Raw genomic sequence first — 57,671 nt, forward strand, 5'->3', positions numbered from 1 at the left:
CGATGATGATTGGCTTTGCATATGACAGAGAGACTACCGAGTTGGGGCAATCCCAATTTAATGATGGGAGTTATGAGGTGATGCTACGTTTTGAGCTTTTCAAGAAGTATAACCGAATGCTAACCCCTCGTTTCTTTTAATAAAAATCAAGATCTATATAAAATTCAGTTTTTAGCTTCAACACAAAGATGAAAAAATTATGAGCTTAAAAAATTACTTAATCCCTTTATCCCTTAGTCTATTACTATCCTGTAGTGTTTTTTCTCAGCATGAAAAACGTTTAGAAAAAGCAGACGAAAACTTTAATCGTTTTGCTTTTGTTGATGCTCGTAAGATATATCATAAAGTAGCAGAAAAAGGATATGAATCTTTAGATCTATTAAAAAAGCTTGGAGACTCCTATTATTTTAATGCCGAATTAGATCAGGCTGTGGTTTGGTATGAAAAGTTGATCACTAATTATGGCGACGAGGTAGACCCTGAGTATATATTTAGGTATTCTCAATGTTTGAAAAACGTAAAGCGTTATGAGGAGGCTGATACAATGATGGAGAAATTCAATGCATTATCATCTAATGATCAGCGGGCTGAGTTTTTTGTAAACACACGAGACTACTTGAATTTTATAGAGTTGCAATCTGGTAAATTTAGATTACTCAAACTAACGACAAACTCAAAATATTCTGATTATGCTCCTAGTTTTAATAATCAAGGACAATTAGTTTTTGCCTCTTCTCGAGGAGGCAGTGGTATGAGCAAAACGGTTCATGAATGGAATGAAATGCCTTTTTTGAATTTGTTTTCTTCAGATATTATAGAGGCCAATGGGATTTTAAAAACCCCTAAAAAATTAAAAGGAAAAATAAACTCAAAGTTTCATGAGTCTTCGACTTCTTTTAGTAAAGATGGACAAACAGTATATTTCACCAGGAATAATTATACCAAAAGAAAATTAGGTAAAAACGCAGAAGGAAACATTCTGCTCAAAATATACAGAGCTACATTAGATGAAGGAGTTTGGAAAAACATCGAAGAGTTATCATTTAATGATAATGAATATTCTGTAGCTCACCCTGCTTTAAGTGCAGATGGTAAGAAGTTATATTTTGCGAGTGATATGCCGGGCAGTAAAGGGTTATCAGATTTGTATGTTGTTGATGTACATGAGGATGGAACCTTTGGTGAGCCTAAAAACCTGGGCGATCATATTAACACTGAAGGTAGAGAAACTTTTCCTTATATCAGTGATTCGGGAAGACTCTATTTTGCCAGTGATGGTCATATTGGTTTAGGGGGATTGGATGTATTTGTAGCGGTACCCGAGGGTGATGGTTTTTCAATTCCCTACAATGTTGGTAAACCTGTAAATGGTTCTACCGATGATTTTACCTTTGTGCTTAATGAGGATACAAAGATTGGCTATTTTTCTAGTAATCGAGCCGGAGGAAAAGGATATGATGATATTTATAGTTTTAAACAAACCGGAGAATTGATTACCAGTTGTAATCAATATGTATCGGGCGTGGTTACAGATGCTAATTCTAAAGAAATACTATCAGATACCGAGGTAATCTTGCTTGATGATAATAATAATGAGTTACAACGAACCACAACCGATACCAAGGGAGCGTACAAATTTGATTTAGAGTGTGAAACAAAATACATTGTAAGAGCAACAAAGTCGGAATATGCGCCTACAGAGGTGTTATTACCAACAAACAATGTATTGGAGTATGAGTATACACTTCCTTTACAAATAAGTAAAGGTGGTTTAGAAGATAAAGAAGCAAAAGAAGGAGATGATCTTGCCAAACTATTAGCATTACAGACGATTTATTTTGATCTTAATAAATCTAATATTCGTTCAGATGCAGAAGTAGAGTTACAGAAAATAATAGCCACACTCCAAGAATATCCACAATTGAAGATTGATGTCAGATCTCATACCGACAGTAGAGCCGATGATAACTACAATATGTACTTGAGTGAGCGAAGAGCAAAAAGTACGATTAAATATATTGTTGAAAAAGGAGGAATCGAGGCTTCAAGAGTAACCGGAAGAGGATATGGAGAAGCTAACCTTATTAATACCTGCAAAAATGGTATAAAATGTAGCGATAAAGACCATCAACTAAACCGTAGAAGCGAGTTTATTGTGATTAAATAACCATTTTATACATAATATACATAATTTATATTTTTATTCATTGATTAGAATTAATAAATTTAACTATTCGGAAATCGATTCCGAATAGTTCCTGTATGACAAAATATACGTTCTACTTTTCAAATAAAATTAAAGGTTACAATGGAAAAAGCACAGAAATGGCTAAACTATGGTATTGAATTAGCAAAAGAATTTGGTCCAAAACTTATTACTGCCATCCTTATTTACATTATAGGGTCATGGTTGATCAAAAAGATAATTAGTACGACCGGTAAGGTGATGTCTAAAAGTAAGTATGACGAATCATTACAAAAGTTTTTGCTAAATCTGGTCTCGTGGGCGTTAAAAATATTTTTGATCATTATTGTAATTTCAAGGCTAGGTGTAGATGTAACCACTTTTGCTGCTGTTATTGCTGCTGCTGGTCTTGCTGTAGGATTGGCATTACAAGGGTCACTTTCTAATTTTGCAGGAGGAGTGCTTATCATGATATTTAGACCCTATAAAATTGGAGATGTTATAGAAGCACAAGGTGCATTAGGAACGGTAAAAGAAATTGAAATATTTACAACGAAATTAGTCACGCCAGAAAATAAACTTGCGATTGTTCCAAATGGAGCATTAGCCAATGGTAATATTATTAATTATACCGCCGAAGGAAAAATGAGAGTGGACATTACAATTGGGATAGGTTATGATGAAGATATAAAAAAGGCTAAAGACATATTACTAGAAGTTCTAACAACAAATGATAAAGTGCTAAAGGATCCTGCTCCCTCTGTAAATGTATCTAATCTTGGTGAGAGTTCTGTTGATTTAGCAGTGAGACCATATTGTACACCAGAGGATTACTGGGATGTATACTTTGCGACTATGGAAAATTGTAAAGCGGCATTGGATAAAGCTGGTATTGAAATCCCATATCCACATTCAGTAGAGATTCAAAAGCAAGAATAAATAAAATCTTAAGTATTAAAAGATATAATTAGATTTTAAAGTATTTATACTATACTTATTTTAGGGTACTAAACTGCGGGTATCCCACTCATCAAAAAAATGAATGCCATATTTGTTGAAGCATGTTAGTATGTGTAAATAGTTTATCTATTTTAAAAGAGAATTAAGGTTAAAATGATATAATTTGAAGCATGCTTTCTTAAATCTAATCTAACTATCGGAAAACTAGAGTTAAAACATTTTTTTAACACTTTTTTTATGGGAAATAAGTACTAATTTGACGTTTTTACTGAAATTTTTAAAAGGATAAAAAGTGTAAAAAACAGGTTTAAAAATACATATTAACTTTATTTTAAAAAGAATTTTCCTACTTTTTTATAAAATTATATACTTTTTTTAAATAGATATTCAATTGTAATTTATTGTTTTTTAGTTGTTTATGGTGTTTATAGTATGTTTTTTAAGTTTTTCTTATGAGCTTTTCCTTTTTTTTAAAAGTATTTTTCATAAATAAGGTTTTAACGTAGTTTTTATGAGGTTTTTTGTCAATGTATTTTAACAAATAGTACCTATATTTAGGTATGCGTTTTTTTTAAAACGTGGTAGTATAATTTTTTTGCATAAAACGTTTATTTTCTTACCCCACCCTGAACTTTTATGCTATTATAGCTTTGTATAAAAATGTAAAGCTATCAATTATTTCTGTATAATTATATGCCATTATTTTGGTTGATAAATTATACGGCTACTTTATTGTTGTAGTCTTTTTTTTGACTTTACATATAAAATAAAGAGCATCAAATAATATGAGTTTTAGTAAAATAATAGTTGTAGTTCGAATCAACTAATATTGCACTTAAACTAAAAAACAACCCCGCAATTGCAAAACTTTGGCGAGCCAACAAAAGCAGGGTCTGATTAACGATTAATATTAAATTAACCATTATGCTTGGATCTTTACTATCTATATTTAGAAATTCTTTTCGATTCTATTCTATTATACTTATTAAGTGTCTTTCCCTTAGAAAGAGATTATTTTTCTATGTGTCCCTAAGAACGAAATATAGGGATTTTAAATTATTTTTTACGGAATCCCGTAATATTTTTAGCATTTCCTTAACATATCTAGTCGTAGCCTTGATAACTTTTTTACGGCGCTATGGTATGATAAATAGATCTAGCGTCTTGTATTTGCGATATGTTACAGTTTTTTTAGTACTGATCATAAGTAGATTGCTTGTGCCCGTAAACAATTACTATTAAACCTTAAAGTATGGAATACCTAGATTATGAATTAAAAATATAAACTAATTGTACTGTGTATAATTAGTTGTACGATGCATTTTGACGATGTGTTTACTTAAAACCTCCCGTTATTAGGGGTAATTGCGGGGGGTTTTCTTTTAAAAGGATACAATTAAATTCTAAATTTTAAAACCATTGTGTTTTATAATTTGCGATCGTATCGATCGTATTAATATTTTAAGTGTTTGTTGATCTAACTAAATGATAATGTTTAATTCTTATTGTGTCATTTAGATAGGTTATTAGGATTGAAGCTAAGCTGCCTTTTGTGATTGGGGCAGCTTTTTTTATTAAAAAATAAGAGATGTTTTTATATTTTAGCGTTCATGATAGATGTTGACCTTATAGCCTATTTAGAATCATTTCTGACTCCAAGACGATTGGGATTATATCAAAAAGTTTTAAATGAACGAACCAATTATTTTACGGTCGCAATAGAAGATGTATATCAATTGCATAATACAAGTGCAGTTATACGCAGTTGCGATGTATTTGGAATCCAGAATGTTCATGTAATCGAAGAAGTAAATGTGAAGCGTATTGATAGAGAAATTGCTATGGGAGCTCAAAAATGGGTCGATATTAATAGGCATGGTACTACTACTGCATGTTTGAAAACGTTAAAAGACAAGGGGTATCAGATAGTGGCAACAACACCTCATAATGATTCTATGGTTTTACAAGAATTTGATATTACCAAACCTTCAGCTTTTTTCTTTGGAAGAGAGCAGCAAGGATTAAGTGACACTGTGCTTGATGCAGCGGATAGTATGTTGCATATTCCGATGGTAGGGTTTACCGAAAGTCTTAATATCTCAGTTTCGGCGGCGATTATATTGCAGCATGTCACTGCTCAACTAAGAGCATCGGATATCATATGGCAATTATCTGAGGAAGAGAAATTACAAAAACGTATGGAGTGGGCAAAAAAAGCAATTAAAAGCCATAAACAAATCATTGCCAGATATCATGAAAATAAGTAACTTTCTAACAGATAATACTTAACATTATGGTTACTTGGTTCGAAATTCCGGTTAGAGATATGGGTAGAGCAAAAATCTTTTATGAAAAGGTTTTTGATATCGAAATTAGTTTACAAGAAATGGATGACATTCAAATGGGGTGGTTTCCTAATAAAAACCAAGTAGGTATAGCTACTGGTACTTTAATTTATGCAGGAGAACATTATACACCAAGTGCCGATGGCGTATTAGTATATTTTTCTTGTGATGACGTTGCCGCCGAAATTAGTAGAGTAGAAGCTGCTGGAGGCAAAGTCATTTCTGCTAAAAAGTTGATTTCGGAAAATCATGGTTATATGGCATATTTTATTGATTCTGAAGGTAACCGAATTGCTTTGCATTCTCAAAAGTAAATTAAGTGATTGCAAATCTTATAAAATCTGTTAAACATGAACTAGAATACACAGAAGATAGCTGGTTAGAATTTATATAATACTAATCAATAGTTTATTTCCTATCCAAAACTTTATATTCTTCGTAACACTCACTAATCGCATCAAGTATCTGAAGGTCGTTGGCAAATTTTATAAAATCTACAGAGTAATTACAATTTCTAAGAATCTCATCAATATCTAAACGATCTACTTGTAATAATGCCATCAACGTTTCACGGTCAAATTTGGTTTGAAGAAGATTTCTAATCTTGTCATCTTTCTTCATCTTGCGTAATTTTCTTAGCTCTTTAGACCGTTTACTGAAAGTGTTGTATAAGAAATCTGCAGGGTTAAATATAGCACCCAAAACTTTATTAACGGCACCTGGTTGTTTGTTTCCTCCTTCATAACCAGAATCTAGTCCAGAAATACTATATCTGTAATTGTTATATACTGGAATTCTTTTAGCATCAATTTCTAAATACCCGGTAAGCTGCACATCTGCAACAACTACTTCTTCTAATGCAATACCAAGCTCGGTCATTTTAATTTTAACTTCGCCAAATTTTACCCAGTCATTAGTAACTCTAACTTTTAAGGGTTTGTATCCTATATAGGTAAAATACAACGTATCATTTACTTTGGCCTGGATAGAAAAATCACCTTCATCGTTTGTAATAGTACCAATTACCTGACTTAGATTTACAATATGAACGTTTTCTAGTTTTTTATCAGTCGAAGCATTCAATACTTTTCCAGACACTGTGCCTGATTCTTGTTTGGGTGTATCGTCTTGTGCATAACTGGTTATGCTGGTAAGTATTAGTGCTATGTATAATAAAATTCTTTTCATAGATTAAATTATGACGTTCAATTTTTTAAGTAAAATAACATAAAAACCGCGCCAAAAATCATATTACTATGTTAATATCTAGATTTATCTGCGGTCACTACGTTTCCTACGATCTCTTCCTCTATTTCCGCCTTGGTTTCTATCTTCTTTTTTATCGAAACGTTTTTTACCTTTTGGCTTAAACCCTTCGCTTCTTCGTTTTCCTTTAAAACTACCACCATTATCACGACCACGGCGGCGACCTCGATTACGACCAGAATCTTTTGAAATTTCTACATTTACCTTTCTACCTTCCATTCTGAAATCCTCAAAAATAGATAAGACTCTTTCCTGGTATTCTGATGCGGTATTAAAAAATGAAAAACTTTCTTTAACATCAACTCGACTTAAAACATCGCTTCCTAATTCTAATACTTCTTTTAGGAAATCTTTTAAAGTCATCCAGTCAAAACCATCTTTTTCTCCAACATTGATAAAGTATCGAGTGCTTCCATCATTACTAGATTCTCTTCCGCTATCTCCTGCAGCTGCATTAAGATCTCTGGCATTCTTATAATAATTGTGAAAACGAGAGAATTCCACCGAGAAGAATTTTTTAATTAACTCTTCTTTAGAAAAGTCCTCTAACACTTCATTTATAGAAGGTAAATAACTGTCAATTTCATGATTTATTTCTGCTTTTCCAATATCGCTAGCTAAGTGAAAAAGTTGCACCTGGCAGATTTCTTCTCCGCTAGGAATTTCTTTTTTCTCAAAACTCTTTTTGATAATACGTTCAACAGATTTGATTTTTCTGATTTCGCTTTTTGAAACGATAACCATAGAAACACCACTTTTTCCTGCACGTCCTGTTCTTCCACTTCGGTGTGTGTAGGTTTCAATCTCGTCTGGCAATTGATAATTAATTACATGAGTAACATCATCTACATCAATTCCACGTGCAGCAACATCAGTAGCTACTAACATTTGTATTTGACGATTTCTGAAGCTTTTCATTACCAGGTCACGTTGATTTTGACTTAAATCACCATGTAAAGCTGCAGCATTATATCCATCACCAATAAGGTTTTCTGCTACTTTTTGAGTATCGCGCTTTGTACGGCAAAATACTACAGAAAAGATATCTGGATTTGCATCAGCTAATCGCTTTAATGCGGCATATCGATCTCGTGAATTAACGACATAGTACTCGTGGGAAACATTTTTTGATCCAGTATTTTTATGTCCAACCGTAATTTCTACCGGTTTTTGCATAAAACGTTTTGCTATTGTTGCGACTTCTTTAGGCATCGTTGCAGAAAATAACCACGTGTTTTTGTCTTCTGGAGTATGAGATAATATGGCGTTGATATCTTCATAGAATCCCATATTAAGCATTTCATCAGCTTCATCAAGCACGCAATAACCGATATTGGTAATATCTACCATTTTACGGTTTATCATATCTTGCATACGGCCAGGAGTTGCTACAATAATTTGAGCTCCTCGTTTTATTTGTTTTGCTTGTTCTGTAATACTAGCACCACCGTATATAGCCACGGTGTGTAATCCTGGGATAAACTTAGAATAGTTTTTAAGTTCATTTGTAATCTGTAAACAAAGTTCGCGGGTAGGAGAAAGGATTAATCCTTGTGTGATTCTACTTTTGCTATCTATTTTTTCGATTAAAGGAAAACCAAAAGCTGCAGTTTTTCCTGTTCCGGTTTGTGCTAAGGCTACAATATCTGTATCCTGTTCAAGTAAGATAGGAATAGCCTTTTCTTGCACCTCACTTGGGGTTTCAAACCCCATATCATTCACAGCCTTTATTATGGCTTCACCTAGACCTAACGCTTCAAATTTGTTCATATAAGTAAAAATAAGCCGCAAAGGTACGGTTTATTATTTGTCTATTACAATAACGAGGTAGTTATTATAGTGTTGCAATTTTAAAGATTCAATCTAAAAGAGAAATGCAATGTAGTTGTTGTTTACCTAATAAGGAGATATTATATAATTTTATAGGATGTTTCAATGATAAACCATTTACTTTATAACTTCAATTTCGAAAAGTTTATCCCAGTTTTTTCCAGTTACAAATAATTGTTTAGTGTCTTTCTTATATGCAATACCATTTAATACATCAAGATTTTCATGTTGACTTACTTTTTTTCGTAATCCTGATAGGTCAATTACCCCTTCTAATGCACCATTTTTGGGATTAATAATAGCAATCCCATCTTTTTGCCAGGTATTGGCATAAATTTTACCATCAATCCACTCTAGTTCATTAAATTTAGATTTTACACTTTTATTGGTAGTTATTTCTATATATTCTTTTTCTGCAAGTGTATTGGGGTTTAACAGCCATATTTTTTCGGTACCATCACTTTTATAGATATGTTCTCCATCATTACATAATCCCCAACCTTCTTTACTCTTATTATAGGCAAAATTTCCGGTTTTTTTCATGGTATTCAGATCATATATAAATCCTTCTTTGGCTTGCCAGGTTAGTTGAAAAATTTGATCATTTAAAATTGTAATCCCTTCAGCAAAATATTCTTTAGGAACCTCTATTTTGGTGAGCACATCACCTGTTTTATAGTTAACTTTTCGCAGAGAAGATTTTCCTTTTCTACCTGTACTTTCATAGAGAGTGTCGCCATAAAATTCTAATCCTTGAGTAAAAGCTTGTTTGTCATGAGGATACTCTGCTATAATTTTATACGAATATAATTTAGGGGATTTGTTGTTTAAAAATGTAATTTTTTTGGTAATTGTATCTACATTTCCATCATAAAATACTTGCGCTTGTAGTACGTTATGCCCTAATCTTTCTGTGTCAATTTTTTCTTCAAAACTGTAATCCGGTTTTGAGCGGGTTGTTTTTTGGTTTAAAATATAAGTAACCGAATCTATGGTTATATTTTGTTTGTTTTTTATGCTTGCCTTCATCGTTTCTCCAAGCTTAAAGGTTGACTTATTATTCTCTGTTTGGATAGAAAAATATTTTTTTTTCTTTTCCTGGTTACTTCCGCATGAACATAAGGTTAAGCTTAATATAATGACGATTAAGGAGTTATAGATCTTCATTTTGATAATTTAATTTAGAGCAAGATATTTATTTTAATTGGGTTTAAAAAATCGTTGTTTTATATGCGAAAGATCGTATCTTTGCATCGGCAAGTCCTACACAACTAGCTCCTGTTGAATCCTCCAGGGCGGGAACGCAGCAAAGGTATACGGTTGTAGCGGTGTGATGTAGGTAGCTTGCCTTTTTTTGTACCTGCTATTTAGATGTTTTCTCCTTAAATTTTGCTCGATAATTCCTAATTCTTTGCTCTATATTCGTAAATCATAATTGTATATTTGTGGTCATGAGTTTAGATCAAAATCCAATCATTTTAATTACAGGAGGTTCTTCGGGAATCGGAAAATCTATAGGAACATTTTTAACAGATAAAGGGTATGTGGTTTACGGTACCAGTCGTAATCCAGAGAGATATACGGACTTTGAACCTTTTGAATTACTTCAGTTAGATGTTGCTGATGTAAAAAGTGTCAATTCTGCTGTTGAAACCATTAAAGAGAAGCATGGACGATTAGATATATTGATTAATAATGCGGGTGCAGGTATTATGGGGCCTATTGAAGAAGTACCGGAAGAAGAGATTATCAAGAATTTTACAACAAATTATTTCGGGCCTATCAATGTAACCAAGGCGGTTTTGCCTATTATGCGTAAACAAAAGTCTGGTTTAGTAATTAATATAACTTCTATAGCAGGATATATGGGGTTACCATATCGAGGTATTTACAGTGCTTCTAAAGCAGCACTCGAGATTACAACAGAAGCCTGGAGAATGGAATTGAAAGATTTTAATATTGAAATGACTAACATAGCTCCAGGTGATTTTGCAACCAATATTGCTGCAGGGCGTTACCATGCTCCAGTGTTAGAAGGTTCTCCTTATGAAAAAATCTACGATAAAACCTTAAAGCTTATGGATGAACATGTAGATTCGGGTAGCGATCCTCAGGAAATGGCTAAAGTGGTTTATAAAATTATACATACAAAAAAACCAAATGTAGGGTATAAGGTAGGGGCATTTATGCAAAAATTCTCTATTGTTTTAAAACGAATACTACCGAGTAAAGTATATGAGAAATTACTAATGAATCATTACGAATTATAATCTCATGTTTTCAAAGCTTGATTTTTTTATATTCAATTAACGAAAGATCCTATTAAACCATACCGATTATTTTTATATTCGTGCACTTATAAAAAACATATAATTTAAACACAACAACATGAAATTTTTTATTGATACGGCAAACCTTGATCAAATTAAAGAAGCGCAGGACTTAGGTGTTCTTGATGGAGTGACTACAAACCCTTCTTTAATGGCAAAAGAAGGAATTACTGGTAAAGAAAATATTATTAATCATTATAAAAAAATATGTGAAATCGTAACTGGAGATGTTAGTGCAGAAGTTATCTCTACAGATTATGAAGGAATAATTAAAGAAGGTGAAGAATTAGCGAAGCTACATGATCAAATTATCGTAAAAGTACCTATGATAAAAGATGGAGTAAAAGCTATTAAATACTTTAGTGATAATAATATTAAAACCAATTGTACTTTAGTGTTTTCTGCAGGACAAGCTTTATTAGCAGCGAAAGCAGGTGCTACTTATGTTTCTCCATTTATTGGGAGATTAGACGATATTTCTACAGATGGACTTAATCTTATAGCTGAAATTAGAATGATCTATGATAATTATGGATTTAATACTCAGATTTTGGCAGCTTCTGTAAGACATACAATGCATGTTATCGACTGTGCTAAGATAGGAGCAGATGTAATGACTGGTCCTCTGTCTTCTATTGAAGGATTGCTAAGACATCCATTAACCGATATCGGTTTGGAAAAATTTCTTGCAGACTATAAAAAAGGAAATTAGAAACTGGCATACTATAATGTATATAAAAGATAGCTACTCTTTATTGTAAAGGGTAGCTTTTTTAGTTTCCTAAACTGGCAAGTCTTGTATATTGCATTAATTGCTTTTCAAATACAGATGAAAAAAGATCAGTATTGGCATTGATAATTTTACCATGTTTATTGACGAGGATAACTTTATTTCGGTTATGAATAACAAGTTCTTCAGAGGAACATTTGGGGTACTTAAACTCATATTCATAATTTAAGTTGTAATGGTGTCTTTTAATGGTTTTTAACCAATTTTTCGTTTGCTCGTCATCAGTATTGATAGCAATAAAATCAATGTCGGGATATAATGTACTTAGGTATGATGCTTTTTTATGAGCTCTTACATAGTGATCTTTCCTGTGCATAGACCAGAAATAGAATGCCGTTATAGATTTCTTGAAAAGAGAAGAAAGTCTTACCGTTTCTCCTTTTGATGTAATTAGTGGTTGGTCAGGAATTACATTATTTGGGCGTAACCTAGAAATTGCTCTCGAGAGTTTTCTTAATTCTTGCTGAGATTTCTTATTGGAACTTACCGATAAGTAGTGAGAAAGTACTTTATTAGCTTCAACATTGTTTCTGCTTTCTAATAAAGATTTAGTAGTAACCCTTCTTAGTAAATTGTTCTTTATATAAGGATGCTGTATAATGCTATCGATATGATTTAATTTATGGATAGTACTCCCTATACGGTTTTTATATAGAGGAAACTCTTTAGAGTAATTGGTTAAGGATGAATTCGTAAAATAAAAATTTAAATATCTATTATAAGCGTATAATCTTTTTAATTCATCATCATTATAATCTATGTCGTTTCTGTAATAAAAAAAAGAAACAGGTAAATCTTTTGAAGAATCTAAACCAGCGATGCCATATCGTCTATTAAAATATAATTCATGTCGTGTATAAAAATCATATTTAAAACTGGCTTGTGTTATTTTTTTTGCTAGATCGCTTAATTCATATTTATCAACAAACTTTTGGTATGTTTCAACTTTAAATTTTAATAATGAATCTTGGTGTTTTTTAAAATAAGAAGGAGATAGCCTCAAGCCAGTTCTTCTAATTTTTTCACGTTCAATTTCATTTTGTAAAAACATATCAATTAAGAAATTGTTTTTGCGAGCACCATCACCAGTAAATACAAGTGATTCATCAAATTCAATAGTGTTGAGGCGTATTAGTATACTATCACCTTTTTCTAAAAGAACAATTTGATTTTCTGGATTATGTCTAAAAGAATAAAGACCTTCTTTGAGGTTTTCAATTTTGTGTAAAAACCTATTATTTTTATCTAATGTAATAGTGTCACTTGATCCACTACCATCAGATAGTACAACATAATTAGTATTTGGATTCACTATTTCTCCACCAAAATAGGTGTATTTTCTATTCGTTTTTTCTGAAGAATCACAGCTACAAAGGCAGCAGGACAAAATAGAAAATGATATAACATATTTTATAAAAGAAATTTGCATTTTGAGTATTCTATTACTAACTAGCTATTTGCCCAAAAATAAAAGGAATCATCTTCGACCGTTGTTAATTATAAGTTAATTCTACTCGTCTATACGTTGTAATAAAAAATGTTGTCGTGTAATACCCTCAAAAAGTAGCTTTCTTGTTTATAATTTGTACAAATAATATCCTATTCTTGTTTTTAAATTAATGCCAGATTGTTTCTGGTTCTGAATCCATTTTTCTACTTTTGCGGCAAATTCAAATTTTACACTTTCTTATATTATGTTATCTGTTTCTAATCTCTCTGTTCAATTTGGTAAACGCGTGCTTTTTGACGAAGTAAATACTGCTTTTACTCAAGGTAATTGTTATGGTATTATTGGTGCTAATGGTGCTGGAAAATCTACCTTTCTAAAGATTCTTTCTGGTGTTATGGAAGCAACTTCGGGTCATGTTCATCTTGAGCCTGGTAAAAGAATGTCTGTTTTAGAACAGAACCACTATGCCTATGATGAGTATACTGTTTTAGAAGCGGTTATTATGGGAAATAAACCTCTCTATAAGATAAAGAAAGAAATTGATGCTTTGTATGCTGATTATACCGATGAGAATGCCGAAAAAATAGGAGAGCTTCAGGTGCAATTTGAAGAAATGAATGGTTGGAATGCTGATAGCGATGCGGCAGCAATGCTTTCTAATCTTGGTATTAAAGAAGATTTGCATTATACACAGATGTCAGATCTTGATACCAAGCAAAGAGTACGAGTACTACTTGCTCAATGTTTGTTTGGTAATCCAGATGTGTTGATAATGGATGAGCCTACAAATGATTTGGATTATGAAACTATCTCATGGCTAGAAAACTTTTTAGGGAATTATGAAAATACGGTGATTGTTGTATCTCACGACCGTCATTTTCTGGATGCAGTATGTACGCACATTTCAGATATAGATTTTGGTAAGATTAACCATTATAGCGGTAACTATACATTTTGGTACGAATCTTCTCAATTAGCTGCCAGACAAAGAGCACAACAAAACAAAAAAGCAGAAGAGAAAAAGAAAGAATTACAAGAATTTATTGCACGATTTAGTGCAAATGTGGCAAAATCTAAACAGGCTACCTCTCGTAAAAAAATGATAGAAAAGCTTAATATTGAAGATATAAAACCTTCAAGCCGCCGTTATCCAGCTATAATATTTGAAAGAGATAGAGAAGCTGGTGATCAAATCCTTAATGTAGAAGGGTTAGCTGCTAGTATTGAAGGAGAAACGTTATTTAAGGATATTGATATTAATTTGGCAAAAGGAGATAAAGTTGTCGTTTTTTCTAAAGATTCGAGAGCTACCACCGCATTTTATCAAATTTTAAATGATAAACAAAAAGCAGATGCCGGAAAATTTGCTTGGGGTATCACAACAACACAATCCTATTTGCCCGCCGATAATAGCGAGTATTTTCAAAATGATTTAACACTTGTAGATTGGTTACGTCAATGGGCGACTACAGAAGAAGAGCGTGAAGAGGTGTTCTTAAGAGGATTTCTAGGAAAAATGATTTTTAGTGGTGAAGAAGCACTTAAAAAATCTAATGTGCTTTCTGGAGGAGAAAAAGTACGTTGTATGTTATCTAAAATGATGATGACTAGAGCAAATGTTGTGATGTTAGATGAGCCTACAAATCACTTGGACCTGGAATCGATTACCGCTTTTAATAATTCACTCAAAAAATTTAAAGGAACTGTACTGTTTACTACTCATGATCATGAGTTTGCTCAAACGGTAGGTAATAGAGTGATAGAGTTAACGCCAAATGGTGTGATTGACAGATATACAACATTTGATGAATATATGAGCGACTTGAAAATTAAGGAACTGAGAGAAAAAATGTATGCCGTAAATGTGTAAATTCGATTATATATTATAAACAAAAAAGACCTTGTATTTTACAAGGTCTTTTTTGTTTAAGACTAGTATATATCTCTCATAATTCTTTTTCAATAGAATAATCTGTATAGCTTAGTTTTAAATACATTTTATTAGCATATATGCAAGCTAAATGGGGTATGCTTGATTAACGAATGTTAAATTTGTTAAATTATCATAGGAATTAGTTGTAAAAATTGTCTAATATCTGTTATTTTACACTTTCGTGTGATAGCAGCATCTGTTATTTTGTTTTATCATATTTGAATATATTGACTTCGTCCCCCTTTAGAAGTTTTATGAACATACCTACAATTTAGCTATAGCTAGTAAGCTTTAATAGTTAATTTAATACGGTTCAATGTTATCAAGAAAAATTACACTCATTTTTTTTCTTAATCTCACTGTCTTCTCATTTTCGCAATGTAAAACAGTTGAGAAAAATTCCACAGAAAAGACTTCTGTGCCCACATCAATTATACCCGCTGTGAATAGTTCTTCTAAACCAATGCTAAATGGAGATAGATCCATGGAGCTTCATGTTAAAAAAAATATGAAAGTAGGAGACCCTGCATTTCATTTTGAATATATAGTGTATAAAGCAGGTACAAAAGATATCATAAAGCAAGGCACTTTTAGGGGTACTAATGTTGAGTGGAATAATAATACATCATTAAAGCTTACCCCATATGTCGGGATGGAACAAAAACCCACATCAGATAACCCAGAAGAAGTTTTAAAGAAAAATACTCACACTCAATTAATAATAATCAATTTAAATAACTAAAATGAAACGCAAATTTTACTTTAAACAGTTGCTATTACTAGCCTCTATGGTATTGGTTCTTGCTTCTTGTCAAAACAAGAATGAACAGCCGGTAGTAGAGATGAAGACTCCAGTAGTCGTAAAGAGCAAAAAAACTAAAAAAGATTATAACAAAAAGAAGGGGATTGAGATAATTGCTAATGAATTGGCAAATCTCATGAAACCTATTGGGGCAGAAAAATCATCATATAAAGATGGTTATATGATGACAGAGCATCAAAAAGCTATGAAAAAAGCGAGCGCTTTTAGATCAAAAAGCGCAACAAGCATTATAAATTATACCGAGCGTGGTCCTGCAAATGTACCAGGTAGAATACGTGGGGTAGTAGTAGCTCCAGATAATGCAGATAAATGGTATGCCGGTACTGTAGGTGGAGGACTTTGGGTTACCGAAGATGCCGGAACTACGTGGGAAAACCTTACAGACTATAAAGTACCAAACCTTTCTACATCTACAGTGGCAATAAGTAAAAATAATCCACAAGTAATTTATGTAGGTACAGGTGAGCCTTTTGGTAATCTTGATGCTATTGGTGGAATAGGATTACTAAAATCTTCAAATGGCGGTCGTAGCTGGGAGTATCTTAATAATACAAAAGATTTTGGTGGTATTGGCCGTTTAGCAGTAAATCAAAATGATGAAAATCATCTTGTTGTAGCTAGTACTAACGGTATTTTTGTTACTAGAGATGGTGGTGCTACATGGGCAAACACATATAGCGGAGGTAATGTTCAGGACCTTAATTATGCTACTGATGCATGCACAGTAATGTATGCAGGAGTAAATAGTGTTGGAGTTATCAAAAGTAATAATGGTGGATCAACATGGAATGTAGTACTGAATAAAGATGACTATAATGCAAATCATGCACGTTTTGAGTTAGATATATCACCTGCTAATTCTAATAAGATTTTTGTAGGAGTATATACTCCTCAAGGAGGGGCAACTACAGCTGTTAATACAGATTTTTATGTATCTGATGACGCCGGAGAAACATTTACATTACTAGCTTACGAAGGAGATCCAGCAACTGGTAACCTTGTTACAGGTCAAGGATGGTATGATAATCTTTTAATGGCGCATCCTTTTAACGAAAATATCTTTTATTCAGGAGGTGTTGTAACACATAGAGTAGAAGTAGCAGGAAAACCATTAAGTTATACATATCAACCTATTGCTGCTGGTTATAATAACGAGTTGAATGATTACGTTCATGTAGATCAACATGGAATGACGTATATACCAAGCCCTGGTAAAGACAAAAAATTTAAGTTAATTCTTTCTAATGATGGAGGTGTATATCATACGGATTATCTAGTTGATCCTGGTACAACATTTAATGATTGGTCTCAAGCTGCGGTTGGATTAAATTGTACACAATTTTATGGTGCGGATAAACGCAATGGAGTGCAAGACTATACTGCAGGAGCTCAAGATAATGGAACTTGGATATCATTTACACCAAGTGGAGCAAATGATGAGACAGATTATATCTTCATTATCGGAGGTGATGGTTTTGAAGTGTTATGGAACTATAATGACCCGAATAAGTTTATTGGTGGTTCACAGTTTAATGGATTTGTTCGTTATGTAAATGGACAAGGATTTAATGCAAGACATGGTGAGTCTGGAAGAGGTACTTCACCTTTTTATTCAAAAATAACTAATTCAAATAACAATCCAGATGTTCTGTTTAGCCCTTCAATTAGTGGGGTTTGGAGATCTTCTAACTTTGCAGAAACATGGAGCTTGACACCAATTCCTAATAATTTCTCTGTTGGGGCGTCAAGTTGGTTAGATGTATCTGTATCTACTGCAAATCCTGACGTTGTTTGGGCAGGTAATGCAATGACAGAGTCAGGAAGTTATGTGATGCACGTTTCTAAAGATAATGGAGTGTCTTATGAAGCTACAGCTACTTTTGCTGATCCAAGAGATGGTGTTGGTCATAATTACTTCATAGCTGGTGTAGAGACATCACCAACTAATGCTGATAGAGCATATGTGTTATTCTCTGGTCAGGGTGCAGCTAAAATTCTTAAAACTGAAGATTTAGGACAAACTTGGGAAGATATCTCTGGTTTTTCTACCGGAGAAGATAGAGGTTTTCCAGATGTTGCTATACATAGTTTAGTTGAAATGCCTTTTGACGAAGATAGATTGTGGGTAGGAACTGATATCGGAGTTTTTCAAACTCTTGATGGAGGTAAAAACTGGGCATTATTGGCTGGGTTACCTGCATTCTCTGTTTTTCAGATGAAAATAGTGAACAATGAAGTAGTAATGGCTACTCATGGTAGAGGTGTTTGGACTGCAGAACTTGAAGAGTTAGCTGGGTATGAGCCACCTGCATACTATGCGCCTCCAACAATTGTTAGTGCATCTCAGGAGTCTATAGAAAGTCAAGACGCTATTGTAAAATATGTACAAACTAATGAAAATGCCGAACTAATAAAGGTATTTGTTGATGGGACGGAAGTAGATGAAATCACTGATAATGTAGCTCAGGGTACCGAATTTGAGTATAATATCGATGATTTAACAGAAGGTGAGCATAGCGTTGGATTCCAGGTATTTGATAGCGAAGGGAATAGCTCTATTGTATCAAACTTAGAATTTGATATTATTGATTTTAAAGAGCCAGAATCCTTAGTATCTATTGATACTTTTGAAGCTGCAGATGTGTATACTTTTGGAGGGCAATTCGTAGTTGATAATGTAGGAGGTACTGTTAGCACAGATGTGTTAAGTAATGCAGATCATCCTTATAGAGATGGAACTGAATATAATACAGTATTAAAACATCCCGTATTAGTTACTGCCGGAAATGAAAATCTTTCTTATGAAGATGTTGCTATAGTTGAATTGGGACCTGCTCCTGGACAATTTTATGATCTTGTTGCTGTAGAGGCTTCTTCAGATTTACAAAATTGGGTACAACTGGATGCATATAACGCAGAGAGATTCCCAGAATGGACAGAAGTTTATAATTCTGGACCTACGCCTTCTATAAATGATGGATTGTTTAAAGAACAAACGATAAATCTATTAGACTTCTTTGAAGATGGAGATGTTGTAGCGTTACGTTTCAGACTGTTAACAGATCCAGCAGTTAACTCATTTGGATGGGCAATTCGTTCTATTAATCCGGGTCAGGGAGAAGATGAAGAAGAAACTGCTGAAGAAGAAGAGGAAGAACCAAACCTTGCTGCCAATGGCACAGTATTATTCCCTACAATTTCTGACGGTGAAATTCAGATTTCTTCTAACCCTCCTGTAGCAAATGCAACAGTTTCAATATATAGTTTAAGTGGTAGATTAGTGCATACTCAAAATGTTGGGGCATTAAACAGTTCTGCAAAGACCCTTTATTTGAATACCCTTAAATCAGGAGTATATTTTGCTCAAATAAAAAGGAGTAATGGAACAATTGACAATTCTAAGTTTGTAATTAGATAATTATTTTAGTTACGATTTTAAGATAACTAAATCCAATATATAATAAACCCGAAAGTGATCACTTTCGGGTTTATTTATATTAAAAACTTCTTACTAAGAATGAGGTTGTTATTTCATTAAACCTTCAAACTTTAAAAACATATAGTCTTTGATAGTCGATGCTAGTGTTTCTTTTGATTGCGTAAAAAATTTATCGTCTGTGATGAGTTGTAAAATAAAAAATTCGTCAATTTTTATCAGTAACTCAACAGATACAGGTTTAAACATTTTGTTTTCAATCCCCAAAAGATAAAATTGCTTTAGATCGTCTAATAATGCATATAAGAACTCTTCAATAATCTTCCATGCACTAGGATAATGCTGTTGCAATTGTCTAAGGTAAAAAGCAGAAATATCTTTTGCCCCTTCAGTTAGTATTCGGGCCAAGGTATCGTATTGATAATCTAATTGTAAGATTTCTCCAGTGATTTCATTTTTGTAACTATACAAACGATCTATTCTAACTTGAGTGATATAATCAAAAATTTCCTCTTTGGTTGTAAAATATTGATAGATAGTCGATTTACTTTTGCTCATAAGTAAAGCAAGATCATCCATTGTCAAATTTCCTAAATCGGTTTTTTTAATTTTTGGAAGCAACGCTTGAGTCCATGCTTCGACTTTTTTATTTTTTTCTTTTCTATCTTTGAGTATAGATTTTCTTCCCATACTTGGTAATTTATTAAAACCGAACTATATTTGAGTTGATAGTTTGATTTTTATTTTGTGATTTTTTCAAACTTAACAATTTATTCTAGTATATATACCAATTACAAACATGAGTGTTAAAAAAGAATATGATTATATTATTATTGGTAGTGGTTTTGGAGGATCTGTAAGTGCGTTAAGACTTTCAGAGAAAGGGTATAATGTTTTAGTGATCGAAAAAGGAAAATGGTATAAACCCAAAGACTTTCCAAAAACGAACTGGAATCTTAAGAAATGGTTATGGGTGCCTTTTTTTAGATGGTTCGGTATTATGAAGATGTCTTTTTTTAAACATGTAGTTGTTATTTCTGGAACAGGTGTCGGAGGAGGTTCTTTAGTCTATGCGAATACATTGCCAGTACCTAAAAAGGCTTTTTTTACTTCTGGTAGTTGGGGTAAACTAGCAGATTGGCAAAATGAACTAGCTCCATTCTATCAAACGGCTTTAAAAATGCTGGGTGCACAAAAAAACCCAACACTTTTTGATGGTGACAAAGCACTTAAAGAACTCGCAGCTGAAATGGATATCAAAGATAATTTTGAAGCAACAGATGTGGCTGTTTTCTTTGGCAAACCAAACGTAACTGTACCTGATCCTTATTTTGATGGAAAAGGTCCGGATCGAACAGGTTGTAACTATTGTGGAGGATGCATGACAGGATGTAGAGTTGGTGCAAAAAATACTTTGGATACTAATTACCTCTATCTAGCACAGCAATTAGGAGCTGAAATTCTTGCAGAAAATGAAGTTTATGATGTTATCCCTTTGGAAAATGGGTATGAGGTAAAGTATAAATCCTCAACCGGGATTTTTAAAATGAAAAAATCAATTAAGGCTAAGGGAGTTGTTTTTTCGGGAGGCGTGTTGGGGACTATAAAATTGTTGCTTAAACTGAAACAAAAATCATTACCTAAGCTTTCTGATCGACTAGGGCATGATATAAGAACGAATAACGAAAGCTTGATTAGTGTTACTAATCTTGATAGAAAAAAGGATATGTCAAAAGGAGTAGCCATAGGATCTATTCTTAATACAGATGAGAATAGCCATCTGGAGATTGTACGATATGCAAAAGGTTCTGGTTTTTGGCGATTGTCACATTTACCATTGACTCATGGTAAAAATACAATTGTAAGAGTAACTAAAATGTTTACAAGTTTTATAAAACATCCTTTGTCCTACATTAAATTATACACGACCAGGGACTGGAGTAAGAGTACAACAGTTTTACTTTTTATGCAAACTTTGGATAGTACGTTAAAGTTTAAACGAAATAGCTTTGGAGTTATGAATACCAGAGTAGCCGAAGGAAAAAAACCTTCAGCCTTTATTCCTCAATCTTTAGGATTGGCAAAACGTTATGCGAAACTAATTAAGGGTAAAGAAACAGTTTTTGCCTTAGAACCTCTTGCAGGAATTCCATCTACAGCACATATTCTTGGAGGTGCGGTTATGGGGGCAACCCCATCTGAAGGGGTTATCGATGAAAATAATAAGGTTTTTGGATATGATAACATGTTTATTTGTGATGGTTCTATGATATCGGCAAACCCTGGAGTTAATCCATCCTTGTCAATTACAGCTATAAGTGAACGAGCAATGAGTAAAATTGCGGAAAAGAAAAACTAATTTTTCTTAGAATTTTGAAAATGCCTGTAGATTAAAAAAACTCCATACCCTATAAATAATATTGTAAAAATAGCCCTGAAGTCCCATTCTATGTTTGCTTGTAGTCGATTGTAAAGTCGTAAACTTCCAAAAATGACTAAAGCAATTCCAATCATTAAATCCCAGGTTCTTCTAGAGGGTTTATTTTCGTCTTCCATAATGCTTATGATAAACTTTTTTCAATAATAGGGATAGCCTCTTCTACATCGGTTTTTTTCACAAAGAGTTGTATGTGATCGGGGAGCCCTCCACCAAAACCAGCCATCATACCAGATTTTAGATCATCTCGTGTAACAGAATTAATACCTCTATCCTGAAGTATGTTTTGTAGAAACTGTATATTAATTAAACTGCCTGTATATACTCGTTCGTATTCACTTTCGGGGAACATAAATTCTCTATTTAAGCATTAAAATATTTACTATTCCAGATTGCGGTGTTAAAGTTTTTGCCAAGAGCAAATCCATAGAAGAGTACCACAGCAGCTACCGATTTGAACATGAAGAAAAATATCATGATAAAAGTCGATGTATCACTGGTTTTACTAAACAGCCCATCTGGAACCATAAATGTAAGCAAAAGACTTACTAGAAAGGTAAGAAAAAGTAAGTTTTCAAAACTTTTAAAGAACCACATCATGATTTTTCTTAATGGATGTAGATCGTTTCCCCATTTATGAACAAGATAAAAGTAATCATTACCCATAGGAGCAAAGAGTAGGGGGTCATCTGCATTTTCTAATTTAAAAAGCTTAGAGGGTGCTATAATTTTAAATCCTTTAAGTTCTGTTTGATGCTTTTTCTCAAGCTCTTTAATTATTGTAATAGCTTCATGCGGAAGTTTTCCTTTAAAATATTTAGAATCTAAAAAGCGTAAACGATAATCAATACAGATGTTTTTGATCTGTTTGATATGATATATTTTATCAGTTTCTAATTGATCAAAATCAAATGAATTATAGGTAACATTTGAGGTATCATCCAAATTTTGAAGAATTCTGTCTTCATGCAATGCTTCCATTTTGAAAATATTTTGCACTTGACTTTTCCATGAAGATGAGTCAAATTCTTTAGATCTCAGTTTACTCAACTGCTTTTCAATATTTGTTCTTGGAAATAACATCTTCTTTTCTTTTTCATTAGCTCTACTAAATTACTGATTTGTGTATAGTTTATAAAATGTTACAGTGTTTAATCTTTTGAAAAACAGATATTTTAACGCTTGTTGAAAGTGAAAAAAGATTTTTTGTAATACTAGAAATAAAATAAAACGAAAAAGCAACCAAGAGAACAGACTCTGGTTGCTTTTTTAAAAACAGAATACTACTAAAAAATTAAATAATTGTAGATTGTCCGACGTGTATGTTTTCAAAATTGATATTAGAATCTTCAGGATTTAATATATAATCGGCTATAAAGTCACCTACTTTTTCGGTAGTTAATGGATTGGTAGCGTTTAGATCGGGTGTAGTAAGGTTTAATTCTAGTGCCTTTTCTACAGCATCTTTAATTGCATTAGCTTCTCCCAGTAAATCGAAATGTTCTAATAACATTGCTGCAGAAAGAATGGCTGCAATTGGATTTGCTATACCTTTGCCAGTTGCCTGAGGATATGAACCATGTATTGGCTCAAACATGCAACACGTATCACCAACGGATGCCGATGCTAATAAACCAATAGATCCTCCTATTACACTAGCTTCATCTGAAATAATGTCTCCAAACATGTTTTCTGTTAGAATAACATCAAATTGACTAGGATTTAAGATCATTTGCATAGCAGCATTGTCTACAAATAAAAAGTCAAGCGCAACATCATCATAGTCTTTAGCGATTTCGGTAACTACTTTTCTCCATAATCGAGAAGATTCTAAAACATTAGCTTTATCAACTAATGTTAATTTTTTTCTTCGCTTTTGCGCTGCTTTAAATGCTAAACGCGTAATACGTTCAATCTCTTCCTTAGAATACTCACAAAGATCGGAGGCTACGGTACCATCTTCATTCAAATGTTTTTTTCCAAAGTAGATTCCACCTGTTAGTTCGCGATAGATAGAAATATCAGTACCTTGAATAATCTCTGGTTTAAGGGGAGATTTGTCAATTAGTGTACTATAAGCTTTAACAGGTCTTATGTTGGCATAGAGGCCTAATTCTTTACGTAATTTCAATAATCCTTGTTCTGGACGTACTGGTGCACTAGGATTATTGTCATATTTTGGATCCCCTATAGCACCAAATAAAACAGCGTCTGTGTTGGCACAAAGCTCTAAAGTTTCATCTGGTAATGGGTTTTCGGTTTTGTCAATTGCAATGGCACCAACCAATGCTTCTTTGAAAACAAAGGTGTGATCAAAACTATGCGCAACAGCTTCTAATGCTTTAATAGCCTGGGCAGTCACTTCTGGACCAATTCCATCTCCTGATAATACCGCGATATCTAATTTCATATGTTTCTTTTTATTTTCGTCACTGAGTATTTCGACTTAGCTCAATACAGGCTTGTCGAAGTGTTTCTTATTATGCTTTTGCGTTTTCGAATGCTTCTATTTCTGATTTGTTACTGATTAAAAAATCGATATCGTCATATCCATTGATTAAGCATGTCTTTTTATAACTATTAATTTCAAATTCTGAAGTAATTCTACTAGTAAGAAGTGAGATTTTCTGTGCTTCAAGATCTACTTCGATTTGAGTATTAGGATCTTTTTCGATTGCATTAAATAGCTCTTTTAAATACTCTGGCGAAACCTGAATAGGCAATACACCATTATTAAGGGCATTTCCTTTAAAAATATCAGCAAAAAAACTAGATACAACTACTTTGAATCCGAAATCATGAATGGCCCATGCGGCATGCTCTCTACTAGAACCACATCCAAAGTTATCCCCAGCAACAAGTATTTTTCCGCTATAGGTTGGATTATTCATTACAAATTCTTCGTTTTTGCTTCCGTCTTTATGAAATCGCCAGTCTCTAAATAGATTTTCGCCAAAACCATCGCGATTAGTCGCTTTTAAAAATCGAGCAGGAATAATCTGATCTGTATCAACATTTTCTATAGATAATGGTATGGCCGAGGATGTTAGTTTTGTAAACTTATCCATGATTTTAGTTTAGTTGTTTAGTGATATCAATAATTTTTCCTTCTACAGCGGTAGCAGCAGCTACAAGTGGACTAGCCAGAATGGTTCTGGCACCTTGTCCTTGTCGTCCTTCAAAATTTCTGTTAGAGGTAGATACGCAGTATTCTCCTTCAGGGATTTTATCATCATTCATTGCTAAACAGGCAGAACAACCTGGTTGACGAAGCTTAAACCCAGCATCTTCAAAAACTTCTTTTAAACCTTCTTCTACAATTTGCTGAGCGACTTGTTGAGAACCTGGTACGAACCAAGCAGTTACATTATCAGCTTTCTTTTTCCCTTTAATATAATTTGCGGCGATTCTAAAATCTTCAATTCTACTGTTTGTACAACTACCTATAAAGACGTAATTGATTTTTTGGTCTACAAGAGATTGTCCTTTTTCAAAATTCATGTAGGCTAATGATTTTTCAAAAGAAGAATTATCATCAGTAGGAATACTTTCTGAAATTTTGATCCCCATACCTGGATTTGTACCATAGGTAATCATAGGTTCGATATCGGCAGCATCAAAATGATATTCTTTGTCAAAAACGGCACCTTCATCGGTTGGAAGTGTTTTCCAATAGGCTACTTTTTTATCAAATTCCTCTCCTTTAGGAGCAAACTCTCTATCTTTAATATATTCAAAAGTGGTTGTGTCTGGAGCAATCATGCCACCACGTGCACCCATCTCGATACTCATATTACAAACGGTCATTCGACCTTCCATAGACATCTCCTCAAATACATTTCCAGCATACTCACAAAAATATCCTGTACCTGCATTGGTTCCTAATTTTGCAATAATATATAGTATTACATCCTTAGGTAAAACTCCGGGTTTTAAGGTTCCGTTTACATTTACACGAAGACTTTTAGGTTTTTGTAGTAATAAGCATTGACTGGCAAACACCTGTGCTACCTGGCTGGTACCAATACCAAAGGCAATAGTACCAAACGCGCCATGTGTAGAAGTATGACTATCTCCACATACCATAGTCATACCTGGTTGGGTAATTCCTAGTTCTGGAGCCATAACATGTACTATACCATTATACTTGTGTCCGAGACCGTATAATGTGATATTGTTTTTTTGACAATTTTTAGTGAGTTGCTCTAATTGATTTCTGGATAAAACGTCTTTTACGGGCAGATGTTGATCTACAGTTGGTGTATTGTGATCTGCTGTAGCAACTATTTGATCAGGCCTAAAAACAGGAATTCCACGTTGTTCCAATTCTCCAAAGGCTTGTGGACTGGTAACTTCGTGGATTAGATGCTTATCAATATATAATATTTGTGGGCCATCTTGAATTTCTTTGACGACATGTGCATCCCAAACTTTATCGAATAAGGTTTTTTTCATTAATTTATCTTAAAAAATACTCCTCTAGTTTTTATAAGTCTAGAAGTATGTTTATATACTATTTTTAGGCAACTACGGCAACCGTTACATTAGAGTTTTTCATTATTTGATGGATATCATCATCCACAACTTCTTTTTTACGATCAGCGAATTTCAAAAACTCGGTATATACATCGTCTAGTTGAAGCTTGGTCAATTCGTATCCAACTTTTTTAGCTCTATAGGCTAATGCCGCTCGACCACTTCTTGCAGTAAGTACAATGGCAGATTCTGTTACACCGACTTCGGCAGGATCTATAATTTCGTAGGTTTCACGATTTTTTATCACTCCATCCTGATGTATTCCAGAACTATGTGCAAAAGCATTAGCTCCAACAATAGCTTTGTTTGGTTGTACCATCATACCCATATGATCAGATACCATCAGGCTGGTTTCGTACAATAACTTTGAGTTGATATCGGTATTAAGATTCAGGTAAGGATGCTGTTTCATGATCATTACTACTTCTTCAAGAGAAGTATTTCCTGCACGTTCTCCTATTCCGTTGATTGTACATTCGATTTGTCTGGCTCCGTTAATAGCACCTGCGATCGAATTTGCTGTTGCTAACCCTAAATCATTATGGCAATGACAAGAAATAATTACATTGTCTATTCCCTTTACATTTTCTTTTAGGTATTTGATTTTGGCCCCATACTCTTCAGGTAAACAGTATCCTGTGGTATCGGGTATATTAAGAACGGTCGCCCCGGCTTTGATCATAGCTTCACAAACTCGTGCTAAAAACTCGTTGTCGGTGCGACCAGCATCTTCGGCATAAAATTCAACATCTTCAACAAAGGACTTTGCATATTTTACCGCAGCAATTCCTCGTTCTATAACTTTGTCTTGTGTCGAATTGAATTTATATTTAATATGAGACTCAGAAGTACCAATTCCAGTATGGATTCTGGGTTTTTTAGCATATTTAAGCGCTTCGGCAGCTACTTTAATATCATTTTCTACTGCTCTGGTTAAACCGCAAACTGTTGCATTTTTAACAATTTTGGCGATTTCATTTACCGAAGTAAAATCTCCAGGGCTTGAGACGGGAAATCCCGCTTCTATAACATCTACACCTAAAAGATCTAGTTGTTCGGCAATGACTAGTTTTTGTTGGGTATTTAGTTTACAACCAGGGACTTGCTCGCCGTCTCTTAAAGTAGTGTCGAATATTTGAACTTTGTTGTCACTCATAGGAATTCCGTTGATTTTAAATATTGTGCTCATTTAAAAACAACATCTTTTTAAAATATTCTTAAAAGATGTTTCTTTAATCTATTACGAATTTATATTTTGGGAATTCAAAAGGGAAGTATTTTGTTGGTTGTTTTACAATGCTAAACTATTTCAATGAAATTATAAATTCCTTTTAATCAGTTAATTACAATATATTTTCTTACAATGACTAATGATCAAAAAGATCCTTTGTTTGTTTTAGTAAAGTCGCTTTCAAAATCAGAAAAACGACAGTTTAAGGTATATGTAGGCCGATTAGGGGTAAATACTGACTCCAAATTTCTGGCATTATTTAATCACCTAGACAAAAGTGATGCATTAGATGAAGATCTTATTGTAAAAAAAGGAATAGTTACCAAACAACAACTTTCTAACCTCAAGGCGCATTTATACAAACAGATATTAATTAGCTTACGTTTAAGTCCGTTACATCAAAATATAAGATCACAAATACGAGAGCAGCTGGATTTTGCTTCTATCTTATATCATAAAGGGTTATATAAACAAAGTTTAAAAATTTTAGAAAAAGCCAAGTCTCTGGCTAAAGAAAATGAAGAGCATAATATCGCCTATGAAATTGTTGAATTAGAGAAAATTATTGAAACTCAATATATAACAAGAAGTATCAATAGTAGAGCAGATGAGTTGACAGTAGAAGCCAAAATGTTAAGCATGAAAAATGTATTAACAAGCAGATTGTCTAATTTGTCACTTCAATTATATGGTCTTATGCTAAAGAGTGGTTATGTAAGAAACGATAAAGAACATAATGTTATTACCAATTACTTTCATAGCAAATTACCAAAATATGAATGGAGTATGCTTGGGTTTAGAGAGAAACTCTGGTTGTACAAAGCACATCTGTGGTATAGTTTCATTATTCAGGATTTTTTATCTTGTTATAAATATTCAAAAAAATGGGTTGATCTCTTTTACGAGCATCCCAAGATGATGGTTTTGAACCCTGTTTTCTTTTTAAGAGGAAATCACTATTTATTAGAGTCTCTGTTTTTGATTAAAGATAAAACTCAATTGCAGTTAATGTTATCAAAATTAGAAGAAACTATTGCAGATGATAGTTTTCCTAAGGATGACAATATTGCGGTATTATCCTTCCAATTTATTTATAATAATAAGTTAAACATTCATTTTCTTGAAGGTACTTTTGAAGAAGGGGAATATTTGGTAAAAGAAATTCTTAATGGCATAGATGAGTTTAAAAACCGATTAGATGATCATCATGTAATGGTGTTTTATTATAAAATTGGTTGCTTATATTTTGGAATGGGTAATCATAAAAAATGTATCGAATACCTTGCTAAAATTATTAACAATAAGTCCTTAAAAATGCGAGAAGACTTGATGTGTTTTTCAAGAGTTTTAAGTTTGGTGGCACATTATGAAGCGGGTATGGATTATCATTTAGAAAGCCAGTTAAAAGAAACCTATCGTTTTCTTATCAAAATGGATGATCTGCATGAAGTGCAAAAAGAAATGATTAAGTTTCTGAAGAATTTGGGAGACATTTTTCCACATCAGATTAAAGAGGAATTTAAAAAGTTGCATACAACATTAAAACAGTATGAAGATCATCCTTATGAAAAAAGGGCTTTTTTATATTTGGACATCTTGTCTTGGTTAGAGAGTAATATCGAAGGTAGACCAGTTGCAGATATTATTAAAGAAAAATCTAAAAAACTGATTCGATAATACAATTTCTTCATGCAAAAAAATCTACACCTACGTAATATATTAGAATTAAATTTGGCTATGCTCTTGATAAGTACATCGGGGGCATTAGGAAGATATATTGATATGCCAGTACCTGTGATTATTGGTTTTAGAGCCTTGTTTGCAGGGGTATTGTTGTATCTGTATTGTAGATGGAAAAAAATATCATTTAGAACCGGGAGTAAAGATCGACCAACTATTATTTTGAGTGGTGTTTTAATGGGATTGCATTGGGTAACTTATTTCTATGCACTTAAATTATCCAATGTGGCTATTGGTATGTTATCTATATTTATATACCCCGTAATAACCGCGCTATTAGAGCCGGTACTTTTAAAAACTAAATTTCAGAAAGTACATTTACTATTAGCTTTATTGGTTTTGGTAGGGATCTATTTTTTGGTTCCGGATCTAGATTTTAGTAATTCTTATACAAAAGCTGTACTTCTAGGTGTGCTTTCTGCGCTTTGCTACTCTCTACGTAATATTATTATGAAAACCAAAGTGGGAAACTACAATGGATCGGTTTTAATGTGGTATCAATTGGTAGTGGTCACTTTTTGTTTAATACCCTTTCTACTATTTATGGATAGTTCGGGAATTAAAAATCAGTGGCTTCCAACATTAACTTTGGCATTGTTAACAACAGCAATTGGTCATACTTTATTTTTGGCTAGTTTTAAACGATTCTCAATTACAACTGCAAGTATTATAAGTAGTGTGCAACCCGTATATGGAATTATTATTGGGATTATATTTTTAGGAGAAATTCCAGTGTTGTCAACCATCATAGGAGGGTTGTTAATATTAACTTCGGTAATTATAGAGAGTATAAGGACTTATAAATAAATTTGATTATAAGCAGGCGTCCCAAATTGCATCAGGTGGTGGCGGAGCAATAATAGTTAATGATTTTTTTTTTACCGGATGTATAAAAGTTAGTTTTCTTGCATGAAGGTGTATACTGCCATCTTTATTACTGCGATTAGCCCCATACTTCAAATCTCCTTTGATAACAGATCCAATACTTGATAGTTGTGATCTGATTTGATGATGACGTCCTGTATGTAAATCAATTTCTAATAAGTAGTAGTTATTAAGCTTTCTTATCAATTCATAATCTAAAATCGCTTTTTTACTATCAGGAACCTCATGAGCATGAGCATATGACTTATTTTGCTTTGGGTTTCGTTTAAGCCAATGTATAAGTGTGTCAGCTTTTTTAGGGGGGTGTTGTTGTACAACAGCCCAATATGTTTTTTTTGCTTCTTTATTTGCAAATAATTTGTTTAGCCTAGGTAATGCTTTACTGGTTCTAGCAAACACAACTATTCCACTTGTAGGGCGATCCAAACGGTGTACAACTCCAAGATATACGGCTCCAGGTTTATCATATTTCTCAGCTATATACTCTTTAACGATTTCACTAAGCGGTTTGTCACCTGTTTTATCACCTTGTACAATATCTCCGGCACGTTTATTAACGATGATGATATGGTTATCTTCATGCAGCACCTGGAGATTATTTTTATTTGAAAGCGTTTTTAAAGACAAATTTAAACAGGTAAAAAAATGGTAATTTTAACTAACAACTAACAACTAACAACTAACAACTAACAACTAACAACTAACAACCTAGTACTGCTCACTATCATTTGGAAAATCAACAGACTTTACATCAGTCACATATTGTTTAAAAGCATTTGTCATCTCTGTATATAGATCCAAATAACGTCTCAAAAAACGAGGGTTAAATTCATGCGTCATTCCTAGCATATCATGGGTAACTAAAACCTGTCCATCAACACCATTTCCAGCACCGATACCTATAATAGGAATGGTTAGACTTTCTGCCACTTCTTTAGCTAATTTGGCAGGAACTTTTTCTAATACAATAGCAAAACACCCTATTTTTTCGAGCATTAAGGCATCTTCTTTTAATTTTCGGGCTTCTTCCTCTTCTTTAGCCCTAACAGTATATGTACCGAATTTATATATGGATTGAGGCGTTAATCCAAGATGTCCCATTACGGGTATTCCTGCATTTAATGTTCTTTTAATAGACTCTTTGATTTCTTTACCTCCCTCCATTTTTACCGCATGACCTCCAGACTCTTTCATGATTCGGATAGCAGATCGTAACGCTTCTTTTGGATCACTTTGGTAGCTTCCAAAAGGAATATCAACAACAATCAATGCACGATCGATAGCCCTAATCACAGAAGAGGCATGATAAATCATTTGATCCAATGTGATTGGTAATGTGGTTTCGTGTCCTGCCATTACATTAGATGCAGAATCGCCTACAAGAATTACATCTACTCCAGCACCATCAACAATTTTTGCCATGGTATAATCATAAGCAGTTAACATGGATATCTTTTCTCCATTTGACTTCATTTCTACGAGTGACTTTACTGTGACACGTTTGTAATCTTTTTTTGCTGTAGACATTTTAATTGTATTGTTTTAGGATTGTAAAAGTAATCATTTACCGATATCGTAACAAGTATAAGGAGTTTTTGATTTTCTTTTATTTTAATTCCAAATTAAAATATTACATTTAATGATATCAAAAGTGATAATTATGTATAAATTGACAGTATTTGCTTTTTTACTTTTTACAAGTGTGGTGTATTCTCAAAAGGATCACTCTAAAGATGTTAATCGCTATAAAAAAGAAGTAAAACAGACTATTTTACAATTTTTTGAAGGTTTTCATGCGGGAGATACTGCTAAGATAAAAAAAACGATAGATCATAATATTGTAATGCAAACCATTGCAAAAACCAAAGAAGGAAAAATAAAAACCGTCAAAACTGATGTTGAAAAATTTTTAGCGGCTATACATGACAGACCGGCCGAACAACGATGGGATGAACGATTACTGCTTTTTAAGATTGATACTGATTCTGCTATTGCAAACGTTTGGACACCTTACGAGTTTTATCTTAATGATACCTTTAGCCACTGCGGAGTCAATGTGTTTCAATTATTCAACGATGGAACTTCATGGAGAATAATTGCTCTTGCAGATACAAGAACAAGAGAAGGGTGTAAATGATTTTTTGAATTACCTTACCAATTACGGTTTTGTAGTCATAGTCTATAGATACCTATAATCCTATTTTATACAGCCCTACTACTTGTTTTAACAATCACTTAAACTTACTTTTACAGCAAGTCCGCCTTCACTGGTTTCTTTGTATTTAGTGTTCATATCTTGTGCTGTTTCCCACATGGTTTCAATAACCTTGTCTAAAGGTACTTTTGCATGAGCCGCATCTGTATCCAGGGCCATTTCACAGGCATTAATAGCTTTAATAGCACCCATTGCGTTTCTTTCAATACATGGCACTTGCACTAGACCCGCAATAGGATCACAAGTTAATCCAAGATGATGTTCCATTGCAATTTCGCTGGCCATCAAGACTTGTTCTGGTGTGCCTCCCATCAATTCTGTGAGAGCACCTGCTGCCATTGCAGAGGATACCCCAATCTCCGCCTGACAACCACCCATGGCTGCAGATATAGTAGCTCCTTTTTTGAATAAACTTCCTATTTCTCCTGCGACTAGCATAAACTGTTTTATATCATCAAAATTGGCATCGTGATTTTCGATCACCATATAATACATCATTACCGCCGGGATTACTCCTGCGCTTCCGTTGGTCGGAGCAGTCACAACTCTACCCAAAGAAGCATTAACTTCATTTACTGCCAAAGCAAAACAAGAAACCCATTTTAAGATCTGACGAAATTTCACCTCAGTATCTCGTATGGCTTCAATCCAATCTGTAGGAGTATTATAAACGGCAGAACCAATAAGTTTTTGGTGTGTGTCATATGCTCTACGTCTCACATTTAAACCACCAGGAAGCGTTCCTTCTGTATGACAACCTGTATACATAGACTCAAGCATTACTGTCCATATTTGATCAATTCTATGATCTATCTCCTGGTCATCTCTCAAAGACCTTTCATTTTCCAGAACAATATCAGATACTTTTTTGTTTTGTGTTTGACAATAGTTGAGAAGATCGGTTGCCTTTTGAATTGGCATTGGAAACTCTTTAAATTCTGTAAGTTTTTTTTCTTTTCTCTTTCGTTCTTCTTTTACTACAAAACCTCCACCAATAGAATAAAATGATGAGTCTATTTTTTTTCCATCGGTCAAGGTAGCATGAAAAGTCATACCGTTAGGATGAAACTCTTTAAACTCTCTATTAAAAATAATTTGAGATGTTGGATCAAATGAAACCAATATCTCATTATTAAATTTAAGTTGTTTTGATGTGCGTATGGTATCTATAATTGAAGAAATGGTAGACACGTCTATGGTTTGTGGGTCATACCCACACAAACCTAAGATCACTGCAATATCTGTAGCATGGCCTTTTCCTGTGAGCGAAAGGGACCCAAAAAGGTCTACTGTTATCGAAATAACCGATTCAAATTGTCTATTTTCTTTAAGTTCTGCAATCCATCTGCGACCTGCACGCCATGGTCCTAAGGTATGTGAACTTGAAGGTCCAACACCTATTTTTAGCATATCAAAAACACTAATACATTCCATAATTCGTAATTATTGAAGCTATTTAGGGGGTAAATATAGTTTTTTGGTAATAAAGAAACTTCTTTTTTAAGGAATAGTTAGCGCGAGAGCTTCAGATTACTTTTTTGAAGTTAAAAAGCATAGATTTTATGATGGTTAAGAGAATTGTAATGACATCCTGTCATACAGATGGCAATGGCATAATCATTGACCTTACTGCAATAAATTATTACGAACAATAGTATAACAATTTAGTATAAAATGAGTAAAATAATAGGAATAGACTTAGGGACAACCAACTCTTGTGTTTCTGTAATGGAAGGTAATGAGCCTGTAGTGATCCCTAATGCCGAAGGAAAAAGAACGACCCCTTCTGTAATTGCTTTTGTAGAAGGAGGAGAAATTAAAGTAGGAGACCCTGCAAAGCGTCAGGCAGTTACAAATCCTACTAAAACGATCTCTTCTATTAAAAGGTTTATGGGTAATAAATTCTCAGAATCTTCAAAAGAAGCTGAGAGAGCTGCGTATAAAGTTGTAAAAGGAGATAATGATACGCCACGAGTTGATATCGATGGACGTTTATATACACCTCAAGAATTATCTGCAATGACACTTCAAAAAATGAAGAAAACTGCAGAAGATTACTTAGGACAAGATGTTTCAAGAGCAGTAATTACTGTGCCGGCATACTTTAACGATGCCCAGCGTCAGGCTACAAAAGAAGCCGGAGAAATTGCCGGTCTTAAAGTAGAACGTATTATCAATGAACCTACTGCTGCAGCATTAGCATATGGTTTGGATAAAAAAGGAACTGATCAAAAAATTGTAGTATTTGATTTTGGTGGTGGTACACATGATGTATCAATCCTTGAATTAGGAGATGGTGTATTTGAAGTATTGTCAACAGATGGTGATACACACTTAGGAGGAGATGATGTAGATCAAAAAATTATTGATTGGTTAGCTGAAGAGTTTAAAGCAGATGAAAATATGGATCTTCGTCAAGATCCTATGGCATTGCAACGTCTTAAAGAAGCTGCTGAAAAAGCTAAGATAGAATTATCTTCTTCTGCACAGACAGAAATCAATTTACCATATGTAACAGCTACTGCTAGTGGTCCTAAGCACTTGGTAAGAACATTAAGCAGATCTAAATTCGATCAGTTAATCGACGACTTAGTAAAACGTACTGTAGAACCATGTCGTACTGCACTTAAAGCAGCGGGATTGTCTACAAGCGATATCGATGAAATTATTTTAGTAGGAGGATCTACTCGTATTCCTGCAGTACAGGAAGCTGTAGAAAAATTCTTTGGTAAAGCACCTAGTAAAGGAGTAAACCCAGATGAGGTAGTTGCTGTTGGAGCTGCAATCCAAGGTGGAGTATTAACAGGAGATGTTAAAGATGTATTATTACTAGATGTAACTCCACTTTCACTTGGTATTGAGACTATGGGTAATGTAATGACTAAGCTTATTGATGCTAACACTACAATCCCAACTAAAAAATCACAAGTATTCTCTACAGCTGCGGATAATCAACCATCGGTAGAGATTCATGTATTACAAGGAGAGCGCCCTATGGCAGCAGATAACAAAACGATTGGACGTTTCCATTTAGATGGAATCCCACCTGCACAAAGGGGAGTACCACAGATCGAAGTAACTTTTGATATCGATGCAAATGGTATTATCAAAGTGTCTGCTACTGATAAAGCAACAAATAAATCTCAGGATATTCGTATCGAAGCTTCTTCAGGATTAACAGAAGAAGAAATCGAGAAAATGAAGCAAGAAGCGGAAGCTAATGCTGAAGCGGATAAAGCTGCAAAAGAAACTGCAGATAAATTGAATGAAGCAGATGGAATGATTTTCCAGACAGAGAAGCAGTTAACTGAGTTTGGTGAAAAATTATCTGATGATAAGAAAAAACCAATTGAAGATGCTTTAGAAGAATTGAAAAAAGCATATGAGTCTAAAGACCTTGCTGTAATCCAACCTGCTCTTGATAAAATCAATGAGGCTTGGAAAGTAGCTAGCGAAGAAATGTACAAAGCTCAAGCTGAAGCTCAACAAAATGGACAACCTGGACCTGATGCAGGAGCAGGAGCTGACCAATCTGGAGGAGGTTCTGAAGGAAGCGATGTTGAAGATGTAGACTTCGAAGAAGTGAAATAAGCACTAAGTATATCAATAAAAATGCGCAGTCAAAAGCTGCGCATTTTTTTTTACCTTTGTTTAAGCATAATTGGACCTTGATTAGTAAGACCATTATGATAGTCAACTTAGTTATAGTAAGGGTAATACACTAATGGATCTATTACAAATTTTTCGTAGAAATGCATTTTGGTTTTACGATTTTTTAAGAGGTTTTGATATCAGGGATCATTATCGTGATATCAAGCAGATTAATGAATTTCCTACGTCCGAATTTTCTAAAAATAAAAAGGCAAAATATCTTAAGGATATTCTTAATCATGCCATAGATACTACCGAGTTTTATAAAGCAGTTGATGACTCCAAGCTATCTAATTTCCCTGTAATCAATAAAAATTTAATTCGAGATAATTTTGAAGATTTTACTTCTTCAAAGTATAAAACGAAAAATTGTATTTTGGTTTCTACCAGTGGATCTACAGGAGCGCCATTTTCAGTATTGCAAAATATGAGTAAAAGATGCCGCAATACAGGAGATAACTTGTTTTATTCAAAAAAATCAGGATATGAAATAGGTTATGAATTGGTGTACATAAAAATTTGGCCGGATAACTTAAAACGCAGCCTGTTTTCTAAAGATTGGATACAAAATATTGTGCCACAAAGTGTTTTTAAATTAGAAGATGATGATATAGCAGAGTTTATCAAAAAACTTGAAGAAAGTACATCAAGAAAGAGCTTTTTAGGGTATGTGTCGGCTTTCGAAAAAATATGTAAATATTTAGACAGGAGTAATGCGAAATCGGTTAATTGTAATGTTCATTCTATTATAACCATTTCTGAAGGGTTAAATGAGTATACTCGTAGTAGATTGCAGAAATATTTTGGAGTAACCCCGGTATCCAGATATTCTAATAACGAAAACGGAATTATTGCTCAGGAAGATAAAAGTAAAGAACATAAGTTCATGATTAACCTGGCCAGCTATCATGTAGAGATATTGAGTCTTGATCAGGATATTATTATGCCTAATGGTGAACGGGGTAGAATTGTAGTTACAGATTTGCATAATTATGCAATGCCTTTAATACGTTATGATACAGGGGATATTGGAACTATGGAGGTTGATAAAAATGGAATCCCTTACTTAGCATCGATCGAAGGAAGAAAACTGGACCTTATTTATAATACTAATGGAGATCTTGTACCATCTCATATTTCGTATAAATTATGTAAATATGGAGAATATAAACAGTTTCAATTGGTTCAGTACGGAGAAAAAGAGTACTTGATAAAACTAAATACAAATACAAAAGTAGATGAAGAAAAAATGTTGTTAGAGTACAAAGAGTATTTGGGTCAAGATGCTAATATTACTATCGAATATGTGGACGAAATTCCTTTGTTATCCTCAGGGAAACGTCGCGAAGTTATGAATACATATCATTCTCAGCTTTAAAAAATTATAGAATTCTTTTTAAAGCTTCTTTTTGCGATAAGGGTTTTAATTTTGCTTGAGATACATAATGTTTTACAGATTCTGGATTTACCTTAGAATATTCTCTTAATGCCCAACCAATTGCTTTTTTGATAAAAAATTTATCTGAAAATTTATGTTGATCACACAAAGAGAATAACAAGGTTGCATTCGTTTTATCTTTATATCCTAGTTGAAATAATATCGCACTTCGGTTTAACCACATGTTTTTTGAAGAAGAAAAAGTATTGACAACAGTCTGTATTTGATCAGGATATTGCAGCAAGTAATTACCCAGAATATGTTTGGCAATAAAATCTACAGAATCCCACCAGGAGTTTGTAATAATTAGTTTTTTAATAAAATCTATATCCGATATTTCATATTTCTTCTTAATAAAACGATCCACAATTTCTATAGCACAATAATGCAATTCTCGCTGAGGTTTTTGATATAATATTGTTGCTATTTCAATAACATTGTTTCTTGTTAACTGGTCTTTAAAATCATTAATTAGTTCTTTTAGGAATGCTTTTCTTATGGGAGCTTTTATGCCGTACAAAGGGAAGAGGTTTTTTAAATAAACCTTCATGGCTTTGGCTTCGGTTTCATTTGCTTGTTTCTCGAATTTTAAAAGTAAGGAGGTAATAAAATCCATGAATTTTTGGTGTATTATTTAAAATCCGATAGCAGTATCGTCTCCTCTTTTATCAGCTCCTCCTTCAAGAGTTCCATCGGGTAATACAAGGATACCATCTACCTTACTTGTAATTTTGGATTTTTTTACATTTATAGAGTACCCTTTTGCTTCTAAAGCGCTGAACAATTCTTTGTCAAACAAATTTGGCTCAAAATAAATTTCATCTGGTAACCATTGATGGTGAAAACGAGGAGCATTTACTGCATCTTGCATGGTCATTCCAAATTCTTTTACATTCAAAATGGTTTGTAATACCGAAGTTATGATCGTAGATCCTCCAGGGGTGCCCACAGACATCCATAATTTATCATCTTTTTCAATAATAGTCGGTGTCATAGAACTTAGCATTCTTTTTTCAGGAGCAATTGCATTAGCTTCGGCTCCGGTTAACCCGAACATGTTTGGTGTACCTGGTTTTGCACTAAAATCATCCATTTCGTTATTGAGGAAAAAACCTAATTCAGGAATATAAAGTTTGGATCCATAAGCACCATTAAGTGTAGTGGTTACAGATATTGCATTTCCAAATTGATCGATAATAGAGTAGTGGGTAGTTTCATTACTTTCATACCCAGAAATATTACCACGGTTTATTTCTGAAGATGGTGTGGCTTTGTCAAAACTAAAAGCTTCCATTCTTTTGGTTAAATACGCATTACTTAGAAGAGAATCAACAGGAATCTCAACAAAATCTGGATCTCCCAAATAAAAACTACGATCAGAATACGCTCTTCGTTCTGCTTCTACCAGTATTTGAATCGCTTCAAGTTGATTATGATCATAGGCACTTAGATTATAGGGCTCTATCATCCCCATAATTTGGGCTAAACAAATGCCTCCACTTGATGGTGGGGACATTGATATAACAGATAGGTCTTTATATGTAAACCGTACAGGGTCTCTCCATTTTACGTTATACTTCTTAAGATCTTCTAAGGTTATGATTCCGCCTTTTTGCTGAATAAAACCAACTAGTTTTTGCCCAGTTTCTCCTTCATAAAACTCATCTCTACCGTTTTTGATAATCCTATAAAGCGTTTGTGCTAATTTTGGATTTTTTAAAGTATCGCCTGCGGTGTACCCTTTAAGAATAGGGATAGTATCTTCATTTACTTTGAAAAAATATTCTTTATAATGTTCAAAACGTTTTTCTTGCTTTTCTGTAATTACAAAACCTTTATTAGCGAGTTCAGCTACGGGAGTAAGGATGTCTTGGATAGGTAACGTGCCAAATTTTTTGTGTACTGCAAAAATTCCTGCAATAGTTCCAGGAACTCCTGCAGCCAGAGCTCCGTATTGACTTTTCTCAGGGATGGGATCTCCTTGCTCATCGAGATACATGTTTTTGGTTGCTGCCAGAGGTGCTTTCTCTCGATAATCTAGTGCCCCTGTTTCTCCATCGGCTTTTCGATATATCATAAATCCTCCTCCTCCTAGATTACCTGCATATGGGTAAGATACTGCAAGTGCCATTTCTGTTGCGACCATTGCATCAAAAGCATTTCCACCTTTTTTCATAATTTCAACTCCAATTTTTGAAGCTTCTTCTCTTGCAGACACAACCATCGCTTTTTGAGTGATAAGACCTCGTATAGGAGTATAGGTTTTTGCGGGTTTATCTGTACTGGTTTTGCAGGATACTATAAATAAGGCAAGCAAAAAATATAGACAATGCTTCATATAATGCAGAGTTAAAGTTTTTTCATTTCGTTTTTGGTATATAGCTCAACATCTTCGAAAAATGTTCGAAATTCTTTTCCAAAATCGGTATAATATTGTTCAAGTTCTATGACTGCAAAATTCATTTTGGATCGATTTTTTGTTCTACGATTCATACCTGATAGAACATTTCCAATACCCGAAATGGAGGCATAACTTAATAACCAGTTATCTTGTTCCATATATGGTAATAGCTTTTGGATTTCTTTTGGTAAGATTTCATGATGTTGATGAAGTAATCTGTAAAAATCTAAAGTATATTCTTCTAAAGGGGTGTCAGAATATTCTACCCAATTAGCAGCAAGAAAGTGATCGTATAAAATATCAACGATCACTGTGCTATAATGCCTGTATTTTGGGAATAAGCGCGACACACTTTTTTTTACAATATCATGAGAATCTGTGAATGAATCAATTTTTCGATGCAGTGTAATACCCTGGCTTATACGTTCAGGATAGTCAAGAAATTTTTTTCCTTTAACAGAGTCTGCTATAAAATTACCGATTTTTAATTCAGGGTCTTCTCCAGAGAGATAAATGTGGGCTAAGAAATTCATTAGAGAAATTTACAATTTTTTGATAAATAAGTGTTGTTTTTAGGTAAACTTTAAGGCTAAAGTTGTAGTAATCTTTTGTAGCTCGTACATTTGCCCTCAAACCGAACAATCAATATTATAAAATGACATTAATAAAATCAATCTCTGGAATTAGAGGCACAATAGGAGGTACCGTTGGAGACAACCTTACGCCAGTAGACGCAGTCAAATTTGCTTCGGCATATGGAAGCTGGTTAAAAAAAGAAACAAATAAAAAACACCCAATTGTTGTTGTAGGACGTGATGCTCGAATTTCAGGTGCGATGATTCAGCAATTGGTAATGAATGGCCTTGTTGGTTTAGGAATTCATGTGATTGATTTAGGGCTTTCGACTACGCCAACTGTTGAAGTGGCTGTGCCTATCGAAAAAGCCGATGGAGGTATTATTTTGACAGCCAGTCATAACCCAAAACAATGGAATGCTTTAAAATTGCTAAATAATAAAGGAGAATTTTTAAATGCCGAAAATGGTAAAAAGATCCTGGATATTGCCGATAATGATGAGTATACTTTTGCTGAAGTTGATGATTTAGGAAGTATTACCGTTAATGATACATATATAGATAAACATATCGAAGAAGTATTAAATCTTCCATTAGTTGATGCTGAAGCTGTAAAAAAAGCTAATTTCAAAGTGGTGGTAGATGCTGTAAATTCAACAGGAGGTATCGCCGTACCCAAGCTTCTTAGAAAAATGGGTGTAGAAGTGGTAGAATTGTATTGCGAACCTAATGGACATTTTCCACATAACCCAGAACCGCTTAAAGAACATTTAACTGATTTGTCTGAATTGGTTGTTAAAGAAAAAGCTGATCTAGGACTTACTGTGGATCCTGATGTTGATCGTTTGGCTTTTATGAGTGAAGACGGAGAGATGTTTGGAGAAGAATACACTCTTGTGGCCTGTGCAGATTTTGTCTTAGGAAAAACCCCCGGTAACACCGTATCTAACTTATCTTCAAGTAGAGCTTTGAGGGATGTGACCCAAAAACATAATGGACAATATGAAGCCAGTGCCGTAGGAGAGGTCAACGTAGTATCGACAATGAAAGCTAATAAAGCAGTTATTGGTGGAGAAGGAAATGGTGGAATTATTTATCCAGAATCACACTATGGAAGAGATTCTTTAGTCGGAATTGCTTTGTTTCTTACACATCTGGCAGAAAAAAAATGTACAGTAAGTGAACTTAGAAACAGTTATCCATCGTATTTTATGAGTAAAAATAAAGTACAACTAACTCCAGAATTAGATGTAGATGGTATTTTGGCAGGTTTTCATAAAAAATATGCTTCAGAAGAAGTATCTACAGTTGATGGTGTAAAAGTGGATTTTGAAGAGAGTTGGGTGCACCTACGTAAAAGTAATACCGAACCCATCATTCGTATTTATACTGAAGCTTTAAGTCAGGAAAAAGCAGATCAATTAGCATTAGACACGATAGCAACTTTAAAAGAAATTGCAGGAATATAAAAATCCTAATATACCGGGCAGATTGAATCTCTGCCTGGTATATTACTGTACAACTGCACCCTCAGGTTTTTCTGCATTACGATGCTTCCATCGCTTGTGAGTCCAGAGATAATATTCTGGTTTTTCATGTATTTGTTCTTCTAGTAATCGAAGATATTTTTTTATAGAATAATATTTCTCTTCCTCTTTGCTATTCTCGGTTATAGGGATGAATTTAACCTCATAATGCCCTCGTTTTACTTTTTTTACTTGAAGATATAAAACAATAACATCTAATCGTTGAGCAAGAAACTCACCTCCCAGAAATATAGGAACTTTAACCCCCATAAAATCGGTCCAGTATTTGGCATTTTGAATTTTTGGAGATTGATCAGAGATCATACCATATGCACATACCGTGTTTTCTTGTTTATCTTTAATAATCTGCCTGGCTACCTTGTGACTAGCAATTAATCTCGAGTTAAAACGACCTCGTATACGATGTGCAAGATTATCAAAATGTTTGTTTTTGATTTGTTTATAGATTCCAACGCAAGGATTTATAGATACTAAATCTATGGCATTAGACCATTCAAAACTTCCATAATGGCCCATGAGAGCAATAATACTTTTGTTCTTTTTTTCGAATTCATGAAATTCTTCAAGATTAACAACTTTATAACGCTTGATAAGTTCTTCTCTGGAAATAGAAAGTGATTTTGTCATTTCTAAAAACATGTCACACATATGCTTGTAGAATGCTTTACGAATACTGCTTATTTCTTTTTTAGATTTTTCCGGAAAAACCAGTACTAGATTTTGGGTTACAATGTTTCTCCGATATCGTATCACATAATATGTTAAGATGTAGGTGCAGGTAGAGAAGGCATAAAACAACTTCCATGGTAGTTTAGATATTCCTAAGATAATAGGGTAGGTGATACTATAAATTAGTAATTGCATGAGTAGATGGTTAAAAACTCATAAAGGTAAACTTATTTATCAGTATTTGGCTAGTTAGCGTTCTTAATCTACCGTAGCACCTTCTGGTATTTCTGCATTACGATGTTTCCAACGTTTATGAGACCATAAATAGTACTCTGGTTTATTCTTGATTTGTTTCTCTAATAACCTTAAGTACTTTTTTACAATAGAATATTCTTCACTATTCTTAGAATCTTCTGTGATGGGAACAAATGTAGCTTCGTAATACCCTCTTTTTATTTTTTCAACTTGTAAATAATAAGTTCTTAAATCTAGACGTCTGGCCAATACTTCTGCTCCTATAAATGTTGGGACTTTAACTCCCATAAAATCTGTCCAGTAAAAAGCATTATATATTTTTGGGGATTGATCAGAGACTAATCCATACATATACGGCCCCGTATTCTCAGACTGATCTTCTGTAATAACTTTCATGGCATCTTTTGTAGTCACTACGCGTGAGCCAAATCTTGCACGTATTTTGTGTACTAACCTGTCAAAGTACTTATTATCTATTTTTTTATAGATACCTACTGCCTGAAAATCTGTCTGTATATCTACAACATTAGACCATTCGTAGCTTGCATAATGCGCCATAAAAACCATTATATTTTCACCATTTCCTTCTAAACGTCTAAGCTCATCGATATTAGTTACCTTAAAACGACGCATCATTTCATCATTTGAAATTGAAATTGATTTAATCATTTCCAGAAACATATCGCACATATGTCTATAGAATTCTTTACATATTCTTTTAATTTCTTTTGGAGTTTTCTCCGGAAAAACTAGTTCGAGATTGTTAGTAACCGTTTTTTTTCGATATCGAAAGATATAGTATACCAAGAAAAATATACCTGTAGAAAAAGCGTAAAACAATTTCCAGGGTAATCTCGAGATTAACCATAAGAGTGGATAAACTATACTATAGGTAATTAATTGCATATAATAGATGGGGTTTGTGCGCGAAAATACAGGTATTTCGTTAAAAACCACTATTATGTGTTAAGAAAAACCAAAAAAACAATAATTAATTGTAAAAGCCTAAGCTAGTTTTTGCTGAATGGTATACTAGTGGATTAATTGATTATGGCACTTTTTGGGATCTCTGCATTACGATATTTCCATCGCTTATGCGTCCATAAGTAATATTCTGGTTTGTTGTAAATCTGAGATTCTAGAAGATTAAGGTATTTTTTGGTGATATAATAATCCTCACAATCTTTTGGAGTATCTGTAATGGTAATAAATTCGGCTTCGTAGTACCCTCTCTTTACTTTTTCAACTTTTAGATAAACTACCGGCATATCCATCCGTTTTGCTATTTTTTCTCCTCCTGGATATACGGGTACCGTGATACCCATAAAATCTGTCCAGTACGTAGTATTTTTTAATCTAGGTGATTGGTCAGTTACAAGCCCATAGGCACAAAGCTTGCCTTCCATATTATCACGAGTAATTTCTCGTATTGTATTATGCTTAGCTATGAGTCGGGCATCAAAACGCCCTCTTATTTTGTGAACTAGTTGATCAAAATATTTATTTCTAAGTTTTTTGTATACTCCAACTATCGGAAAACCTCCTAAGAATTGCACCGCAATAGACCATTCATAACTTGCGTAGTGAGCAATCAAAACCATAATGCTTTTGTTTTTTGATTCTAACGCTTGCAAGACATCTGGATTTAGAATTTTAAATCGTTTGCTTAATTCTTGTTCAGAAATAGATAAAGTTTTTACCATCTCTAAAAACATATCACACATGTGCTTATAAAATTTTTTCCGGATTTTGATAATCTCCTTTTCTGATTTTTTAGGAAAAATTAGTATTAAATTTTCGGTTACTGCTTTTTTTCTATACCCTAAAATGTGATATACAAAAACATAAACACCAGAAGAAAATATATAAAATAAACGCCATGGTAATTTTGAAATTATCCACAATATTGGATACACCAGACGATATACTAATAACTGCATTGTGAATTATTTTGAAGCTTACAAAGATAGAATTATTCGCACTTTTAAATCTTAAACTTTTGCTAATAACACAGTCTGAAATGTTATGATTTTTTTGGGTAAAAATATATGGTATATTTGGATAAAATTATTGTAGTATGGGGAACCTTGATATCGTAGTAATCATTATTATTGGTGCTAATATATTGATGTCATTAAAGGGATTTAATGACTTTTCTTTTTTTGAGCGTTATAAATTTAATATAGGAGGTATTAGAAGAGGAGAGCAAATACGTATGCTTACATCGGGTTTTTTGCATGTAGACATGACACATTTGTTTTTTAATATGTTTACACTGTACTTTTTTGCTCCCGTAGTACTTAGTTTTTTGGGAGATGTTAAGTTTTTAATTATTTATTTCGGTAGTTTATTTGTGGGCAACTTATTTTCGTTATTTTTTCATAAAGAAGAATATTATTATAGCGCGGTCGGTGCCAGTGGAGCTGTCTCCGGAGTAATTTATGCTGGTATTTTGTTTAGACCGGATATGAGTTTGTATTTAATGTTTATTCCTATTCCTATTCCAGCTTATGTATTTGGGATAGGATATCTACTATATTCTATTTTTGGAATGAAAAATAAAGTAGGGAATATTGGTCATGATGCACATTTTGGAGGTGCGGTTGGGGGGTACGTTATTACACTAATTTTAGCACCTTGGTTGTTTCAGCAAAATTTACTCATGATAGGCTTATTAGCAATACCCATTATTATTCTTTTTGTATTGCAAAGACTTGGCAAGTTGTAATGATAAAAAAAAGAGCCCCTATTAGGGGCTCTTTTATAAACTTTTGACTTTATTTTATAAAGCTTTATTATCTAGTAATTCAGAAATTTTCTTTTCTAGTGCCGGCCCTCTTAGGTTTTTGGCGATAACATTTCCATTTTCATCTAAAATAAATGTAGCTGGTATTGATCGCACTCCGTATGCTCTTGCAATTGGATCTTGCCAGAATTGAAGGTTAGATACATGATTCCAATCTAATTTATCATCAGCAATGGCCTTAGTCCAGGATTCTTGTTTTTTATCCAGCGATACACCAATAATATTTAATCCTTTGTTGTGATATTTGTTATACACTCTAACTACATTTGGGTTTTCCATTCTACACGGTTTACACCACGACGCCCAGAAATCTATTATAGTAACCTTTCCCATAGATTCTTTTAAAGATAGTTTTTTTCCATCGGGGGTAGGGGCAGAAAAATCTTCGGCTGCACTACCTATATCTATTCTTTTTTGACTTGCCATTGCAACAGCGCTTGAGATAAGCCGATCAAGGTTTTTACCAAGTCGTGTTGTTTTTAGTGTATCTGGTAGTGCATCAAATTGAATTTTGGCTTCATTAGCTTTAATTGCTTTTAAATTTAAAAGATCAGTTAATGCCATTACTGAAACCAGAGAATTCGTGTTTTTTTCGGCTAACTCTTTTCGATAGTTCTTTTCGTCCTCTATGAGTTGTTCTCTTTTGGTAGCCAGTTTTAGCGCTTTCTCAGCTTCATTTAATTTTGAAGCTATCTGATATTCATTATTTAGCTTTACTTTTTCTTCGCTATATGATTTAATAGCATTAACGTAATTAAAAAATAATTTGTTTTCTATTCCTCCTTCAACTATTGACGACCTTAAGCTATCTTTATAAATAGTCATTTTGATTGGAGCGTCTTCTGCCAAAAATAATACATTACCAGGAATGTCCTTAAAGGTTAAATAGTTGAAGTCATTACTTTCTGGTGTGGGTAAGCTAACTTTAAATGTTCCCTTTTCAATAGTGGCAGAATCTATAATAACCGGTCTGTTAGATTGACTAATAGCATTAACATACACTACGGTTCCATTATCAAAACCAGTTGCTTCTGCAGTTATAGAATATCCTTTTTCTTCTTTTTTACAGGCTGCAAATAGAATAATTGTAACCAGTAATGCAATTTTTTTCATGGTGTTTTCATTTTGTGGTGGGTAAAAATACAGAATACAACCTATATACTCCAAAAATTAACTTTTTGATGGGGTAATTTGTTGATACTCTTCTGTTAATAGTGTAAAAAAACGTTAAAATAAGGTAGTGATGTAACAAATGCCTATAGTATTTAGTCTAATATTTATATTGTAGTTCTTTTAAATATAGGGCTAATATTTGTTGGAGAGGTTTTTTTCGTTTTAGAGTCTAAATTTTAAAACCTTATTCGTCATAATGTTAAACCTTGTTTTTATCTATTAACATAATTTTAATTAATTGTTAATACAATTGTATTATGCAAAGGTTTTGTATTATTTTTGTCATCACAATCGGTAAGCTATTATGAAGGTGTTAGAGCAGGATTTTCCGTTAGATATATGGATTAGCTTTTCAAAATTTTTGGAGCAGTATAGGGAGCACCTAAAAAGTGACAATGAACTCCTTAAGCAACGTGCTGCGTATATATTATCTATTGTTGAACAATATCCAGAGTTAGAGAACGGTATAAAAGATGAAAAAAGAGTAATAGAATTACTCCCGCAGATTGATCTTATTTTAGAGGATTCGTTCCCACAGGTGTTACAACAGAACGAGATAAAAATTGCCACGATACCATTTCATAATACAGTATTAAAATCTACCCAACGCTATCAGAATATTATTGGGGTAGCGGGAGAAGATTTCGAACCTCAAATCAAAAACTTAGACGAAAACCATTATTATATAATGGGATGTAGTATGATTTTGGGGAGTTATTATGGGTATAATATTGATTTTAGAAGACCATTCTTTTATGATATCCCAGATGCAATGGGTATAATGAGGCATTATAGGATTATGTATAATGGTGATTTTATTGATATTATTAAGACGGATAAGGCTAAAGATATTACAGATGAGGATGTAGCCGAATTGTTAGATAATTTTGATAATATCGAAATCTGGAAAGAAAAATTCCCTCCTCATAGTTGGATTTTTAAAGGTGTGGTACTGGCAAACATGTTTGATGTTACTACCGATGTTTCGTTATCCGATTTTAAAACGAGTTTAATTCGATACGACAAAACAAAAGGTGATTTTGTAGATAGTTTTCAGGAGATTTTTAGAGCAATATTTAATCTTCACGAAATCAAAGTAGGTTTTAGTAACTATTATGAAGAGGATCAAAAATTTGAGCGAGTACCTTTTAAAAATATAGATAGTTATATTCTTTATGATCAGTTTTCAGATAATTGTAAAGATGCACTCTGTAAAGGAACATACTACTTTATGTTCGAAAAATCAACGTACTTCGCTATTTCGGATGTAAAAAAGTATCAAAAGTCTACACCTGACGAAAAGATGTATAAAAATTTAGTTTCTCAGGGTATTAATAGTGCAATTATTGCTCCTATTAAAAGTGAAGGAAAGTTGTTAGGGATTCTAGAGATAGTTTCTCCTAATGTTCAGGAATTAAATAGTATTAACGCTAATAAGCTTCAGGATGTAATGCCTTATTTGGTAGATTCTGTATTACGTTCTAAGTCTAAAGCAGAAAATGAATTAGAACTTATAATTCAGCAAGAATGTACATCTATCCATCCTAGTGTTCATTGGAAATTTAGACAAGAAGCAAGACAATTTATGCGTGCTATGGTTGAAGAAAAACCTGTGTCGTTTAAAGAAGTAGTTTTTGAAGATGTATATCCTTTGTATGGGCAAATCGATATTAAAGGTTCTTCTGATGCTAGAAATCATGCCATACAAAAGGATTTAGTGCTTCAGCTCAATGGAATCTCTAAGGTCATCAACAAAATTATAGAATCAGACCCTATGCCGATATACGAGCAACTGAAGTATAGAACGAATAGATATGTTGATTCTATTACCGAGCAGTTGCAAGTAGATAGTGAGCAGAAAATTATAAACTTTATTAAAAAAGAGATCACACCTTTATTCAAACATCTTAAGAAGAAGAATGAAGAGTTAAATATGCTCATTGGAGAATATAATGATCTGTTAGATAAAGGTTTGAAAACAGTATATAAGCATCGCAAGGCGTATGACGAATCTGTTATGCTTATCAATAAAAAGATGGCTGCTTTGTTGGATCAAAAACAAGATGAAGCTCAAGGGATGTATCCGCATTATTTTGAACGTTTTAAATCTGATGGAGTAGAACATAATATGTATATAGGTGAGTCTATTACAAAGCATGATAGTTTTAATAAGGTGTATTTGTATAATCTTAGACTATGGCAGTTGCAGGTAATGTGCGAAATGGAAAATGCATATTATCAAATGAAAAAGGATCTACCTGTTGCTTTAGATGTAGCGTCAATGGTATTAGTTTTTAATGCGTCATTATCGGTAAGGTTTAGAATGGATGAAAAACGTTTTGATGTGGATGGAACGTATAATGCAAGATATGAGGTAGTTAAGAAACGAGTTGATAAGTCCATGATAAAAGGAACAGATCAACGCGTTACTGAAAAAGGAAAATTGGTCATCATCTATTCTCAGCGAACAGATGAAAGAGAATATATCAAGTACTTAAATTTTTTACAATCCAAAAATTATCTCGAGGAAGAGATAGAAATTGTAGAATTAGATGATCTCCAGGGAGTGACCGGTTTGAAGGCATTGCGTGTAAATATTCTTTATCACAAAAACGAACAGGATAAAGAGTTTTATACCTATGAAGATCTTATGAAAGAACTTAATTAGTAGTTACTTAATATTATATTATATCCCGCTCACTAGCGGGATTTTTTATACTTTATTATTGAAGGGTGTTAAAGGCTATGATAAAAGAAATTACAGATGAAACAATTCCTATCATGAATACCGTATACGTAATCCGTAATATCTTATACTTTTTGTGAAGTACCTTGCCAAGAAAATAAAGATCTTTAATCATAGTATCATAAATGTAATCCTTGTCATTCATAAGCTCTGACATAGCCCATTTATATTCTGCTAATGGCATTTTATGAAAATTACCAAAAAACAATAAGTTCACTTTTTTCTCTTCAATTTCTTTTCTGGTAAATTCGCCACTAGTAACATTTGGTCTTGTTGCCAATACCGACAATACAATAGACGCAATACTAAACATTAAAAAGATAAGAGTAGGGTAGATTAGATATTGATTTGATGGATTGTCTAATTTAGGAATCAAATTTGACAAGGCCAGTGAGATGATAATTGCATTTACAGATAGAAGTATGTTGGCTTTTGTATCTGCAATATCACTTAATTTCAGGTGATTTCTAAGTGTCACTCTAAATAGAGTTTGTATTCCTTTTTCTGGGCTTTCTTCCCGATACAATTTTTTTAATTTCTCCTTCTGTTTTTTCTTTTCTTTTTTTAATCTTGTTTGCTCTTCGAGCATTTTTGTCAGATTTTCTTCTTTTTTCGGTCCCCAGTTATCTTTAGCATAATCGGTGTAATAGTGATGTTTGTTTTGAAATAAGTCGATATTAGCCTTTAACCATTCTGAAGAATCGAGATCTTTTATATTATTTAATTTAAACTCTCGCCTTAAAAGTTCACTAGTCTCACCATAATAATCTTTGGCAAAATGTGAAGCATCTGCATCCCTGATGATTTCTTCCATAAGATCAGTTGGTTTATGCTCCATTTTTGTTGCCATAATCTGTTTAGAAACTTTATTGATAATATCTTTTGAAGCATTTTGCGCTATCAAAAAATCTTTGGCAATCTCTACACTATGTTCCTCATGATTTATAGAACTTTTTGAGTATCCTGTATCATGTAATAGAGCGGTTAATAATAAAACTTCTTCATCTTCATCAGATATATTGATGCTATCAATAATTTCTTTTGTACTTTTAAATACTCTTTTGGTGTGATCATAATTATGATACATACATGAGTTAGGAAGCTCTTTGTCAAAGAGCTCAGAAACAAAATGTTCAGTTTTTTCTAATAAGGAAGACATATTTGTAATTTTTCAATAACCAAAATAATTAAAAAAAAGAGATTGTACTGCAAACAATGAATAAATATAATAAGATTCTAATTATTTGTGTAGCATTATTACTTAGTTCATGTGCTACATATTCTCCTAAATATAAAGTCGAAAATTTTAATACAACATTACCAACAAAAAAAATAGATAAAACATTTTATTTGGTGGGAGATGCTGGTTATGCTAGAATGAAAGAGAGTACAAAGGGATTGTCTATTCTCAAAAAGGTAATAGATACGGCCAAAACCAAAGATGACTATCTTATATTTTTAGGAGATAATATTTACCCCAAAGGAATGCCAGAAGAAGGGACTAATCAAAGACCTTTGGCAGAACATAGAATTAATGCTCAAGTAGATGCCGCGCAAGGTTTTGAGGGCAATGTACTTTTTATCCCAGGAAATCATGATTGGTATACTAGTGGAGTGGTTGGCCTAAAGAGAGAAGAAAAGTATGTCAATCAGAAATTAGACAACAAAGAATCGTTTGTACCTGCTAAAGGATGTCCTTTAGAAAGTGTAAAAATTAATGATCAAGTGCATTTATTGATCATAGATACCCAGTGGTATCTAGCAAATTGGGATAAAAACCCTACAATCAATGATGATTGTGAAATTAAAACCAGAGAAAAATTCTTTCAGGAGATCGAAGGAGAGTTCAAAAAACATAGTAAGAAAACTATTTTGGTAGCCATGCATCATCCTATGTTTACCAATGGACCTCATGGAGGAAAATATAGTTTTGATAAACATATTTTTCCTTCAAAGAAAAAAATACCACTTCCTGTTTTGGGATCATTAGCTGTCCAAATTCGTTCGCAGGGAGGTGTTACGGCTCAAGATATATCTAATACTCATTATAATAAATTTATGAGAAGATTAGCTACTATGGCTAGAAGTGTAGATAGAGTGATTTTTGCATCTGGCCATGAGCATTCTTTACAGTATATTGATAATGATGGTCTTAAACAAATCCTGTCTGGTTCAGGATCTAAAGTGTCATCTGCATCTTTAGGGAAACATGGATTATTTTCATATCCAGGGCAAGGTTTTGCAGTGTTAGATGTTTTTACAGATGGATCTTCTAATGTACGTTATTATGGTAATGAAGATGGAGTAGCAAAACTAGTATATCAGACCGAAGTACATCCTAAAGAGGAAGAATACGATTTTAGTGGGGTTTCTTCTTCTTTTGATAGTGAAGCGTCGGCTTCAATTTATGATAAAAAAGAAGTAGAAAAATCTGGATTTCATAAACTAATGTGGGGTGATCATTACAGAGATGTCTACGGAAAAGAGATTAAAGTACCTGTTGCTACGTTGGATACATTAATGGGTGGTTTAACAATTGACCGACAGGGTGGAGGACAGGTGACAAGATCTTTGCGCCTCATAGATAGTACAGGTAGACAGTATGGACTAAAGGCAATGCGAAAGAGTGCGACACAGTTCTTGCAAAAAGGAGCATTTAAATATACATATGTTGACGATGATTTTGATAATACCCTTACAGAAAGTGTACTTTCTGACTTTTATACTTCTAGCTATCCGTATGCATTTTTAGCTGTTGGTGGATTGGCAGATGCTATCGGAGTGTATCATACAAATCCAAAATTATATTACATTCCTAAACATCCCGCATTAGGCAAATACAATGAGAATTTTGGTGATGAAATCTATTTTTTAGAAGAAAGACCAATGAAAGAGCATGGTCAAGAAGTTTCATTTGGAAAACCCGATGATATTGAGAGTACAGATGATGTATTGAGTAAGTTAAGAAAAGATGAAGAGTATCAGATAGATGAAAAAAACTATATAAGAGCAAGGTTATTTGATATGATTCTTGGGGATTGGGACCGCCATCCTGATCAATGGAGATGGTCACAATTTAATACCAAAGATGGAAAAATTTTCAGGCCTATACCCAGAGATAGAGATCAAGTATTCTGTAATTATGATGGGGCAATTCTCAGTATCTTAAAGTTTGTTTCACCATTATCCCGAAAGTTTCAAGTGTATAATGAAGAGCTTAAAAAAGTAAGGTGGATAAACCTATCCGGAATGCGATTAGATAAAGCATTGATTCAAAATTCTGGAAAAGAAGTGTGGTTAGAAGAAGCTAAACATATCAAAGACAATCTTACCGATCAGGACATAGAAGAAGCTTTTGGAAATATTCCAGTAGAGCTTCAAGACAATACTATAGAAAAAATCAAAGGGTTTCTTAAAGCACGAAGAAACCAAATAGAAGATATTGCCAATCGCTATGCTTCTTATCTTTCAAAGTATGTTATTATTAAAGGAACTGATAAAGATGATCTTTTTGAGATAATAAGAGAGGATAATAAGACAAGGGTTAAAGTTTCTAGAATTAAAAAAGGAGAATCACAAAAACCATACACCAATAAGGTATTTTCATCTAAAGAAACAAAAGAAATTTGGATATATGGATTGGATGATGATGATGAGTTTGTTATTAGTGGAAAGGGTAGAAACCCAATTCGCATAAAAATTGTTGGAGGACAAAACAATGATGTTTATACTATTGAAAATGGAAGAAAAATAAAAGTGTATGATCATAAATCTAAACCCAATACTATAAAGAAGAAAGGTGGCGCAAAATTTAGATTTAGTAATATTTACGATTATAATGTATATGATTATAATAAGTTTATTAATAAAACAAATGTAATTGCTCCTTTTATTGGTTTTAACCCAGATGACGGACTTAATATAAATCTTACTGATACATATACAGTTTATGGGTTTAAAAATGACCCATACCACAGTAAGCATAGGTTTAGTGCAGCGTATTATTTTCAAACAGAAGGGTATGATATGTCCTATTCTGGTGAGTTTATGAATACATTTGGTAATTGGAATTTTCTATTAAGCGGAAAATATACTAGTGAAAATTTTGCTCAAAACTTTTTTGGGTTTGGTAATAATACAATCAATCTAGATGATCAATTAGATTTAGATTATAATAGAGTTAAGATTGGTACATGGGCATTTGGTATGGGCTTAGCTAAAAAGGGTAATTATGGTTCACAGTTTTCTATAAATGCAAATTTTGAAGGGATAGAAGTGCAAGATACGCCAGGAAGGTTTATCACTTCTTCTTTGGGTTTTGTTACAAGTGACCCCGATTTTTTTGAAAGGAAGTTTTTTACTAATCTGGATATGTTCTATAAGTTTGAAAGCTATGATAATGCAGTGAATCCAACAAGAGGTATGCTTTTTAGTCTTAGAGGAGGAGCTAGAATGAATGTAGATGATACCGATAGAACCTATGGTTACATTAATCCTACGCTAAGTTTTTATAATGCAATTACTAAAAACAGGAAGCTAGTCTTAAAAACAAATGTTATTGCCGAAGTCAATATAGGTGATGAATTTGAGTTTTATCAAGGAGCTACTCTTGGAGGTATTAAAGGATTAAGAGGATATAGAGAAGAACGTTTTACAGGAGAGAGTGCATTAGCATTTAGTGGTGATTTGCGATATAGTTTTAATAAATTTAAAACAGGATTATTGCCATTACAATTAGGGCTTTTTGCAGGGTATGATATCGGAAGAGTATGGTTTGATAGAGAAGACTCTGATACCTGGCATGATTCCATAGGTGGTGGTCTTTGGATTAATGCGGTAGATTCAGTTGGAGGGCAACTAGGTTTATTTAATAGTGATGATGGATTGCGATTTACTTTTGGTTTCGGATTAGATTTTTAAACTTTTTTATTGAATCCTGTATTGATACAAAGAAGCTTTTTTCTTTCCCTGTTTTTCATCTGTTATATATAGTGTAGAGTCATTTTTAAAACAAACACCTTCTTTTTGCGAATAGTGATTTAGTTTAATTTTTTTAATAGCGCCGCCAAAGAAATCATCTTCTGTAAAATCTGAAAAAATAAACAGTTTATTATAGGTTAATAGAGCTATTTTATTACCTTCTTTATTGACTGTAGCAGCCGTAACAAAACAATCTTTAGAATCCTCGCAAAGAACAAACGTATCAATTAGCTTGGCAGTATGATTTCCTGCTTTGGCGGGAATCTTGTATAGCTTTGTTTCTCCATTAAATTTTGAGCTTCTGTTTTTAGAAAATAAATAAAGATTATCGTTTAAGTATACAAAAGCTTCTACATCATAATTAAGGTTTTTCTTTTTTGGAGGAAATTTATGTTGATCTTCATAAGAAAATTTAATTTTGTCTATCGTTACCTTAGATGTAGAAACATCGGAAACCTTATAAATAACTAAATCTTTTCTTTTATTAGTATTGTTTCCAAAATCTCCAATATAAATATTGTTATTTTGGTCATAGGCAAGGTCTTCCCAATCAATATTCTTTGCATCTTGAATTTTAATTTCACGCATTATTTTACCTCGCTCATTTAATTCAAACAATGTGTTGTCATTACCAGAATCATTAATGGCATAAAGTATAGTGTTATGAAGTAAGGTAATTCCTGAAATTTCATGAATAGCATTAGGAAGACTATTAATTTTAACCAAATTAGAATCCTTCTTCTTTTGACAACTAGCTGTCATAGTTAACAAAAGAATTAGATAAGAAATATGTGATATTTTAATTTCTCTGATTCCAGGCATTAAGCATCCAACTTGTTTTTTCTAATTCTCCAATATAGGTCCCTGTGATATCTAGGGTTCCGTCATCCTTAGTATCTTCCGCTTTTTCGGCTACCTGTCTTAACTGATTCAAAAGAATTTCCTGATCTTTAAGAATTTCAGAAACCATTTCATGATCAACAAGATTTGGATTAGGTTCTCCTATATTAGAATGATTTAGATAAGAGCTATAATTGCTAAATGGTTTAGCTCTAAGGGTTAATATTCTTTCTGCAATTTCGTCAATTTTTAGCTTTGCATCTTCATAAAGTTCTTCAAATTTTAAATGAAGTTCAAAAAAATGGGGTCCCGTAATGTTCCAATGAAAATTTCTTAGCTTTTGATAATATAAGTGGTAATCGGCTAATAATATGTTGAGCGCTGCTATAGTCTCTTTGTTAGAATATGTCATAGTTTTTATTTATTGGTTTTTAATTTTCAATACAAAAATACTATAATATATAATATGTTTTTTACATAGTGATAGTTTGTGGTAATATGAATATTATCATAATCGATTTTTGATTTCTTTAAGAATAAGCGCATAGTATTGTTTGTCATGAGGTACATAGAGTTTCCAATATATAGGATCCTTCATGATTTTGGTTACAGTGTCTATGTGCAGTAAAGCTAGGTCAGAGACCTCTTCTTTTTGCATAGATAAAGATGACAGGGGAGTAGTTAATTCTGAAATGTATATATAATGAAACTCGTTATCAAAAATATTAGGGGTCGGAGTCTTTTCAGCTAGATATGTTCCGATAAACGTTAAGGTATTTTTGGTAACAGAAATACCTATTTCTTCTCGAATTTCTCGTAAGGCTGATTGTATTTGAGTTTCTCCAGTACCAATATGACCAGCAACAGATACATCCCATAAACCAGGAAACGTGTCTTTAATATCTGCTCTTTTCTGAAATAAAATTTCTCCATTTTTGGTATAAAACCAAATATGCACGCTGGCATGATATAAACCCAATTGATGGGCTACAGATTTCAGTTTTACTTCTCCGGTAGGCTTACCTGTATTGTCTAGTATGTCGATAAGTTCATCTGCCATTTCTTAAAAATAAAAAATCCTGTTCTCATGAACAGGATTTATCAATGAAATTATTATCGTAATTTATTTTTTTCCAAAATAACTAAAAGTCTCACCAGATTTTATATTCAATAAACTTTCATAGATCAATTTTATCACATTTTCAACATCATCTCTATGCACCATCTCCACTGTCGTATGCATGTATCGAAGTGGTAACGAAATTAAAGCAGAAGCAACACCTCCATTACTATATGCAAAGGCATCAGTATCTGTACCTGTCATTCTACTCGATGCCATTCTTTGAAATGGTATTTTTTTATCTTCTGCAGTATCAATAAGTAATTCACGTAACCTGTTCTGAACCGCTGGAGCATAAGAAATCACTGGTCCGTCTCCTATTTTAGTTTCACCTTGTGTTTTCTTGTCGATCATTGGTGTAGTGGTGTCATGACATACATCAGTAACAATAGCGACATCAGGTTTGATAGTTTCGGTGATCATTTCTGCGCCTCTTAAACCAATTTCCTCCTGTACAGAGTTTGTGATGTATAAACCAAACGGAAGCTTCTTTTTGTTTTCTTTTAGTAAACGAGCAACTTCAGCAATCATAAAACCTCCCATTCTGTTATCCAGGGCTCGACAAACAAATTTATTCTTATTTAGAATAAAAAATTCATCGGGGTAAGTGATAACACAGCCTACATGCACTCCAAGTTTTAAAACCTCTTCTTTCGTTGAACAACCAACATCAATACAGATATTGTCGAGCTTAGGGGCTTCTTCCTTAGCTGCTTTTCTGGTGTGTATAGCAGGCCATCCAAAAACACCCTTTACAATACCTTTTTTAGTATGAATATTTACACGCTTTGAGGTAGCGATTTGGTGATCACTTCCACCATTTCTAATAACATATATTAATCCATTATCAGTAATATAGTTGACATACCAAGAAATCTCATCGGCATGTCCCTCAATAACAACTTTGTATTTCGCTTTTGGATTTATTACCCCAACTGCGGTTCCGTAGGTATCTGTAATAAAATCGTCAACATAAGGTTTTAAATAATCCATCCAAATTTTTTGCCCCTCCCATTCATATCCTGTTGGAGCTGGATTATTTAAATATTTTTCAAGAAAAGTAATAGATTTTTTATTT

General features: G+C 33.3%; 46 protein-coding genes, 1 other RNA gene and 1 pseudogene (1 of these 48 running past the window's edge). 21 read left to right on the plus strand and 27 right to left on the minus strand.

What is annotated here, in order from left to right:
- The 5 genes and pseudogenes from JJQ60_RS20830 to JJQ60_RS20850 form a co-directional block, all read left to right on the plus strand.
- Nucleotides 1-140: pseudogene (locus JJQ60_RS20830) on the plus strand (type IX secretion system membrane protein PorP/SprF); the annotation flags it as partial.
- A 59-nt stretch (nt 141-199) separates the two neighbouring features.
- Nucleotides 200-2,167 carry an OmpA family protein gene (locus tag JJQ60_RS20835; protein WP_201924484.1) on the plus strand — a complete coding sequence of 656 codons (1,968 nt, stop codon included), beginning with the start codon at nt 200-202 and terminating at the stop codon, nt 2,165-2,167.
- A gap of 141 nt (nt 2,168-2,308) precedes the next feature.
- Nucleotides 2,309-3,124, plus strand: a complete 816-nt coding sequence (locus JJQ60_RS20840; RefSeq protein ID WP_201924486.1) for a mechanosensitive ion channel family protein — start codon at nt 2,309-2,311, stop codon at nt 3,122-3,124.
- A 1,631-nt stretch (nt 3,125-4,755) separates the two neighbouring features.
- A complete protein-coding gene (locus tag JJQ60_RS20845; protein WP_201924488.1) occupies nt 4,756-5,412 on the plus strand; it encodes a TrmH family RNA methyltransferase in 657 nt (218 codons plus the stop codon).
- 26 nt (nt 5,413-5,438) lie between these two features.
- Nucleotides 5,439-5,804: a VOC family protein gene (locus JJQ60_RS20850; protein ID WP_201924490.1), complete on the plus strand. Its 366-nt coding sequence runs from the start codon at nt 5,439-5,441 to the stop codon at nt 5,802-5,804.
- A 94-nt stretch (nt 5,805-5,898) separates the two neighbouring features.
- Here JJQ60_RS20850 and JJQ60_RS20855 read toward each other — a convergent pair whose 3' ends face one another.
- From JJQ60_RS20855 to JJQ60_RS20865, 3 genes are all read right to left on the minus strand, one after another.
- Nucleotides 5,899-6,678 carry a carboxypeptidase-like regulatory domain-containing protein gene (locus JJQ60_RS20855; protein ID WP_201924492.1) on the minus strand — a complete coding sequence of 260 codons (780 nt, stop codon included), beginning with the start codon at nt 6,676-6,678 and terminating at the stop codon, nt 5,899-5,901.
- Nucleotides 6,679-6,762: 84 nt separating this feature from the next.
- Nucleotides 6,763-8,526, minus strand: coding sequence for a DEAD/DEAH box helicase (locus tag JJQ60_RS20860; protein ID WP_201924495.1), 1,764 nt, complete (start codon nt 8,524-8,526; stop codon nt 6,763-6,765).
- A 177-nt stretch (nt 8,527-8,703) separates the two neighbouring features.
- On the minus strand, nt 8,704-9,753 hold the full coding sequence (locus JJQ60_RS20865) for a glutaminyl-peptide cyclotransferase (RefSeq protein WP_201924496.1): 1,050 nt from the start codon (nt 9,751-9,753) through the stop codon (nt 8,704-8,706).
- Between the two features lie 87 nt (nt 9,754-9,840).
- Here JJQ60_RS20865 and ffs point away from each other — a divergent pair.
- From ffs to fsa, 3 genes are all read left to right on the plus strand, one after another.
- Nucleotides 9,841-9,939, plus strand: an RNA gene (gene ffs, locus JJQ60_RS20870) — signal recognition particle sRNA small type.
- A 98-nt stretch (nt 9,940-10,037) separates the two neighbouring features.
- Entirely contained in the window at nt 10,038-10,856 is an 819-nt protein-coding gene (locus JJQ60_RS20875; protein WP_201924497.1) for an SDR family oxidoreductase, read from the plus strand.
- A 118-nt stretch (nt 10,857-10,974) separates the two neighbouring features.
- Nucleotides 10,975-11,628 (plus strand): fructose-6-phosphate aldolase, encoded by a 654-nt coding sequence (fsa, locus tag JJQ60_RS20880; protein WP_201924498.1) that lies wholly within the window; start codon nt 10,975-10,977, stop codon nt 11,626-11,628.
- 61 nt (nt 11,629-11,689) lie between these two features.
- Here the strand turns inward: fsa and JJQ60_RS20885 are convergent, their stop codons facing one another.
- Entirely contained in the window at nt 11,690-13,135 is a 1,446-nt protein-coding gene (locus JJQ60_RS20885) for a hypothetical protein (protein ID WP_201924499.1), read from the minus strand.
- A gap of 265 nt (nt 13,136-13,400) precedes the next feature.
- Here JJQ60_RS20885 and JJQ60_RS20890 point away from each other — a divergent pair, with 265 nt between their 5' ends.
- The 3 genes from JJQ60_RS20890 to JJQ60_RS20900 all read left to right on the plus strand — a co-directional run bounded on the left by JJQ60_RS20890 (nt 13,401) and on the right by JJQ60_RS20900 (nt 19,330).
- Nucleotides 13,401-15,026: an ABC-F family ATP-binding cassette domain-containing protein gene (locus JJQ60_RS20890; RefSeq protein ID WP_201924504.1), complete on the plus strand. Its 1,626-nt coding sequence runs from the start codon at nt 13,401-13,403 to the stop codon at nt 15,024-15,026.
- 379 nt (nt 15,027-15,405) lie between these two features.
- Nucleotides 15,406-15,831 carry a hypothetical protein gene (locus JJQ60_RS20895; protein WP_201924506.1) on the plus strand — a complete coding sequence of 142 codons (426 nt, stop codon included), beginning with the start codon at nt 15,406-15,408 and terminating at the stop codon, nt 15,829-15,831.
- A gap of 1 nt (nt 15,832) precedes the next feature.
- Nucleotides 15,833-19,330: a T9SS type A sorting domain-containing protein gene (locus tag JJQ60_RS20900; RefSeq protein WP_201924507.1), complete on the plus strand. Its 3,498-nt coding sequence runs from the start codon at nt 15,833-15,835 to the stop codon at nt 19,328-19,330.
- Between the two features lie 108 nt (nt 19,331-19,438).
- Here the strand turns inward: JJQ60_RS20900 and JJQ60_RS20905 are convergent, their stop codons facing one another.
- Nucleotides 19,439-20,038, minus strand: coding sequence for a TetR/AcrR family transcriptional regulator (locus JJQ60_RS20905; protein WP_201924508.1), 600 nt, complete (start codon nt 20,036-20,038; stop codon nt 19,439-19,441).
- Nucleotides 20,039-20,147: 109 nt separating this feature from the next.
- Between JJQ60_RS20905 and JJQ60_RS20910 the strand changes: the two genes are divergently transcribed.
- The gene (locus JJQ60_RS20910; RefSeq protein ID WP_201924509.1) at nt 20,148-21,707 is read left to right on the plus strand and encodes a GMC oxidoreductase; all 1,560 of its coding nucleotides are present in this window, start codon (nt 20,148-20,150) and stop codon (nt 21,705-21,707) included.
- On the opposite strand, the gene JJQ60_RS20915 is transcribed toward JJQ60_RS20910, so the two are convergent.
- The 7 genes from JJQ60_RS20915 to JJQ60_RS20945 all read right to left on the minus strand — a co-directional run bounded on the left by JJQ60_RS20915 (nt 21,704) and on the right by JJQ60_RS20945 (nt 27,477).
- Nucleotides 21,704-21,904, minus strand: a complete 201-nt coding sequence (locus JJQ60_RS20915; protein WP_201924510.1) for a hypothetical protein — start codon at nt 21,902-21,904, stop codon at nt 21,704-21,706. The two genes, JJQ60_RS20910 and JJQ60_RS20915, sit on opposite strands and share 4 nt — an antisense overlap.
- Nucleotides 21,905-21,909: 5 nt before the next feature.
- Nucleotides 21,910-22,137, minus strand: coding sequence for a putative signal transducing protein (locus JJQ60_RS20920; protein ID WP_201924511.1), 228 nt, complete (start codon nt 22,135-22,137; stop codon nt 21,910-21,912).
- 11 nt (nt 22,138-22,148) lie between these two features.
- Nucleotides 22,149-22,868: a hypothetical protein gene (locus tag JJQ60_RS20925; protein ID WP_201924513.1), complete on the minus strand. Its 720-nt coding sequence runs from the start codon at nt 22,866-22,868 to the stop codon at nt 22,149-22,151.
- 211 nt (nt 22,869-23,079) lie between these two features.
- A complete protein-coding gene (gene leuB, locus JJQ60_RS20930) occupies nt 23,080-24,195 on the minus strand; it encodes a 3-isopropylmalate dehydrogenase (RefSeq protein WP_201924515.1) in 1,116 nt (371 codons plus the stop codon).
- Between the two features lie 70 nt (nt 24,196-24,265).
- Nucleotides 24,266-24,853 carry a 3-isopropylmalate dehydratase small subunit gene (leuD, locus tag JJQ60_RS20935; protein WP_201924517.1) on the minus strand — a complete coding sequence of 196 codons (588 nt, stop codon included), beginning with the start codon at nt 24,851-24,853 and terminating at the stop codon, nt 24,266-24,268.
- 4 nt (nt 24,854-24,857) lie between these two features.
- Complete coding sequence (gene leuC, locus JJQ60_RS20940; RefSeq protein ID WP_201924519.1) at nt 24,858-26,240, minus strand: 3-isopropylmalate dehydratase large subunit; 1,383 nt, start codon at nt 26,238-26,240, stop codon at nt 24,858-24,860.
- Nucleotides 26,241-26,304: 64 nt separating this feature from the next.
- Nucleotides 26,305-27,477 carry a 2-isopropylmalate synthase gene (locus JJQ60_RS20945; protein WP_201924557.1) on the minus strand — a complete coding sequence of 391 codons (1,173 nt, stop codon included), beginning with the start codon at nt 27,475-27,477 and terminating at the stop codon, nt 26,305-26,307.
- Between the two features lie 207 nt (nt 27,478-27,684).
- On the opposite strand from JJQ60_RS20945, the gene JJQ60_RS20950 reads away from it, so the two are divergent.
- Both JJQ60_RS20950 and JJQ60_RS20955 read left to right on the plus strand, forming a co-directional pair.
- Entirely contained in the window at nt 27,685-29,229 is a 1,545-nt protein-coding gene (locus JJQ60_RS20950; protein WP_201924521.1) for a hypothetical protein, read from the plus strand.
- Nucleotides 29,230-29,241: 12 nt separating this feature from the next.
- Nucleotides 29,242-30,099, plus strand: coding sequence for a DMT family transporter (locus JJQ60_RS20955; protein ID WP_201924522.1), 858 nt, complete (start codon nt 29,242-29,244; stop codon nt 30,097-30,099).
- A gap of 6 nt (nt 30,100-30,105) precedes the next feature.
- Here JJQ60_RS20955 and JJQ60_RS20960 read toward each other — a convergent pair whose 3' ends face one another.
- Together JJQ60_RS20960 and panB are read right to left on the minus strand one after the other, a co-directional pair.
- Nucleotides 30,106-30,804: an RluA family pseudouridine synthase gene (locus JJQ60_RS20960; RefSeq protein ID WP_201924523.1), complete on the minus strand. Its 699-nt coding sequence runs from the start codon at nt 30,802-30,804 to the stop codon at nt 30,106-30,108.
- Nucleotides 30,805-30,885: 81 nt separating this feature from the next.
- A complete protein-coding gene (gene panB, locus JJQ60_RS20965) occupies nt 30,886-31,704 on the minus strand; it encodes a 3-methyl-2-oxobutanoate hydroxymethyltransferase (RefSeq protein ID WP_201924524.1) in 819 nt (272 codons plus the stop codon).
- 133 nt (nt 31,705-31,837) lie between these two features.
- Between panB and JJQ60_RS20970 the strand changes: the two genes are divergently transcribed.
- Nucleotides 31,838-32,314: a nuclear transport factor 2 family protein gene (locus JJQ60_RS20970; protein ID WP_201924525.1), complete on the plus strand. Its 477-nt coding sequence runs from the start codon at nt 31,838-31,840 to the stop codon at nt 32,312-32,314.
- A gap of 87 nt (nt 32,315-32,401) precedes the next feature.
- On the opposite strand, the gene JJQ60_RS20975 is transcribed toward JJQ60_RS20970, so the two are convergent.
- Complete coding sequence (locus JJQ60_RS20975; RefSeq protein WP_201924527.1) at nt 32,402-33,826, minus strand: L-serine ammonia-lyase; 1,425 nt, start codon at nt 33,824-33,826, stop codon at nt 32,402-32,404.
- Nucleotides 33,827-34,066: 240 nt separating this feature from the next.
- Between JJQ60_RS20975 and dnaK the strand changes: the two genes are divergently transcribed.
- Nucleotides 34,067-35,983: a molecular chaperone DnaK gene (dnaK, locus tag JJQ60_RS20980; protein ID WP_201924529.1), complete on the plus strand. Its 1,917-nt coding sequence runs from the start codon at nt 34,067-34,069 to the stop codon at nt 35,981-35,983.
- Nucleotides 35,984-36,116: 133 nt separating this feature from the next.
- On the plus strand, nt 36,117-37,421 hold the full coding sequence (locus JJQ60_RS20985) for a phenylacetate--CoA ligase family protein (RefSeq protein ID WP_201924532.1): 1,305 nt from the start codon (nt 36,117-36,119) through the stop codon (nt 37,419-37,421).
- 4 nt (nt 37,422-37,425) lie between these two features.
- Here the strand turns inward: JJQ60_RS20985 and JJQ60_RS20990 are convergent, their stop codons facing one another.
- The 3 genes from JJQ60_RS20990 to JJQ60_RS21000 are packed head-to-tail and all read right to left on the minus strand — an operon-like array spanning nt 37,426 to nt 40,415.
- Entirely contained in the window at nt 37,426-38,097 is a 672-nt protein-coding gene (locus tag JJQ60_RS20990; protein WP_201924534.1) for a DNA alkylation repair protein, read from the minus strand.
- Nucleotides 38,098-38,115: 18 nt separating this feature from the next.
- Entirely contained in the window at nt 38,116-39,819 is a 1,704-nt protein-coding gene (gene ggt / locus JJQ60_RS20995; protein ID WP_201924536.1) for a gamma-glutamyltransferase, read from the minus strand.
- 11 nt (nt 39,820-39,830) lie between these two features.
- Nucleotides 39,831-40,415, minus strand: coding sequence for an acyl carrier protein phosphodiesterase (locus tag JJQ60_RS21000; RefSeq protein ID WP_201924538.1), 585 nt, complete (start codon nt 40,413-40,415; stop codon nt 39,831-39,833).
- 122 nt (nt 40,416-40,537) lie between these two features.
- On the opposite strand from JJQ60_RS21000, the gene glmM reads away from it, so the two are divergent.
- Complete coding sequence (glmM, locus tag JJQ60_RS21005) at nt 40,538-41,926, plus strand: phosphoglucosamine mutase (protein WP_201924539.1); 1,389 nt, start codon at nt 40,538-40,540, stop codon at nt 41,924-41,926.
- 42 nt (nt 41,927-41,968) lie between these two features.
- Here the strand turns inward: glmM and JJQ60_RS21010 are convergent, their stop codons facing one another.
- From JJQ60_RS21010 to JJQ60_RS21020, 3 genes are all read right to left on the minus strand, one after another.
- Complete coding sequence (locus JJQ60_RS21010; protein WP_201924540.1) at nt 41,969-42,868, minus strand: lysophospholipid acyltransferase family protein; 900 nt, start codon at nt 42,866-42,868, stop codon at nt 41,969-41,971.
- 63 nt (nt 42,869-42,931) lie between these two features.
- Entirely contained in the window at nt 42,932-43,834 is a 903-nt protein-coding gene (locus JJQ60_RS21015; protein ID WP_201924541.1) for a lysophospholipid acyltransferase family protein, read from the minus strand.
- Nucleotides 43,835-43,968: 134 nt separating this feature from the next.
- Entirely contained in the window at nt 43,969-44,868 is a 900-nt protein-coding gene (locus tag JJQ60_RS21020) for a lysophospholipid acyltransferase family protein (RefSeq protein WP_201924542.1), read from the minus strand.
- A 137-nt stretch (nt 44,869-45,005) separates the two neighbouring features.
- Between JJQ60_RS21020 and JJQ60_RS21025 the strand changes: the two genes are divergently transcribed.
- Entirely contained in the window at nt 45,006-45,656 is a 651-nt protein-coding gene (locus tag JJQ60_RS21025; protein ID WP_201924543.1) for a rhomboid family intramembrane serine protease, read from the plus strand.
- A gap of 54 nt (nt 45,657-45,710) precedes the next feature.
- Here JJQ60_RS21025 and JJQ60_RS21030 read toward each other — a convergent pair whose 3' ends face one another.
- A complete protein-coding gene (locus tag JJQ60_RS21030; RefSeq protein ID WP_201924545.1) occupies nt 45,711-46,847 on the minus strand; it encodes a TlpA disulfide reductase family protein in 1,137 nt (378 codons plus the stop codon).
- A 364-nt stretch (nt 46,848-47,211) separates the two neighbouring features.
- On the opposite strand from JJQ60_RS21030, the gene JJQ60_RS21035 reads away from it, so the two are divergent.
- Nucleotides 47,212-49,575, plus strand: a complete 2,364-nt coding sequence (locus JJQ60_RS21035; RefSeq protein WP_201924546.1) for a GAF domain-containing protein — start codon at nt 47,212-47,214, stop codon at nt 49,573-49,575.
- A gap of 55 nt (nt 49,576-49,630) precedes the next feature.
- Here JJQ60_RS21035 and JJQ60_RS21040 read toward each other — a convergent pair whose 3' ends face one another.
- Nucleotides 49,631-50,812: a Pycsar system effector family protein gene (locus JJQ60_RS21040; RefSeq protein WP_201924547.1), complete on the minus strand. Its 1,182-nt coding sequence runs from the start codon at nt 50,810-50,812 to the stop codon at nt 49,631-49,633.
- 56 nt (nt 50,813-50,868) lie between these two features.
- Between JJQ60_RS21040 and JJQ60_RS21045 the strand changes: the two genes are divergently transcribed.
- Nucleotides 50,869-54,573, plus strand: coding sequence for a metallophosphoesterase (locus JJQ60_RS21045; RefSeq protein WP_201924548.1), 3,705 nt, complete (start codon nt 50,869-50,871; stop codon nt 54,571-54,573).
- A 6-nt stretch (nt 54,574-54,579) separates the two neighbouring features.
- Here JJQ60_RS21045 and JJQ60_RS21050 read toward each other — a convergent pair whose 3' ends face one another.
- The 4 genes from JJQ60_RS21050 to JJQ60_RS21065 form a co-directional block, all read right to left on the minus strand.
- Nucleotides 54,580-55,455, minus strand: a complete 876-nt coding sequence (locus JJQ60_RS21050; RefSeq protein WP_201924549.1) for an SdiA-regulated domain-containing protein — start codon at nt 55,453-55,455, stop codon at nt 54,580-54,582.
- Nucleotides 55,433-55,885 carry a Dps family protein gene (locus JJQ60_RS21055; RefSeq protein WP_201924550.1) on the minus strand — a complete coding sequence of 151 codons (453 nt, stop codon included), beginning with the start codon at nt 55,883-55,885 and terminating at the stop codon, nt 55,433-55,435. The genes JJQ60_RS21050 and JJQ60_RS21055 overlap by 23 nt, the downstream gene beginning before the upstream one ends.
- A gap of 96 nt (nt 55,886-55,981) precedes the next feature.
- A complete protein-coding gene (locus tag JJQ60_RS21060) occupies nt 55,982-56,533 on the minus strand; it encodes an NUDIX hydrolase (RefSeq protein ID WP_201924552.1) in 552 nt (183 codons plus the stop codon).
- Between the two features lie 63 nt (nt 56,534-56,596).
- Nucleotides 56,597-57,671: the 3' portion of a M42 family metallopeptidase gene (locus JJQ60_RS21065; RefSeq protein ID WP_201924554.1), read on the minus strand. The gene runs 20 nt beyond the window's last position; only the last 1,075 of its 1,095 coding nucleotides appear in the window; its start codon lies beyond the right edge, outside the window — the gene reads right to left on this strand; it ends in the stop codon at nt 56,597-56,599.

The organism is Aquimarina mytili (assembly GCF_016735115.1).
In the GTDB taxonomy this organism is placed as follows: Bacteria; Bacteroidota; Bacteroidia; order Flavobacteriales; family Flavobacteriaceae; genus Aquimarina; species Aquimarina mytili.

Bases quoted from the DNA above. Each gene is read 5' to 3' on its own strand.
- dnaK (WP_201924529.1), top strand. From the start codon at position 34,067: ATGAGTAAAATAATAGGAATAGACTTAGGGACAACCAACTCTTGTGTT.
- JJQ60_RS20985 (WP_201924532.1), top strand. From the start codon at position 36,117: ATGGATCTATTACAAATTTTTCGTAGAAATGCATTTTGGTTTTACGAT.
- ggt (WP_201924536.1), bottom strand. From the start codon at position 39,819: ATGAAGCATTGTCTATATTTTTTGCTTGCCTTATTTATAGTATCCTGC.
- fsa (WP_201924498.1), top strand. From the start codon at position 10,975: ATGAAATTTTTTATTGATACGGCAAACCTTGATCAAATTAAAGAAGCG.
- JJQ60_RS20885 (WP_201924499.1), bottom strand. From the start codon at position 13,135: ATGCAAATTTCTTTTATAAAATATGTTATATCATTTTCTATTTTGTCC.
- JJQ60_RS20970 (WP_201924525.1), top strand. From the start codon at position 31,838: ATGTATAAATTGACAGTATTTGCTTTTTTACTTTTTACAAGTGTGGTG.
- leuC (WP_201924519.1), bottom strand. From the start codon at position 26,240: ATGAAAAAAACCTTATTCGATAAAGTTTGGGATGCACATGTCGTCAAA.
- leuD (WP_201924517.1), bottom strand. From the start codon at position 24,853: ATGGATAAGTTTACAAAACTAACATCCTCGGCCATACCATTATCTATA.
- JJQ60_RS21050 (WP_201924549.1), bottom strand. From the start codon at position 55,455: ATGCCTGGAATCAGAGAAATTAAAATATCACATATTTCTTATCTAATT.
- JJQ60_RS20865 (WP_201924496.1), bottom strand. From the start codon at position 9,753: ATGAAGATCTATAACTCCTTAATCGTCATTATATTAAGCTTAACCTTA.
- JJQ60_RS20890 (WP_201924504.1), top strand. From the start codon at position 13,401: ATGTTATCTGTTTCTAATCTCTCTGTTCAATTTGGTAAACGCGTGCTT.
- leuB (WP_201924515.1), bottom strand. From the start codon at position 24,195: ATGAAATTAGATATCGCGGTATTATCAGGAGATGGAATTGGTCCAGAA.
- JJQ60_RS20845 (WP_201924488.1), top strand. From the start codon at position 4,756: ATGATAGATGTTGACCTTATAGCCTATTTAGAATCATTTCTGACTCCA.
- JJQ60_RS20955 (WP_201924522.1), top strand. From the start codon at position 29,242: ATGCAAAAAAATCTACACCTACGTAATATATTAGAATTAAATTTGGCT.
- JJQ60_RS20840 (WP_201924486.1), top strand. From the start codon at position 2,309: ATGGAAAAAGCACAGAAATGGCTAAACTATGGTATTGAATTAGCAAAA.
- JJQ60_RS21035 (WP_201924546.1), top strand. From the start codon at position 47,212: ATGAAGGTGTTAGAGCAGGATTTTCCGTTAGATATATGGATTAGCTTT.
- panB (WP_201924524.1), bottom strand. From the start codon at position 31,704: ATGTCTACAGCAAAAAAAGATTACAAACGTGTCACAGTAAAGTCACTC.
- JJQ60_RS20860 (WP_201924495.1), bottom strand. From the start codon at position 8,526: ATGAACAAATTTGAAGCGTTAGGTCTAGGTGAAGCCATAATAAAGGCT.
- JJQ60_RS21040 (WP_201924547.1), bottom strand. From the start codon at position 50,812: ATGTCTTCCTTATTAGAAAAAACTGAACATTTTGTTTCTGAGCTCTTT.
- JJQ60_RS21000 (WP_201924538.1), bottom strand. From the start codon at position 40,415: ATGAATTTCTTAGCCCACATTTATCTCTCTGGAGAAGACCCTGAATTA.
- JJQ60_RS21055 (WP_201924550.1), bottom strand. From the start codon at position 55,885: ATGACATATTCTAACAAAGAGACTATAGCAGCGCTCAACATATTATTA.
- JJQ60_RS20945 (WP_201924557.1), bottom strand. From the start codon at position 27,477: ATGAGTGACAACAAAGTTCAAATATTCGACACTACTTTAAGAGACGGC.
- JJQ60_RS20990 (WP_201924534.1), bottom strand. From the start codon at position 38,097: ATGGATTTTATTACCTCCTTACTTTTAAAATTCGAGAAACAAGCAAAT.
- JJQ60_RS20875 (WP_201924497.1), top strand. From the start codon at position 10,038: ATGAGTTTAGATCAAAATCCAATCATTTTAATTACAGGAGGTTCTTCG.
- glmM (WP_201924539.1), top strand. From the start codon at position 40,538: ATGACATTAATAAAATCAATCTCTGGAATTAGAGGCACAATAGGAGGT.
- JJQ60_RS21020 (WP_201924542.1), bottom strand. From the start codon at position 44,868: ATGCAGTTATTAGTATATCGTCTGGTGTATCCAATATTGTGGATAATT.
- JJQ60_RS21015 (WP_201924541.1), bottom strand. From the start codon at position 43,834: ATGCAATTAATTACCTATAGTATAGTTTATCCACTCTTATGGTTAATC.
- JJQ60_RS21010 (WP_201924540.1), bottom strand. From the start codon at position 42,868: ATGCAATTACTAATTTATAGTATCACCTACCCTATTATCTTAGGAATA.
- JJQ60_RS20900 (WP_201924507.1), top strand. From the start codon at position 15,833: ATGAAACGCAAATTTTACTTTAAACAGTTGCTATTACTAGCCTCTATG.
- JJQ60_RS21060 (WP_201924552.1), bottom strand. From the start codon at position 56,533: ATGGCAGATGAACTTATCGACATACTAGACAATACAGGTAAGCCTACC.
- JJQ60_RS20975 (WP_201924527.1), bottom strand. From the start codon at position 33,826: ATGGAATGTATTAGTGTTTTTGATATGCTAAAAATAGGTGTTGGACCT.
- JJQ60_RS20855 (WP_201924492.1), bottom strand. From the start codon at position 6,678: ATGAAAAGAATTTTATTATACATAGCACTAATACTTACCAGCATAACC.
- JJQ60_RS21045 (WP_201924548.1), top strand. From the start codon at position 50,869: ATGAATAAATATAATAAGATTCTAATTATTTGTGTAGCATTATTACTT.
- JJQ60_RS20850 (WP_201924490.1), top strand. From the start codon at position 5,439: ATGGTTACTTGGTTCGAAATTCCGGTTAGAGATATGGGTAGAGCAAAA.
- JJQ60_RS20950 (WP_201924521.1), top strand. From the start codon at position 27,685: ATGACTAATGATCAAAAAGATCCTTTGTTTGTTTTAGTAAAGTCGCTT.
- JJQ60_RS21025 (WP_201924543.1), top strand. From the start codon at position 45,006: ATGGGGAACCTTGATATCGTAGTAATCATTATTATTGGTGCTAATATA.
- JJQ60_RS21030 (WP_201924545.1), bottom strand. From the start codon at position 46,847: ATGAAAAAAATTGCATTACTGGTTACAATTATTCTATTTGCAGCCTGT.
- JJQ60_RS20920 (WP_201924511.1), bottom strand. From the start codon at position 22,137: ATGTTCCCCGAAAGTGAATACGAACGAGTATATACAGGCAGTTTAATT.
- JJQ60_RS20895 (WP_201924506.1), top strand. From the start codon at position 15,406: ATGTTATCAAGAAAAATTACACTCATTTTTTTTCTTAATCTCACTGTC.
- JJQ60_RS20915 (WP_201924510.1), bottom strand. From the start codon at position 21,904: ATGGAAGACGAAAATAAACCCTCTAGAAGAACCTGGGATTTAATGATT.
- JJQ60_RS20835 (WP_201924484.1), top strand. From the start codon at position 200: ATGAGCTTAAAAAATTACTTAATCCCTTTATCCCTTAGTCTATTACTA.
- JJQ60_RS20905 (WP_201924508.1), bottom strand. From the start codon at position 20,038: ATGGGAAGAAAATCTATACTCAAAGATAGAAAAGAAAAAAATAAAAAA.
- JJQ60_RS20925 (WP_201924513.1), bottom strand. From the start codon at position 22,868: ATGTTATTTCCAAGAACAAATATTGAAAAGCAGTTGAGTAAACTGAGA.
- JJQ60_RS20910 (WP_201924509.1), top strand. From the start codon at position 20,148: ATGAGTGTTAAAAAAGAATATGATTATATTATTATTGGTAGTGGTTTT.